The 44,589-nt window shown below is 59.7% G+C and carries 38 protein-coding genes, 3 tRNA genes and 1 other RNA gene; 19 read left to right on the top strand and 23 right to left on the bottom strand.

Translation table 11 applies throughout. The features are described from left to right. Positions 1-280 (top strand): hypothetical protein (locus ACFO24_RS03525; RefSeq protein ID WP_377736851.1); only part of this gene is annotated, 280 nt, incomplete at its 5' end. 162 nt (positions 281-442) lie between these two features. Here the strand turns inward: ACFO24_RS03525 and ACFO24_RS03520 are convergent. The 15 genes from ACFO24_RS03520 to gyrA form a co-directional block, all read right to left on the bottom strand. Next, on the bottom strand, positions 443-838 hold the full coding sequence (locus ACFO24_RS03520) for a hypothetical protein (RefSeq protein ID WP_377736850.1): 396 nt from the start codon (positions 836-838) through the stop codon (positions 443-445). 906 nt (positions 839-1,744) lie between these two features. Continuing rightward, a tRNA-Arg gene (locus tag ACFO24_RS03515) sits at positions 1,745-1,821 on the bottom strand. A 58-nt stretch (positions 1,822-1,879) separates the two neighbouring features. After that, positions 1,880-1,955 (bottom strand) — tRNA-Thr (locus ACFO24_RS03510). Positions 1,956-1,967: 12 nt separating this feature from the next. Next, entirely contained in the window at positions 1,968-2,990 is a 1,023-nt protein-coding gene (locus tag ACFO24_RS03505; RefSeq protein ID WP_377736848.1) for a class 1 fructose-bisphosphatase, read from the bottom strand. Between the two features lie 113 nt (positions 2,991-3,103). Beyond that, positions 3,104-5,809, bottom strand: a complete 2,706-nt coding sequence (pepN, locus tag ACFO24_RS03500; RefSeq protein ID WP_377736847.1) for an aminopeptidase N — start codon at positions 5,807-5,809, stop codon at positions 3,104-3,106. Positions 5,810-5,819: 10 nt separating this feature from the next. Continuing rightward, a protein-coding gene (gene prfB, locus ACFO24_RS03495) for a peptide chain release factor 2 (protein ID WP_377736846.1) occupies positions 5,820-6,924 on the bottom strand; the annotation gives its coding sequence in 2 pieces (ribosomal slippage) (positions 5,820-6,842 and positions 6,844-6,924; 1,104 coding nt in all). A 200-nt stretch (positions 6,925-7,124) separates the two neighbouring features. Continuing rightward, the gene (gene lapB, locus ACFO24_RS03490; protein WP_377736845.1) at positions 7,125-8,303 is read right to left on the bottom strand and encodes a lipopolysaccharide assembly protein LapB; all 1,179 of its coding nucleotides are present in this window, start codon (positions 8,301-8,303) and stop codon (positions 7,125-7,127) included. Further along, positions 8,293-8,586, bottom strand: coding sequence for a LapA family protein (locus ACFO24_RS03485; RefSeq protein ID WP_377736844.1), 294 nt, complete (start codon positions 8,584-8,586; stop codon positions 8,293-8,295). Before ACFO24_RS03485 ends, lapB begins: the two co-directional genes overlap by 11 nt. A 28-nt stretch (positions 8,587-8,614) precedes the next feature. Further along, positions 8,615-8,905: an integration host factor subunit beta gene (locus tag ACFO24_RS03480; RefSeq protein ID WP_207574969.1), complete on the bottom strand. Its 291-nt coding sequence runs from the start codon at positions 8,903-8,905 to the stop codon at positions 8,615-8,617. Positions 8,906-9,048: 143 nt separating this feature from the next. Then, positions 9,049-10,731, bottom strand: coding sequence for a 30S ribosomal protein S1 (rpsA, locus tag ACFO24_RS03475; protein ID WP_377736843.1), 1,683 nt, complete (start codon positions 10,729-10,731; stop codon positions 9,049-9,051). A 185-nt stretch (positions 10,732-10,916) separates the two neighbouring features. Continuing rightward, positions 10,917-12,959: a bifunctional 3-phosphoshikimate 1-carboxyvinyltransferase/cytidylate kinase gene (locus tag ACFO24_RS03470; protein WP_377736841.1), complete on the bottom strand. Its 2,043-nt coding sequence runs from the start codon at positions 12,957-12,959 to the stop codon at positions 10,917-10,919. Positions 12,960-12,963: 4 nt separating this feature from the next. Further along, positions 12,964-13,836 (bottom strand): prephenate dehydrogenase, encoded by an 873-nt coding sequence (locus ACFO24_RS03465; RefSeq protein WP_207574972.1) that lies wholly within the window; start codon positions 13,834-13,836, stop codon positions 12,964-12,966. 28 nt (positions 13,837-13,864) lie between these two features. Further along, entirely contained in the window at positions 13,865-14,965 is a 1,101-nt protein-coding gene (pheA, locus tag ACFO24_RS03460) for a prephenate dehydratase (RefSeq protein WP_207574973.1), read from the bottom strand. 107 nt (positions 14,966-15,072) lie between these two features. After that, on the bottom strand, positions 15,073-16,179 hold the full coding sequence (gene serC / locus ACFO24_RS03455; protein ID WP_207574974.1) for a 3-phosphoserine/phosphohydroxythreonine transaminase: 1,107 nt from the start codon (positions 16,177-16,179) through the stop codon (positions 15,073-15,075). A gap of 57 nt (positions 16,180-16,236) precedes the next feature. After that, positions 16,237-18,990: a DNA gyrase subunit A gene (gyrA, locus tag ACFO24_RS03450; protein ID WP_377736840.1), complete on the bottom strand. Its 2,754-nt coding sequence runs from the start codon at positions 18,988-18,990 to the stop codon at positions 16,237-16,239. A gap of 232 nt (positions 18,991-19,222) precedes the next feature. On the opposite strand from gyrA, the gene ompA reads away from it, so the two are divergent. From ompA to ssrA, 4 genes are all read left to right on the top strand, one after another. Further along, the gene (gene ompA, locus ACFO24_RS03445; RefSeq protein ID WP_377736838.1) at positions 19,223-19,828 is read left to right on the top strand and encodes an outer membrane protein OmpA; all 606 of its coding nucleotides are present in this window, start codon (positions 19,223-19,225) and stop codon (positions 19,826-19,828) included. 78 nt (positions 19,829-19,906) lie between these two features. Next, complete coding sequence (gene ubiG, locus ACFO24_RS03440) at positions 19,907-20,623, top strand: bifunctional 2-polyprenyl-6-hydroxyphenol methylase/3-demethylubiquinol 3-O-methyltransferase UbiG (RefSeq protein ID WP_377736837.1); 717 nt, start codon at positions 19,907-19,909, stop codon at positions 20,621-20,623. Next, the gene (gene gph / locus ACFO24_RS03435; RefSeq protein ID WP_377736835.1) at positions 20,620-21,291 is read left to right on the top strand and encodes a phosphoglycolate phosphatase; all 672 of its coding nucleotides are present in this window, start codon (positions 20,620-20,622) and stop codon (positions 21,289-21,291) included. The genes ubiG and gph overlap by 4 nt, the downstream gene beginning before the upstream one ends. Positions 21,292-21,304: 13 nt before the next feature. Further along, positions 21,305-21,682: a transfer-messenger RNA gene (gene ssrA / locus ACFO24_RS03430) on the top strand. 307 nt (positions 21,683-21,989) lie between these two features. Here the strand turns inward: ssrA and ACFO24_RS03425 are convergent. Further along, entirely contained in the window at positions 21,990-22,463 is a 474-nt protein-coding gene (locus ACFO24_RS03425) for a hypothetical protein (protein ID WP_377736834.1), read from the bottom strand. Between the two features lie 168 nt (positions 22,464-22,631). On the opposite strand from ACFO24_RS03425, the gene ACFO24_RS03420 reads away from it, so the two are divergent. The 6 genes from ACFO24_RS03420 to ACFO24_RS03395 all read left to right on the top strand — a co-directional run bounded on the left by ACFO24_RS03420 (position 22,632) and on the right by ACFO24_RS03395 (position 31,057). Next, positions 22,632-22,892 (top strand): helix-turn-helix transcriptional regulator, encoded by a 261-nt coding sequence (locus tag ACFO24_RS03420; RefSeq protein WP_377736833.1) that lies wholly within the window; start codon positions 22,632-22,634, stop codon positions 22,890-22,892. Next, a complete protein-coding gene (locus ACFO24_RS03415) occupies positions 22,882-24,165 on the top strand; it encodes a type II toxin-antitoxin system HipA family toxin (protein WP_377736831.1) in 1,284 nt (427 codons plus the stop codon). The genes ACFO24_RS03420 and ACFO24_RS03415 overlap by 11 nt, the downstream gene beginning before the upstream one ends. Positions 24,166-24,201: 36 nt before the next feature. After that, positions 24,202-26,811 carry an EcoAI/FtnUII family type I restriction enzme subunit R gene (hsdR, locus tag ACFO24_RS03410; protein ID WP_377736830.1) on the top strand — a complete coding sequence of 870 codons (2,610 nt, stop codon included), beginning with the start codon at positions 24,202-24,204 and terminating at the stop codon, positions 26,809-26,811. Positions 26,812-26,874: 63 nt separating this feature from the next. Then, the gene (locus ACFO24_RS03405; RefSeq protein ID WP_377736829.1) at positions 26,875-27,564 is read left to right on the top strand and encodes a hypothetical protein; all 690 of its coding nucleotides are present in this window, start codon (positions 26,875-26,877) and stop codon (positions 27,562-27,564) included. 71 nt (positions 27,565-27,635) lie between these two features. Beyond that, positions 27,636-29,129, top strand: a complete 1,494-nt coding sequence (locus ACFO24_RS03400) for a type I restriction-modification system subunit M (protein ID WP_377736828.1) — start codon at positions 27,636-27,638, stop codon at positions 29,127-29,129. 11 nt (positions 29,130-29,140) lie between these two features. After that, the gene (locus ACFO24_RS03395; protein WP_377736827.1) at positions 29,141-31,057 is read left to right on the top strand and encodes a restriction endonuclease subunit S; all 1,917 of its coding nucleotides are present in this window, start codon (positions 29,141-29,143) and stop codon (positions 31,055-31,057) included. Here ACFO24_RS03395 and ACFO24_RS03390 read toward each other — a convergent pair. From ACFO24_RS03390 to ACFO24_RS03380, 3 genes are all read right to left on the bottom strand, one after another. Continuing rightward, the gene (locus tag ACFO24_RS03390) at positions 30,943-31,596 is read right to left on the bottom strand and encodes a protein-methionine-sulfoxide reductase heme-binding subunit MsrQ (RefSeq protein ID WP_377736826.1); all 654 of its coding nucleotides are present in this window, start codon (positions 31,594-31,596) and stop codon (positions 30,943-30,945) included. The genes ACFO24_RS03395 and ACFO24_RS03390 overlap by 115 nt on opposite strands. Before the next feature lie 35 nt (positions 31,597-31,631). Then, positions 31,632-32,627, bottom strand: coding sequence for a protein-methionine-sulfoxide reductase catalytic subunit MsrP (msrP, locus tag ACFO24_RS03385; RefSeq protein ID WP_377736825.1), 996 nt, complete (start codon positions 32,625-32,627; stop codon positions 31,632-31,634). An 82-nt stretch (positions 32,628-32,709) separates the two neighbouring features. Continuing rightward, a complete protein-coding gene (locus tag ACFO24_RS03380) occupies positions 32,710-34,524 on the bottom strand; it encodes a glutamine--tRNA ligase/YqeY domain fusion protein (protein ID WP_377736824.1) in 1,815 nt (604 codons plus the stop codon). Positions 34,525-34,620: 96 nt separating this feature from the next. Here ACFO24_RS03380 and aroQ point away from each other — a divergent pair, with 96 nt between their 5' ends. Together aroQ and ACFO24_RS03370 are read left to right on the top strand one after the other, a co-directional pair. Beyond that, positions 34,621-35,067: a type II 3-dehydroquinate dehydratase gene (gene aroQ, locus ACFO24_RS03375; RefSeq protein ID WP_207575005.1), complete on the top strand. Its 447-nt coding sequence runs from the start codon at positions 34,621-34,623 to the stop codon at positions 35,065-35,067. 2 nt (positions 35,068-35,069) lie between these two features. Next, positions 35,070-35,975, top strand: a complete 906-nt coding sequence (locus ACFO24_RS03370) for an alpha/beta fold hydrolase (RefSeq protein WP_377736823.1) — start codon at positions 35,070-35,072, stop codon at positions 35,973-35,975. 92 nt (positions 35,976-36,067) lie between these two features. Here the strand turns inward: ACFO24_RS03370 and ACFO24_RS03365 are convergent, their stop codons facing one another. The 4 genes from ACFO24_RS03365 to ACFO24_RS03350 form a co-directional block, all read right to left on the bottom strand. Continuing rightward, positions 36,068-36,853: a UDP-2,3-diacylglucosamine diphosphatase gene (locus ACFO24_RS03365; RefSeq protein ID WP_377736821.1), complete on the bottom strand. Its 786-nt coding sequence runs from the start codon at positions 36,851-36,853 to the stop codon at positions 36,068-36,070. 17 nt (positions 36,854-36,870) lie between these two features. Continuing rightward, positions 36,871-37,398: a peptidylprolyl isomerase gene (locus ACFO24_RS03360; protein ID WP_207574986.1), complete on the bottom strand. Its 528-nt coding sequence runs from the start codon at positions 37,396-37,398 to the stop codon at positions 36,871-36,873. 84 nt (positions 37,399-37,482) lie between these two features. Continuing rightward, the gene (locus tag ACFO24_RS03355) at positions 37,483-38,058 is read right to left on the bottom strand and encodes a peptidylprolyl isomerase (protein ID WP_377736819.1); all 576 of its coding nucleotides are present in this window, start codon (positions 38,056-38,058) and stop codon (positions 37,483-37,485) included. A 46-nt stretch (positions 38,059-38,104) separates the two neighbouring features. Then, positions 38,105-38,614 carry a tetratricopeptide repeat protein gene (locus ACFO24_RS03350; RefSeq protein WP_207574988.1) on the bottom strand — a complete coding sequence of 170 codons (510 nt, stop codon included), beginning with the start codon at positions 38,612-38,614 and terminating at the stop codon, positions 38,105-38,107. Positions 38,615-38,752: 138 nt separating this feature from the next. Here ACFO24_RS03350 and cysS point away from each other — a divergent pair, with 138 nt between their 5' ends. The 6 genes from cysS (at position 38,753) to ACFO24_RS03320 (ending at position 44,481) form a co-directional block, all read left to right on the top strand. Continuing rightward, on the top strand, positions 38,753-40,135 hold the full coding sequence (gene cysS / locus ACFO24_RS03345; RefSeq protein WP_377736818.1) for a cysteine--tRNA ligase: 1,383 nt from the start codon (positions 38,753-38,755) through the stop codon (positions 40,133-40,135). 16 nt (positions 40,136-40,151) lie between these two features. Beyond that, positions 40,152-40,811, top strand: coding sequence for a DNA-3-methyladenine glycosylase family protein (locus tag ACFO24_RS03340; RefSeq protein WP_207574990.1), 660 nt, complete (start codon positions 40,152-40,154; stop codon positions 40,809-40,811). A 64-nt stretch (positions 40,812-40,875) separates the two neighbouring features. Then, positions 40,876-41,847, top strand: a complete 972-nt coding sequence (locus ACFO24_RS03335; protein ID WP_377736816.1) for an acetyl-CoA carboxylase carboxyltransferase subunit alpha — start codon at positions 40,876-40,878, stop codon at positions 41,845-41,847. A 173-nt stretch (positions 41,848-42,020) separates the two neighbouring features. Continuing rightward, positions 42,021-42,989, top strand: a complete 969-nt coding sequence (tilS, locus tag ACFO24_RS03330) for a tRNA lysidine(34) synthetase TilS (protein ID WP_377736815.1) — start codon at positions 42,021-42,023, stop codon at positions 42,987-42,989. Between the two features lie 80 nt (positions 42,990-43,069). Continuing rightward, entirely contained in the window at positions 43,070-44,335 is a 1,266-nt protein-coding gene (locus ACFO24_RS03325; protein ID WP_377736814.1) for an aspartate kinase, read from the top strand. Positions 44,336-44,388: 53 nt separating this feature from the next. Beyond that, a tRNA-Ser gene (locus tag ACFO24_RS03320) sits at positions 44,389-44,481 on the top strand. Positions 44,482-44,589 lie beyond the last annotated feature (108 nt).

Below are 44,589 nucleotides of genomic sequence, written 5' to 3'. Positions count from 1 at the left end.
GCGCTGCTCCTGGTGGTGGCCTTCGCCCTGGGCCTGCCGTGCTCCTGCGCCCCACCTGGGCCAGTGGCTTGCCCACTGCCTGCCGTGCGGTGCCCAGAGGGGGCGCGGTGGGATTTATTTCGCGCTGCGGTTTCTGGTGAGCGGGGATTGCACCAGAGGGAATAACTGGCCCGGCCTGCTCATTCATGCCCATATCTTTGCCATTGCCATTGCCATTGCCATTGCCATCGCCCTGAAATCTGCGCCAGTGTTTGCCACTGCTGGCCGTAGCTTGCGCTGACCCTAGGGGGATGATGGCTGCCAGCGTCACGTTGCTGGGCTACCGCCTGTGCTGGTGCTTGGGCTGGTGGCCCTAGGCGCTGCTCCTGGTGGTGGCCTTCGCCCTGGGCCTGCCGTGCGGCCGTAGCTTGCGCTGACCCTAGGGGGATGATGGCTGCCAGCGTCACGTTGCTGGGCTACCGCCTGTGCTGGTGCTTGGGCTGGTGGCCCTAGGCGCTGCTCCTGGTGGTGGCCTTCGCCCTGGGCCTGCCGTGCTCTTGTGCCCCACCTGGGCCAGTGGCTGGCCCACTGACTGCCGTGCGGTGCCCATAGGGGGCGCGGTGGGATTTATTTCGCGCTGCAGTTTCTGGTAAGCGGGGACTGCACCAAAGGGAATAACTGGCCCGGCCTGCTCATTCATGCCCATATCTTTGCCATTGCCATTGCCATTGCCATTGCCATCGCCATCGCCATCGCCATCGCCATCGCCATCGCCATCGCCCTGAAATCTGCGCCAGTGTTTGCCGTTGCTGGCCGTGGCTTGCGCTGGCCCTAGGGGGATGATGGCTGCCAGCGTCACGTTGCTGGGCTACCGCCTGTGCTGGTGCTTGGGCTGGCGGCCCTAGGCGCTGCTCCTGGTGGTGGCCTTCGCCCTGGGCCTGCCGTGCTCCTGCGCCCCACCTGGGCCAGTGGCTGGCCCACTGCCTGCCGTGCGGTGCCCAGAGGGGGCGCGGTGGGATTTATTTCGCGCTGCGGTTTCTGGTGAGCGGGGATTGCACCAGAGGGAATAACTGGCCCGGCCTGCTCATTCATGCCCATATCCTATGCACTTTATGCATAACTACGAGGCAACGATGCGCACGCCTGCGGCTCTTGGTTTTGTCGTGGCTTAGTTGTCTTTTGCCTTGATTTGCTTAATAAATAAGCAAAAAATCGCCTTTCGGCATGGTTTTGCCCCCATTTGCCCCCAATGCCCCCAAAAAAAACTAGTTTGCCCCCAAGATTTTTGGGGGCAGTTTTATTGTTTTAAATCATGCACTTAGATGCTGTTTTTCCATTTGCCCCCAATGCCCCCAACTTTTTTGAACGATAGCCCGAGGAAACCTAGAGATGCTTGCCGGGTGGCTTGCTTTTGTTATGCGATTTATGCATAAAGGTACTCCCTGGGGGGTGTCGTGTGCGGGTCATGCTGCCGCGTTGTGGCGCTGTTGCGTGGGGTGCTATAGGGGGTTCCGCTGTTTTTCTGGGGCCAAGACCACGGCCCCGCGCGTTTGTGGGTGCTAAAAGGTACTCCTAGCGGGGGGGTGTAGGCGGGTCGTGCTACCGCGTTGTAGCGCTAATGGGTGGTGAAAATAAACGGTGAATGGTGAACAGCCAACCAACGACAGGCGGGGTAGCAAAAATTTTGTTTACCCCTTTGTTTACCCCTTGGCGGTGGTCATGAAAAACGGGCTGTGCAAGATTCTTGCTAAGTCTTTGTTTTTATTGGCCCGCCTGGCTGGGCTCGAACCAGCTACCTATTGCTTAGAAGGCAATTGCTCTATCCGGATGAGCTACAGGCGGATGATTTAAAAAATAAACCCTGGTACTTGCGCAAAGTAGCAGGGTTTATTGGTTGTTTTGGTGCCGGAGACATGAATCGAACACGCGACCTTCTCATTACGAATGAGCTGCTCTACCAACTGAGCTACACCGGCGAAAGACCGTAATTATAACGAGTTTTTATCTGCTTCCAGGTGGTACTGGGTGACGCGCTCGACTTCGTTTTTGGAGCCGAGAACGACGCTGACACGCTGGTGCAGCTGGGTGGGCTGCACTTCCATGATGCGTTGGCGGCCATCGGTGGCCAGGCCGCCAGCTTGTTCCACCAGCCAGGCCATGGGGTTGGCCTCGTACATCAGGCGCAGCTTGCCCGGTTTGTTCGGTTCGCGCTTGTCCCAGGGGTACATGAAGATGCCGCCCCGGCACAGGATGCGGTGCACGTCGGCCACCATGGCGGCGACCCAGCGCATGTTGAAGTCCTTGCCGCGTGGGCCATCTTTGCCGGCCAGCACTTCATCGATATAGCGCTTCACGGGGGCATCCCAGTGGCGCATGTTGGACATGTTGATGGCAAATTCTTTGGTGTCTTCGGGGATGCGTACGTTCTCTTGCGTGAGGATGAACGAGCCTTGCTCGCGGTCCAGGGTGAACATCGAGACACCGTCGCCTACCGTCAGCACCAGGGTGGTTTGCGGGCCGTAGATGCAATAACCAGCCGCCACTTGCTTGGTGCCCGGCTGGAAGAAGTCGCTGTCGTGTACGCCAGGGTGGCCTTCGGGTTTTTTTAGCACGCTGAAGATGGTGCCAATGGACATGTTGATGTCGATGTTGCTGGAGCCGTCCAGTGGGTCAAACATCAGCAGGTATTCGCCCTGGGGGTAGCGGTTGGGCACGACGTAGATGCCTTCCATCTCTTCGCTGGCCATGGCCGCCAAGTGGCCGCCCCATTCGTTGGCTTCAATCAAGGTTTCGTTGGCGATGATGTCCAGCTTTTTCTGCACTTCGCCTTGTACGTTTTCGCTGCCGGCGGTGCCCATGACTTCGCCCAGCTCGCCTTTGTTCACGGCAAAGCTGATGCGCTTGCAGGCGCGGGCAACCACTTCTAGCAGCAGGCGCAGTTGCGGGGGGATGCGGCCATCGACCCGTTGTTTTTCCACCAGGTAACGGGTAAAGCTATCGCGGCGTGGCATGAAAACTCCTTAAAAAGAAGCGTCTACCGCTTGTTTGGCAAGGGATTGACGCTTTTTATTGATAAATTCGTTACTGAATAAGCGGTAGAAGCTATGTTTTTTAGAATGTTGCTTCACTCACCCAAGGCCCGTGCCACGACTTCGCGCACGTCGTTGGACAGGTCGGCTTTGGCGGCGACGCGGGCAATGGCTTCGCGGGCGGCTTCCCGGTAGGGTGGGGCGAGCTTTTGCCAGCGGTCCAGGGCGCGGGCCAGGCGGGCGGCCATTTGGGGGTTGATGGCGTCCAGCGCCAGCACGTGGTCGGCCCAGAAGATGTAGCCGGCCGCATCCAGGCGGTGAAAGCCCCCAGGGTTGGCATTGCAGTAGGTAAAGACCAGGCTGCGGGCGCGGTTGGGGTTTTTCAGCACAAAGTCTGGGTGCTTGAGCAGGGCTTTGACGGCGGGCAGTACGCTGCCTTGCACATCGGGGGCGGCCGCTTGCAGGGCAAACCATTTGTCCAGCACCAGGGGCTCGTGGCGCAGCTGGCGGTAAAAATAATCCAGCGCGTTGCTCGCCAGGGGGCTGGCGCTTTGGACCAGGGCTTGCAGGGCGTTGGCCTTGTCGGTCATGTTGCCCGCGTCTTTGACGCGCTGGTAGGCTTTGCCGGCCCACACACCGTCGCCCTGGGCGGCCAGGCACAGCATGTTCAGCGCCAATCCGGCCAGGGCGCGGCGGCCTGCGGCGATGGGTTCGGGCTGGTAAGCGCCGGTGTGGGCGTGGGCTTCGTAGGCGGCTTGCCACTGCGGTTGCAGGGCCAGGGCCAGTTGCCGGCGCATGGCTTCGCGCACGCTGTGGATGTGCTGGGGATCGACGCTGTCCAGCTGCTCGGCGATGTAGCTTTCGGAGGGCAGGGTCAGCACCAGCTCTTTGAAGGCGGCATCCAGTTGCGGGTGCTCTAGCACCAGACGCAGAGCATCCACCACGCTCTGCGGCAGGAGATTGGCATGGTTTTGCTCTTTTTCTGTTGCTGTTTCAGCGGTAGCAGCTATGGCATTGGTAGCGATGCGCAAGCTCAGGCGCTGTGCGGCTTCCCAGCGGTTGAAGGCATCGCTGTCGTGGGCCAGCAGGGTGAGCAGTTCGGCCTCGGTGAACGGGTAGTCCAGCAGGACGGGGGCGCTCAGGCTGCGCAGCAGCGAGGGGGTGGGCTGGCTGGTGATGCCGGTGAAGGTCCACGCTTGCTCTTCTTGGTGCAGCACCAAGGTGTGCTCTGTGCCGACGTTGTGGCCCTGCAGCTGCAAGGGCAGTGCCTTGCCTTGGCCATCGAGCAGCCCCAGGGTGACGGGGATGACGAAGGGCTGTTTTGCGCTGGCGCTTTGGCCGGGGGTGGCCGGGCAGCTTTGGCGTAGGGTGAGGGTGTAGGTTTGTGCCTGTGCATCGAACACGCCGCTGGCATGCACGGTGGGGGTGCCAGCTTGGCTGTACCAGCGCTTGAAAGCATCCAGGTGTTGGGCCAGGGGGCTAGCGGGGTTGGCATCGGCCATGGCCTGAACAAAGTCGTCGCATGTCACCGCTTGGCCATCAAAGCGCTCGAAATACAGCTTCATGCCTTGGGCAAAACCGTCTTTGCCGACCAGGTTGTGCTGCATGCGCACCACTTCGGCACCTTTTTCGTAGATGGTGACGGTGTAGAAGTTGTTGATTTCGACGTAGCTGTCCGGGCGCACGGGGTGGGCCATGGGGCCAGCGTCTTCGGCAAACTGCACGGTGCGCAGCACGCGCACGTCTTCGATGCGCTTGACGGCGCGCGCTGAGGCGCTGCCGGCCATGTCCATCGAGAATTCTTGGTCGCGGAACACGGTCAGCCCCTCTTTGAGCGAGAGCTGGAACCAGTCGCGGCAGGTGATGCGGTTGCCCGTCCAGTTGTGGAAGTATTCGTGCCCGACCACGCTTTCGATGTTGGCAAAGTCAGCGTCGGTGGCGGTGGCTTGGTTGGCCAGCACGTACTTGGTGTTGAAGATGTTCAGGCCCTTGTTTTCCATCGCGCCCATGTTGAAGTCGCTGGTGGCGACGATCATGAAGCGCTCCAGGTCCAGCGGCAGGCCAAAGCGGGCTTCGTCCCAGGCGATGGCGTGCATGAGCGAGCGCATGGCGTGCTCGGTCTTTTCCAGGTCGCCGGGGCGCACCCAGACTTGCAGCAGGTGCTCTTTGCCGGTGCGGCTGGTGATTTTTTGCTCGCGCGCGACCAGTTTGCCCGCCACCAGGGCGAACAAATAACTGGGCTTTTTGTGCGGGTCGTGCCAGCGGGCAAAGTGGCGGCCATCGTCCAAATCGCCGCTTTCCACCAGGTTGCCGTTGGACAGCAGCACCGGGTAGTGCGCTTTGTCGGCCCGCAGCAACACGCTGTAGCTGGCCATCACATCGGGGCGATCCAGGAAGTAGGTGATGCGCCGAAAGCCTTGGGCTTCGCACTGGGTGAAAAAGGTCTCTTGGCTGACGTACAGACCCGATAGCTGGGTGTTTTTCAGCGGGGCGCAGGTGGTGAAGATTTCCAGCGCGAATGGTTCCGGCCCTTCAGGCAGGTTTTCCAGCACGAGCTGGCCGCCGTCCAGTTTGAAGCTGGTGCCGCTGCCATTGACCAGCACACGCGCCAGGTTCAAGTCTTCGCCATCCAGGCGCAGGGGCTGGGCGGGCACCTCTGGATTGCGGCGCACCTGCATTTTGTTCAGGACGCGGGTTTTGGCCGGGTCCAGGTCGAAGGCCAGCTCCACCGTCTCGATCCAGAAGGCCGGGGCGGTGTAGTCCAGGCGCTGCACCACGGTGGGGGTTTGCTCTGTTTTCATGGTTGTTCGTTTAAACGCCTTGCTTGAGCGCGGCTTCAATAAATACATCCAGGTCGCCGTCCAGCACTTTTTGCGTGGCCGAGACTTCGACGTTGGTGCGCAAGTCCTTGATGCGGCTGTTGTCCAGCACATAGCTGCGGATTTGGTGGCCCCAGCCTACATCGGTTTTGCTGTCTTCCAGCTTTTGCTGCTCTTCTTGGCGTTTGCGCATTTCAAAGTCGTACAAGCGCGAGCGCAGGCGCTGCCACGCTACATCGCGGTTGCTGTGCTGGCTGCGGCCATCTTGGCACTGCACGACGATGCCGGTGGGGATGTGCGTCAGGCGCACGGCCGAGTCGGTTTTGTTGATGTGCTGGCCGCCCGCGCCCGAGGCGCGGTAGGTGTCGGTGCGCACGTCAGCGGGGTTGATGTGGATTTCGATGGAGTCATCAATCTCCGGGTAAACGAACAGCGAGGCAAACGAGGTGTGCCGCCCGCCCGAGCTGTCAAAGGGCGATTTGCGCACCAAGCGGTGCACGCCGGTTTCGGTGCGCAGCAGGCCGTAGGCGTATTCGCCCTCAATGTGAATGGTCGCGCCCTTGATGCCAGCCACATCGCCGGGGGTTTCGTCATCAACGGTGGCCTTGAAGCCTTTGCGCTCGGCGTACTTCAGGTACTGGCGCAGCAAGATGCTGGCCCAGTCGCAGGCCTCGGTGCCGCCCGCGCCGGCCTGGATGTCGATGTAGCAGTTCAGCGGATCGGCCTCGTGGCTGAACATGCGGCGAAACTCCAGCTCTTCAATCAGGGGCTGGAGTTTGGCGGTTTCCGCTTCGATGGTCAGCAGCCCGGCCTCGTCGCCTTCTTCGCGGCTCATTTCGAACAGTTCGCTGTTGTCCGCCAGCTCGGTGGTGAGCTTTTCCAGGGTGAGGACCACGGCATCGAGCGATTTTTTTTCTTTGCCCAGCTCTTGGGCTTTTTTCGGGTCGTTCCAGATGCTGGGGTCTTCTAGCGAGGCATTGACGGTGCGCAGGCGTTCAAACTTGGCATCGTAGTCAAAGATACCTCCGTAAGTCCTGGGTGCGCTCACTCAGGTCTTCAAGGGTGTTGCCAATTTGGTTGATGCGTTCTGCTTCCATGATCGTGTCCTGTTTTTAATAAAGAAAACAAGGGCTGCCCCATCGCATGTTGGCAGCCCTTGTGAATTGAAAATTGCGGGGCTGATTTTCGCATGTGCCGCCCCTTTCTACCAATTGCTTTAAAAATAATAGCTGTTTACGCTTACCCAGTAAGGGTTTTGACATTTTTCTATACCAAGTTTGAGTGTGCAGCTTTTGGCTTACAGCTCTTCCACCCGCCGCGCTGGGTAGCTGTCCCAGCTTTGGCAGCCGGGGCAATGCCAAAAATGCTGGCGCGCCTCAAAGCCGCAGGCCGCGCAGCGGTAGCGCATCAGGGGGCGGCTGGCATGCTCCAACGCTTGCAGCACTGTGGGCGGTATGGCGTGCTCCCTTTGCGTGGCCAGCCATTGGTGGGCAATCGCCAAAGAGGGTTCTTGCTCCAGGTGGCGCAGCAGCCAGCCTTGACTGCAGGTGCCGTCTTGCTGCTGGCAGCGCTGCCCGGCCTGGCCTTGGGGGTCTGCCTGCAATTGCACCAAGGCCAGCACCAGGTCCAGCGATGGGGTTTGGGCATAACGCTGGCGCAGCAGGGCAATGGCTGGTGCTTCTTGGCCACTGGCTTGGGCAATGTCTTGCAGCAGTGGCAGGGCCAGGGGCAGGGCCTGCGGGGCTTGCTCGGCCAGGGCGAGCAGACTGTTCCACGCGGCATCGGTGGCCCCTTGGTGGTGCTGCAAGCGGGCCAAATCCAGCCAGGGGCGCGGTGCCGTGGGGGCCGTCTGGGTGGCCTGGGTGAGCAAGGCCAGGGCAGGTTCGAGTTCGCCTTGGTTGGCCAAGGCGGCGGCCTGCTCGCATTCATAGTGCGAGAGGCGCTGGCTAAAGTCGCCTTGGCCACTGGCTTGCAGTTTGCGCACGATGGCGGCGGCCTGGGGCCAGTCGCGGGCGCGCTCATAAATGCTCAGCAGCGCTAAACGGGCATCGGTTTCGTAAGCGGTCGCTTCCAGGCGGTGCAGTGCTTCTTCGGCGCGGTCTAAGAGTCCGGCTTTCAAATAGTCTTGCGCCAAGCCGTTTTGGGCACGCTGGCGATCGGCATCGCTTAAATCAGCGCGGTGCAGCAAGTGCTCATGCACGCGCACGGCCCGCAGGTATTCGCCCCGGCGGCGAAACAAATTGCCCAGGGCAAAGTGCAGCTCGGCCGTGTCCGGGTCGTTTTGCATGGCCTCAATAAAGGCATCAATGGCCTGGTCTTGCTGCTCGTTGAGCAGGTAGTTCAGCCCTTTGAAGTAGGCCTTGGGGGCGCGTTGGCTTTCCAGGCGCATTTGGCGCCAATCCATGCGCGAGGCCAGCCAGCCCAGCACAAAGGCCAAGGGCAGGCCCAGCAAAATCCAGCTTAAATCAAAGTTCATGGAGTGTGGTCGGGTGGGCGGCAGCGGCAGAGGATTCTGCCGGGGCAGGGGCGGGCGAGGCTGCGGCATGGGCCTGTTGGCGGGCTTGCCACCAGCGCGGCAGCATGACCAAGATGCCGGTGAGCAGCCCCAGGCAAAACGCCGCCAAGACGATCAGCACCAGTGGCCCGCTCCAATACTGACCAAAGAACCAGTGCACGGTGGTGCTGTGCTGGTTATTCAGTGCAAATGCAAACAAGGTAAAAAAAATGGCTGCCTTGAGCAGCCATACGAGGTATTTCATCGCAAGCCCTTCCGAAGAAGGTTGCATTCTAGGCGGTGGGCGCAAAGTCAACGGCTTCACGCAAGGCCTTGCCCGGTTTGAAGTGGGGAAGACGCTTGGCGGGTACCAGCACCGATTCGCCGCTGCGCGGATTGCGGCCCGTGCGTTCCGGGCGGTGGTGGATGGAGAAGCTGCCAAACCCACGAATTTCGATGCGCTGGCCCTGCACCAAGGCATCGACGATGGCATCTTGCAAGGCTTTGACAGCTTGCTCGGCATCGCGTTGCATTAAAAATGGAAGCAGAGCAGCGAGTTCTTCAACAAGGTCAGAGCGGGTCATGGCGGAAAACAATCAATGTCAAACAGCGGGGAAGGTGCTTTGCGTGCAAGCGCCTTCCCCTTAATAGCCAACGGGCGCTGATGGCAGCGCCCGTTGTGAGAAGGCAAAACTAAAAACTTCAGTTTGCCTTGTGCGTGGTTGGATTACTTGTCAGCGTCCAGCTTGGCACGCAGCAGTGCGCCCAGGCTGGTGGTGCCGGCGTTCTCTTTCGAGGATTGGGCCGACAGGCTGGCCATGGCTTCTTGCTGCTCGACGTGGTCTTTTTGCTTGATCGACAACTGGATGTTGCGGGTCTTGCGGTCCACGTTGGTCACCACGGCGGTCACATCGTCGCCTTCTTTCAGGACGCTGCGGGCATCTTCCACGCGGTCTTGCGAGATTTCAGAAACACGCAGGTAGCCCAGGATGTCTTCGCCCAGTTCGATTTCAGCGCCCTTGGCATCCACGGTCTTGACTTTGCCGGTCACGATCGAGCCTTTGTCATTCACCGTCACAAAGGTGGTGAAGGGGTCTTGGTCGAGCTGCTTGATGCCCAGGCTGATGCGCTCGCGCTCCACATCCACGGCCAGCACGATGGCTTCGACTTCTTGGCCTTTTTTGTAGTTGCGCACAGCGGCTTCGCCGGTTTCGTTCCACGACAGGTCAGACAGGTGCACCAGGCCGTCGATGCCAGCGGCCAAGCCCACGAACACGCCAAAGTCGGTGATCGACTTGATCGGGCCCTTGACGCGGTCGCCGCGCTTGGTGTTCTGGGCAAATTCTTGCCAAGGGTTGGCGCGGCACTGCTTCATGCCCAGGCTGATGCGGCGCTTGTCTTCGTCGATCTCCAGAACCATGACTTCGACTTCGTCGCCCAGGGACACCAGCTTGTTGGGGGCCACGTTTTTGTTGGTCCAGTCCATTTCGGAAACGTGCACCAGGCCTTCGATGCCGGGTTCCAGTTCCACGAAGGCACCGTAGTCAGCGATATTGGTGACTTTGCCGAACAGGCGGGTGCTGGCCGGGTAGCGGCGGCCTACGCCCATCCAGGGGTCGTCGCCCATTTGCTTCAGGCCCAGCGAGACGCGGTTTTTGTCGGTATCGAACTTGAGGATCTTGGCCATGATTTCCTGGCCAGCGGTCACCACTTCAGAGGGGTGACGCACGCGGCGCCAGGCCATGTCGGTGATGTGCAGCAGGCCGTCGATGCCGCCCAGGTCCACAAATGCGCCGTATTCGGTGATGTTTTTCACCACACCTTGCACGATGGCGCCTTCTTTCAGGTTTTCCATCAGCTTGGCGCGCTCTTCGCCCATCGAGGCTTCCACCACAGCGCGGCGGCTCAGCACCACGTTGTTGCGCTTGCGGTCCAGCTTGATGACCTTGAATTCGAGGGTTTTGTTTTCGTAGGGGGTCAGGTCTTTGACCGGACGGGTGTCGATCAGCGAGCCGGGCAGGAAAGCGCGGATGCCATTGACCAACACGGTCAGGCCACCCTTGACGCGGCCGCTGGTGGTGCCGGTGACGAATTCGCCAGATTCCAGCGCTTGCTCCAGCGACAGCCACGAGGCCAGACGCTTGGCGGTATCGCGCGACAGCACGGTGTCGCCGTAGCCGTTTTCGATGACACCAACGGCCACCGAGACGAAGTCACCCACTTGGACTTCGATTTCGCCCTGGTCGTTTTTGAACTCTTCAATTGGCACATAGGCTTCGGATTTGAGGCCAGCGTCCACGATCACAAAGTTTTGATCGACGGCAACCACTTCGGCAGTGATTACTTCGCCAGGACGCATTTCGGTGCGTTGCAGGGATTCTTCAAACAGGGCGGCAAAAGATTCGGACATGTGTTTCCTTGGTCGCAAGGGCAGGTTTCCGGCAGCACTATTGCTGCACGTTTTTAAGGCTGCCCGCGATCGGGGTGCAGAAAAAAATCTGCGGGTTAAAAGTGAAAAACCGCAACGGGTTGGCCGCTGTGTGACAGCGTTGGCCAACCCCGTGCGGGCGTGGTCTTGAGCAGCAGCGCTGGGCGTTATGGGCGCTGGGCGGCTGCAAAAGGCTGGCGTTGCTCCCACCAGGCCAGCACCTGCTGCACGGCTTGTTCAATCGTGCGTTCGGCGTGGTTGTCCCAGTGCAAAGCATCCTCGGCGGGCTTCAAGGGCGCTGCGCTGCGCTGCATATCGCGGGCATCGCGCGCCTGAAGGTCTGCCAAAAGGTCGGCAATATTAGCAGAAAGGCCTTTATCTATCAACTGTTTAAAGCGCCTTTCTGCACGGCACTGGGCGCTGGCGCTCAAGTACACCTTCAGCGCTGCATCGGGGAAGATGACCGTGCCCATGTCGCGCCCGTCGGCCACCAGGCCAGGCAAGCGGCGAAAATCGCGCTGCAATTGTAGTAGCGCTTGGCGCACAGCAGGAAAGGCTGAAACGCGTGAAGCATTCATACCAGCGGCTTCGGTGCGAATGGCCAGGCTGATGTCTTCAGCCCCGAGGAGCACGCGCTGGTCCGGGGTAAAAACGATGTGCAGTGTGGCGACCAGGTCGGCAATTTGCTGGGCGTGCGCCGCTTCCAAAGGAATGCCAGCCCGGGTGGCGGCCAAGCCGGCAATGCGGTAGAGCGCCCCAGAGTCGAGCAAGGCAAACCCCAGACGCTGGGCCACCAAACTGGCCACCGTGCCTTTGCCCGAGGCGGTGGGGCCATCAATGCAAATGACTGGGGCCGGGGCGCTGGGCTGCACCAGGGTGAACAGGGCCTCAAAATAATCGGGGAAGGTTTTGGCCACGCATTGGGGGTCTTCAATGCGCACGGGCAGGCCCGCCGGATTAAAGGCCGCCAGCGAAAAGCACATGGCCACGCGGTGGTCGTCGTAGGTGTGGATGCTGGCGGCTTGCCAGTCTTGCACCGATGCCGGGGGGGTGATGCGGATGAAGTCGGCCCCTTCTTCCACCGTGGCGCCCAATTTGCGCAGTTCGCAGGCCATGGCGGCGATGCGGTCGGTCTCTTTGACACGCCAGCTGGCGATGTTGCGCAAGGTGGTGGTGCCATTGGCGTACAAGGCCATGGCGGCCAGGGTCATGGCCGCGTCGGGGATGTGGTTGCAATCGAGATCAATCGCTTTGAGTGGCCACGCGCCCCGCTGCACTTGCAGCCAATTAGGGCCGCCGGTGACCACCGCACCCATGGCTTGGGCGGCTTCAGCGAAGCGGATATCGCCCTGGATCGAGTCCAGCCCAACGCCTTCGATTTTGATGCTTTTTTGGCCATTATCGCCCGTGGCTATTGCGCCTAATGCTATGAAATAGCTGGCCGAGGAGGCATCCGCCTCAACATGAATGGCACCGGGCGATTGGTAGCGGCTGCCCGCTGGGATGACAAAGCGCTGCCAGCCGTGGTTTTCTACGCGGATGCCAAAACGCGCCAGCAATTCCAGGGTGATGTGGATGTAGGGCTTGGAGATGAGCTCGCCCTCGACATCAATGGTGATGGCCTGTTCTTGTGCCAGCAGGGGCAGGGCCAGCAGAAGCGACGTTAAAAACTGGCTGGAAACATCGCCGCGCACGCGGATGGGCGCAGCCAAATGGGCGGCAAAGTCGGGGTGGCCGATTTTCAGCGGCGGGTAGCCTGGGGTGCCCAGGTAGTCAATTTGGCAGCCCAATTGGCGCAGGGCATCGACCAGATCGCCAATCGGGCGCTCGTACATGCGCGCGATGCCGGTCATTTCAAACTGACCGCCCAGCACCGCCAAGGCAGCCGTCAAGGGGCGCATGGCGGTGCCGGCGTTGCCTAAAAACAGCGTGGCTGCGGCATCGGCCGGCAACGCACCGCCCAGTCCGGTGATGTGCAATGGCTGGCCCGGTGTGACTTGACCGGGGGTGATGGTGCAGCCCAGGGTGTGCAGGGCTTGGAGCATGACCCGCGTGTCGTCCGAGTCGAGCAGGTCGTGCAGCACGGTGGTGCCGTGGCTGAGTGCGGCCAGCAAAAGGACGCGGTTGGAGATGCTTTTGGAGCCGGGCAGCTGCACGCAGCCGTGGGCGCTGGCCAGGTGGGGCAGGTCAAGAAATGCGGTGGTAAACATGCCGTTAGTCTTTTTTCGGGGCCGCAAAGCATTGGCTGCGGGCGGCGCTGGCGTGCTCGATCATGCTTTCGAGGGCGGCGGTGTCGTTGGCTTGCAAGGCGGCTTCAAAAGCCTGCAAGGCGTGGCGGTAGTGCTGCAGCTGGCTGAGCACTTCTTCCTGGTTGGCGTGCAGAATGTCACGCCACACTTTGGCATCGGCAGCGGCAATGCGGGTGAAATCTTTGAACCCGGGGCCGGCCAGCTGCAGGTAATCCTCGCCATGCAGTTGCCCGGTGATGCTGTGCATCATGGCAAAGGCCAACAGGTGGGGCAGGTGGCTGACGGCGGCAAAGGCCGCATCGTGCGCCTGCGGGCTCATGGTGCTGACCTCGCAGCCCAGGGCCAGCCACAGCAGCTGGGCTTTGTGCAGTTGGGCGGTCAAGGTGCGCTCAGTGGGCGTGATGACCACTTTGGCCCCCCGGTACAGATTGGCATCGGCGTGCTCAACCCCGGCCAACTCCTTGCCGGTAATGGGGTGGGCGGGGATAAAGCTGCCCAAGCGGGACCCCAGGGCGCTGCGCGCGGCGCTGACGACATCGGCTTTGGTGGAGCCGACATCCATGACCAGCATTTGCGGGGTGATCAAGTGCTTGATGGATTTGAGGGTGCGCTCGGTGGCAGCAACGGGGACTGCCAGCAAAACGATGTCGGCCCCGGCCACGGCCAGCAGGGCCGAGGGCGCTTCAACATCGATCACGCCCATTTTGCGGGCGCGTTCGGTGGTGGAGGGCGATTTGCTGTAGCCGACCACGCGCTTGACCAAGCCGGCTTGTTTCAAGGCCAGCGCAAACGAGCCGCCCATCAAGCCGCAGCCAATCAACCCCAGTTGTTCAAACATTGGTGTCTTCCTTTGCGCATTGCGCCGTTCAGGCCGCCACCGGGTAGGTGCCCAGTTGTTTGTAGAAGGCGCTCAGGTGCTGCAGCTCTTGCAGTGCCTGGGCGACATGGGGGTGGGCAGGGTGGCCTTCGATGTCGATGTAAAAGTAATACTCCCACTGGCCGGTGCGCGCCGGGCGCGATTCAAAACGCGTCATCGAAACGCCGTGCTTTTTCAGTGGCACCAATAAATCATGGACGGCACCGGGGCGGTTGGGCACCGAGATGATCAGGCTGGTGCAGTCTTTGGCCGACGGCGCAGGCGTGGGCAGGGTGTGCGGCAGGCAAATGATGGCAAAGCGCGTGCGGTTGTACGCCTGGTCTTGGATGGCGTGGCTGACGATGTGCAGGCCAAACTGCTGCGCTGCCCGCTCACCGGCAATGGCGGCCCAGCCAGGGTGCAAGGCGGCCAGGCGGGCCCCTTCGGCATTGCTCTCGACCGGGCGGCGCTCGGCATCGGGCAGGTGCTTGGACAGCCAGGCTTGGCATTGCGCCAGCGCTTGGGGGTGGGCGACGACGACCTCGATGTCTTGCAGGCTGTTGGTCGAGCGCATCAGGTTGTGGCGCACCAGCAGGCTGACCTCGCCCACGATGTGGCAAGGGGTGTGCAGCAGCATATCGAGCGAGCGGGTGACCACGCCCTCGGTGGAGTTTTCAATGCCCACCACGCCGTACTGGGCACTGCCGGCGGCGGTGGCATGAAACACCTCTTCAAAGCTGTTGCAGTACATGAAGTTGGCCGCGCCGCCAAAGTATTCGATGGCCGCCTGCTCGCAAAAAGTGCCCTCCGGCCCGAGCACCGCCACGCGCTGGGGCGACTCCAGGGCCAGGCAGGCGGACATGATCTCGCGCCAGATGGCGGCCACATGCGTGCCTTTGAGCGGCCCGGGGTTGGCGGTTTTGATCTTCTCAATCACCTGGGCCACGCGGTCGGGGCGAAAGAAGGTGGAGCCTTCGCGCTTCTTCACCTCGCCCACCTGCTCGGCCACACGGGCACGCTGGTTGAGCAGGTGCAGCAGCTGGTGATCGAGGCTGTCAATTTGGTCGCGCAACTGGGCCAATTCGGGGCTGGCTTGGGGGGTGATGCTCATGGTGTCTCTTTTGTTATAGCTGTTAGCGCTGATAAATAGGCGTTTTATGGGCTGATTGACTGTGAAAGCAGCTATTTATCAGCGCAAATAGCTTCTGTAATGAAGGCTTAAGCGCTGGTGCGCTCGAACTCTTGCATAAAGGCAATCAGCGCCTGCACGCCTGCCATGGGCATGGCGTTGTAGAGGCTGGCGCGCATGCCGCCCACCGATTTGTGGCCTTTGAGCTGCAGCAGCCCGGCGGCTTTGGCACCGGCCAGAAAGGCTTCGTTGCGGCTGGCATCGCGCAGCTGGAAGGGGATGTTCATGCGCGAGCGCCAGGCCGGGTCGATGGCATTGACGTACAGCTGCGAGCCGTCCACATAGTCATAAAAGCGCTGGGCCTTGGCGATGTTGCGTTGCTCCATGGCGGCGATGCCGGTCAGCTCGCCCTCGCGCTGGCGCTTGAGCCACTGAAAGGTCAGACCCGCCATGTAGATGCCCCAGGTTGGCGGGGTGTTGAACATGGAGTGGTTGTCGGCCACGGTTTTAAAGTCAAACGCGCTGGGCGTAATCGGCAGGGCGTGGCCCAGCAGGTCTTCGCGCACGACCACGATGGTCAGCCCTGCGGGGCCGATGTTTTTCTGCGCCCCGCCAAAGGCCAGGCCAACGCGGCTCCAATCCACCGGGCGCGAGGCGACGTGCGAGGAAAAATCAATCACCAGCGGCGCATCGCAACCCAGGGCTCGCAGGTCGGGCAGTTCGTGAAATTCCACGCCGTCAATGGTTTCATTGCTGCAAATGTGAACGTAGGCCGGGTTGCTGGACAACTGCCAGTCCTTGGGGGCCACGGGGCGGGTAAAGCCGCTGTCCTTGCCGCTGGCGGCCAAGTGTGGCTGCGCGTATTTGGCCGCCTCTTTGAAGGATTTTTGGCTCCAGCTACCGGTCACGACAAAGTCCACCACGCCAGCGCGCGAGAGGTTCATGGGCACGATGGCGTTTTCGGCAATGCCACCGCCTTGCATGAACAGGATTTTGAAGTGGGCCGGAATGGCCAACAGTTCGCGCACATCGGCTTCAGCGGTTTCGTAGATGCTGATGAACTCTTTGCCCCGGTGGCTCATCTCCATCACACCCATGCCGCAGCCATGCCAATCGAGCATTTCTGCAGCCGCTTGCTGCAAGACTTCTTCAGGGATGGCGGCGGGGCCAGCAGAAAAGTTAAAGGGGCGGTTCATTTTTATCAGATCAAAAGTGGTTAAAACCTAGGTGGTGCAAGCGCAAAGTGCTCTTATTTATTCTTCAGCCGTAGTCTCGGGGCTGCCTGCCGCACTGTTGCTTTGGGTGGTGTCAGCATCTGCCTGGGCATCGCTGCCTGCATCGCTTTCAACATCGTTTTCGGCATCGTTCACGGCATCATTTTCCGCAATGCGCTGCAAGCCGGAGAGCTTGGCCCCTGCGTCCAAATTCATCAGCGTCACGCCCTGGGTGGCGCGGCCCATTTCACGGATTTCGGCCACGCGGGTGCGCACCAGCACGCCGGTGTCGGTAATCAGCATGATTTCATCCTCGGGGGCGACCAGGGTGGCGGCGACCACTTTGCCGTTGCGCTCAGACTGCTGGATGGCAATCATCCCCTTGGTGCCCCGGCCGTGGCGTGTGTATTCGCGGATGTGGGTGCGCTTGCCGTAGCCGTTTTCGGTGGCGGTCAGCACGCTTTGGGCGTTGCTGTCGGGCGCGGTAGCGTCGAGGGTGTCTGGCGTGGCCGGCACTTCTTCGCTGGCATCGGCCACCAGCAGGGCGATGACGCTTTGGCCTTCGTCAATATTCATGCCGCGCACGCCCCGGGCATTGCGGCCCATGGGGCGCACATCGTTTTCGTCAAAGCGCACGGCCTTGCCACCGTCGCTGAACAGCATCACATCGTGCTTGCCGTCGGTCAGCGCCGCGCCAATCAGGTAGTCGCCTTCGTCCAGGCCGACGGCGATGATGCCCACCTTGCGCGGGTTGGAAAATTCGGACAGCGCCGTTTTCTTCACCGTGCCCATGCTGGTGGCCATGAAGATGTAGTGGTCTTCCGGGAAGTTGCGCATCTCGCCTGTCAGCGGCAGCACCACGTTGATTTTTTCGCCTTCCTGCAGCGGGAACATGTTCACGATGGGCCGCCCGCGCGAGTTGCGCGAACCGGCGGGCACTTCCCACACCTTGAGCCAGTACAGCCGCCCCCGGTTGGAGAAGCACAAAATCCAGTCGTGCGTGTTGGCGATAAAGAGCTGGTCGATCCAGTCGTCTTCTTTGGTTGCCGTGGCCTGCTTGCCGCGCCCGCCGCGCTTTTGTGCGCGGTATTCGCTCAACGGCTGGCTCTTGATGTAGCCGGTGTGGCTAAGGGTGACCACCATGTCGGTGGGCGTGATCAGGTCTTCGGTCGAGAGGTCTTGCGCACTGTGCTCGATGGTGGAGCGGCGCGCGCCCAGCTTGGTCTGGCCAAACTCGGTTTTCAGCGCAGTCAGCTCATCGCCGATGATGGTGGAGACACGCCCAGGCTTGGCCAAGATGTCCAGCAAGTCTTCAATGACCGCCATGATGTCTTTGTATTCGGCGACGATTTTGTCCTGCTCCAGGCCGGTCAGGCGCTGCAGGCGCATTTGCAAAATCTCTTGCGCTTGGGTGTCAGACAGGCGGTACAAACCATCGCCTTGCATGCCCAACTCTGCTTCCAAGCCTTCCGGGCGGTAATCGTCAGCATTGACCACGCCGCCATCCGTGTTGGTGCGGGTCAGCATCTCGCGCACCAGCTGGCTGTCCCAACGCTGGTTCATCAGCTCGGCTTTGGCCACAGGGGGCGTGGGGGCATTGCGAATGATGGCGATGAAGTCGTCAATATTGGCCAGCGCCACCGCCAAGCCTTCCAGCACATGGCCACGCTCGCGGGCTTTGCGCAGCTCAAACACGGTGCGGCGGGTGACCACTTCGCGGCGATGCTGCAGGAAGACGGAGATCAAGTCCTTCAAATTGCACAGGCGCGGCTGGCCGTCGATCAGGGCCACCATGTTCATGCCGAAGGTGTCTTGCAGCTGCGTTTGTTTGTACAGATTGTTCAGCACCACTTCGGGCACTTCGCCGCGCTTGAGCTCAATCACCAGGCGCATACCGGATTTGTCCGATTCGTCCTGGATGTGGCTGATGCCTTCGAGCTTTTTCTCGTGCACCAGCTCGGCCATGCGCTCTTGCAGCGTTTTTTTATTCACCTGGTAGGGCAGCTCATCGACGATGATGGCCTGGCGCTGGCCCCGGTCAATGTCCTCGAAGTGCACCTTGGCCCGCATCACCACGCGGCCACGGCCGGTGCGGTAGCCGTCCTTGACACCCTGAATACCGTAAATGATCCCGGCGGTAGGGAAGTCTGGGGCGGGAATGATTTCCATCAGCTCGTCAATCGATGCCTCTGGCGTGTGCAGCAGGTGCAGGCAAGCATCGACCACTTCATTCAAGTTGTGCGGCGGAATGTTGGTGGCCATCCCCACCGCAATACCCGAGCTGCCATTGACCAGCAGACTGGGCAAGCGGGCGGGCAACACCAGGGGCTCGTTTTCGCTGCCGTCGTAGTTGGGGCCAAAGTCCACGGTCTGTTTGTCGATGTCGGCCAGCATTTCGTGGGCAATTTTCGACAGGCGAATTTCCGTGTAGCGCATCGCCGCCGCGTTATCACCATCGACCGAGCCGAAGTTGCCCTGGCCATCGACCAGCATGTGGCGCAGCGAAAAATCCTGCGCCATGCGCACGATGGTGTCGTACACCGCTGTGTCGCCGTGAGGGTGGTATTTACCAATCACGTCACCGACGATACGTGCCGACTTTTTGTACGGGCGATTCCAATCGTTGTTCAGCTCGTGCATGGCAAACAGCACCCGCCGATGCACCGGTTTTAAGCCGTCGCGTGCATCGGGCAGGGCCCGCCCCACAATCACACTCATGGCGTAGTCGAGGTAGCTGCGGCGCATCTCCTCTTCAAGGCTGATCGGTAGGGTTTCTTTGGCAAACTGGGTCATGGACGGCTTCTAGTTATGCTGAGGCAGCGAAACAGTTAATTCTAGAGGGAATAGACTGTTGCTGGAGGGCCACACATTTTTAAGAATGTTTAAGCGCTGGGCATTTACCGCCAGCTGGCATCTGTATTTTTAGGCATCGTGTGGCACAATTCCAAACAGCGCTCGCTAGTGGTGGTCATTGGCGACGTTTACGAATTTCGCGAATAGCGGCTTTATCCCAAAGAGGAGAATCATGAAGAAACTCAACAAAGTGGCGATTTTGTTTGCTGGTGCAGCCCTGGCTACGGCCGCTGGCGCTCAGTCTATCGATAACTGGAAAAACGGCACCAACGAACTGGTCTGGAAAAACGGCACCAATGAATTGTGCTGGCGTGATGCCAACTGGACACCTGCTACAGCCGCTCCTGGCTGCGATGGTGCACTGCAAGTTGCCGCTGCCCCAGCAGCAGCTGCACCTGCTGCTGCCGCTGCGCCTGTCGCTGCTGCTTCCAAAGTGACTTTTGCTGCTGATGCGTTCTTTGACTTTGACAAGGCTGTTCTCAAGCCAGCAGGCAAAGCCAAGCTGGACGAAGTGGCCAACAAAATTGGTGGCATCAACCTGGAAGTGATCATTGCTGTGGGTCACACTGACTCGGTCGGCTCGGATGCTTACAACCAAAAACTGTCTGTGCGTCGCGCTGAAGCTGTGAAAGCCTACTTGGTGAACAAGGGCGTTGATAAAGCACGCGTGTACACCGAAGGCAAAGGCGAATCCCAGCCTGTGGCCGACAACAAGACCAAAGAAGGTCGTGCAAAAAATCGCCGCGTAGAAATCGAAGTGGTTGGTACTGCCAAGTAATAACCCCTATGATTCGCTAAAAAAGCCCCGGTAACGGGGCTTTTTTTTATCATCTTTAAGCTGTTTTTTAGTCCTGCCATGACTGCACCTATAAATGTCGATCCCGCTGAATTAGAGAAATTTTCTGCCTTAGCCCATCACTGGTGGGATCCAGAGAGTGAATTTAAACCACTGCACCAAATGAATCCTTTGCGCTTAGGATGGATTGATCAAATTGCTGGGCTGAAGGATAAAAAAATAGTGGATATTGGCTGCGGCGGCGGTATTTTGGCCGATGCCATGGCACGTAGCGGTGCAGCAGAAGTGTTGGGTGTTGATCTGGCCAAAAAATCCTTGCAAGTAGCACAATTGCATGCACTAGAAGCAGGTACCCCGCACATTACGTATCGCGAGATTTCTGCAGAGGCTTTGGCTGCCGAGCAACCTGCCGCTTTTGATGTTGTGACCTGCATGGAAATGTTGGAGCACGTACCTGATCCAGCATCCGTGGTCCATGCTTGCGCCAATTTGGTCAAGCCGGGGGGCTGGGTATTTTTCTCGACATTAAATAGAAATTTGAAATCATTTGGCTTAGCCATTGTGGCCGCAGAATATATTTTAAAAATGCTTCCTACAGGCACCCATGAATATCAGAAATTTTTACGACCTAGTGAACTGACGCGATTTTGTCGAGAGGCTGGTTTGGATGTTAAAGCCAGCTCTGGCTTGCAGTACAACCCTTTGACAGGTCGTTATTGGTTAAGCCAAGACTGCAGCGTTAATTATTTATTGGCAGCACAGCGCCCCGTCGTATGAGTCGTTGGAAAAATATTCAAGCCGTCCTGTTCGATTTGGACGGTACCTTGCTCGATAGTGCCCCAGACTTGGCAGCGGCAGCAAATGCGTTGCGCATTCAACGACAGCTGCCCCCACTTCCCTTGGCTCACTACCGGCCCTTTGTAGGCACCGGGGCACGTGGCATGCTTCGCCTAGCCTTGGGTATCCAGGAAACCGATCCTGAGTTTTGTGATTTAAAGGAAGCATTTTTTCAAGCGTATGAAGCTTGCATGGGCGCACATTCCAGAATTTTTCCTGGGGTGCCAGAGGTGTTGCAAGGCATCGATAAAAACTGCCAATCTTGGGGAATTGTCACCAACAAGATAGAACGGTTTACCAAGCCTATCGTGCAAGCAGATGAATTGCTGTCTAAAAACCAAGTTCTAGTGTGTGGCGATACCACGGCTTTTAGCAAGCCACACCCAGCTCCATTGTTGGCGGCGGCCAGCACTTTGCGAGTTGCTCCTGGCGCTTGCATTTATGTAGGTGATGATGAGCGCGACATCCAAGCGGCAAAAGCGGCTGGAATGAGGGCCATCGCTGCAAGCTATGGTTATTTGGGCGATGCGCATGATGTCCGTTGCTGGCAGCCTGATGCGATCATTGATTCACCTCAAGGGCTACTCAATTTACTGGATTTCCATTAGAATGGCCGTCTAAGGGGCTGCCCTGGTTTCGACGTGGGTTCGGGATCGGTACGGTGCATGTCGAGCTTGAGTGACGCTCGTAAATCTCCATTCACAAAAGTAACTGCAAACGACGAACGTTTCGCACTCGCCGCTTAAATCCGGTGAGCCTTGCAACAGCACGCTGATGGGCTGGGCAAGGGGGTAGCAATACCTCCAGGCTGCAAGGGAATTCACATCAGCTGGCTTGGTACCGGGCACCTTGGTATTGAGCAAGATTTAAGGGTGCTGGCTTTGCCTGCAGCGTGTGTCTGCGCGGCTTGCAAGGTGAGACTCAAATCAGAACACTAAACATGTAGATCTGGCCGACGAAGGCTTGCGGACGCGGGTTCAATTCCCGCCAGCTCCACCACTATTTGAAAAACCAACCGTTCTCGGTTGGTTTTTTTTCGTCTGTTCCCCCCAGTGTTGGCGCGGTTTTCGGGCCTGGCCTCGCGAGCGCCGCCCCTGCGAAGTCGTCTTTTTTGCCCCCACCGACGCCTCTCTGTTCTCCGTTTTCTCTGGTGGGCACGCGAGCGTTCTCGAGGCCATTTCCTTTGCTGGCGCGGGTTTAGGGGCGGCCGGTTGTGGTTGGCAACTCCTGTAGCGATGGCGACCGAGTCCCGAGCAGCCACAAAAAAACCGCCCGCAGGCGGTTACTGGCTCTGGGTACGACGCGCTCACCCGGGTGGCGCGAGCACGCGCATCTGGTCGCCCCAGGCGTTGGGCCAGGGGCGGCGCATCACCTTCTCCAGCACGGCATCGGTCGAGCCCACCAGCCGTTCCACGACCTCCGGGGCCAGGAGCGTCAGCCGCACCACCCGGCGTACTTGCGTTACGTCCATGCCTTCGGCCTCGGCGATCTCGGCTACTGATGCCGCCCGCTTCTCATCCAGCAGGCGTTGCCAGTGGTGCGCCAGTCCTAGCGCCCGCATCAACGCGGTGTCCTGCGCGGCCGACCGGGCTTCCCGCTCCCGGGTGGCCTCGGACAGAAATTCCTGCGGCGCGTCCAAGGGCGTGATGACCTGCTTCTTCAGCCCCCGCTTCACCAGCGTCCAGGGCACGAAGGTTTCCAGTTGCACGCCGCCTGCCGGGTTCGGCAGTTGATAGGTGACCGGATCACCCTTGAACCGGCCCCGGTGCTTCTTGCTCATGCGTCCTCCTCAAAGCTTTTGGAATTGAGAGTAGTTTATTATTTCCCGATCGGGAAGCAAAGGCTCGAATCATGCCCTAAGCACACCAAACATTCCCGATCGGGAAATATCTCTTGTACTTAGTCCGGTTGTGCCCGATAATTTCCCGAACGGGAAACTGAACAAGCCATGACATCCATTCGATCACCTCAACAACTAGGGCGTGCACTGCGTGCCGCTCGCAAGCAGCTCGGGCTGACCCAGCCCCAGTTGGCGCTTGCGGCTGGGGTGGGTGTGCGCTTCATTGTCGAGCTTGAAGCCGGCAAGCCCACCTTGCGGCTGGAAAACGTGCTGCGGGTCATTGATGCCCTGGGCGGTGAAATCCATTTGAGCGGATTGCCATCAGTTGCGTCCGACGATCAACGAGAGGATGACGGCCATGGCACATGAGCTGGACGTCTGGCTTTTCGCATACCGTGTCGGCACGTTGGCGCTGGTTGATGGGCGGCTAAACTTTTGCTACGCACCCGGTTGGCTGTCACACAAAGACGCCGTTGCCTTGTCCGCCTCGCTGCCCCTGCAAGCCGAGCCGTTCGACGATCGCAAAACGCGCCCGTTCTTTGCGGGTCTACTGCCCGAAGGGCAGATGCGCCGCCTGATTGCGCAGCAGTTCCAGGTTTCAGGCCAGAACGACTTTGCGCTGCTGGACCACATCGGTGGCGAATGCGCCGGAGCCGTGACGTTCCTTGAGCCGGGGCAGGCTTTGCCTGTGTCGACCCGCACCGATGACGTTCAATGGCTGAGCGACGACGAAGTCGTTGCCATCCTGGATGAATTGCCGCGTCGCCCCATGCTGGCAGGCAAAGACGGCTTGCGGCTTTCCTTGGCTGGTGCCCAAGACAAGCTGCCAGTGGTTTTCGATGGTACGCGCATCGGACTGCCCCTCAACGGCACGCCGAGCTCTCACATCCTGAAGCCGCCTATTCACGCCGTTGAAAACAGCGTGATCAACGAAGGATTTTGCATGGCACTGGCTGAGGCCATGCAGCTCAAGCCAGCGAAATCGAAAGTCCACCAGGTATTGGATCGCTCATTCCTGCTGGTTGAGCGCTACGATCGACTGATCGATACGCAGGGGCACCGGCAACGCCTTCATCAAGAGGACTTTTGCCAGGCGCTGGGCGTGGTGCCCGAAATGAAGTACCAGAATGAAGGTGGCCCGGATCTGGCCCAGTGTTTTGATCTGCTGCGCAGTGCAACCCGCCCCAGTGCACCGCAAGTCCTGCGACTACTCGACTGCGTGATCTTCAATGCGCTGATTGGCAATCATGATGCGCACGCCAAGAATTTCTCTCTGCTGTACTCAGGCAAGACACCCGTTCTGGCACCGTTTTACGACACGCTCTCGACGGCGGTGTATCCAACCCTGACGCAGAAAATGGCGATGAAAATCGGCAGCAAATACAAATTCAGCGAAGTTCAGGCGCGGCACTGGGAGCAGTTTGCAGAAGGCGTGGGCTTTACCAAGGCGCAGGCCAAACGGCGCATTCTGGAGTTGGCAAAGTTACTACCTGCGACGGCGCGCAAGCTCCAGTCTGCCCCCGGACACCGTTTTGTTGGCAATGCCGTGGTTGAGCAAATCAATACTTTGATTGAGCAACGCTGTGCCCTGACGATTCGCAGGCTGAGCGGATTGCCGATTCAGCAACCATTGTTGCCATAATTGCTTACAAAACAGCCCAAAGCCCGGAGATACCCATTGGATAAAAAGCAGCTCAGCGAAGCAGATATTCGATCGAAGTTTATTGACCCTGCCATCCTCCAAGCGGGCTGGAGTGAAACCCACCAGATTTACCGCGAATACGCCATCACCAATGGCCGTATTGTGGTGCGCGGCCAAAAAGCGCAGCGCAATATGCAGACTGCCTTGCGTGCGGATTATTTGCTGTGCTATCAATTTGGCCAGCCCCTGGCGGTGATTGAAGCCAAAGACAACCGCCACACCGTGGGCGCTGGCATCCAGCAGGCCACGGAATATGCGGAACGCATGGGCGTGCCTTTTGCCTTTGCCAGCAATGGGGATGGCTTTGTGTTTCGCGATGCCACCTTGGCCGATGGGCAGCTGATTCGTGAAATCAGCCTGGATGAATTTCCCAGCCCGCAAGATTTATGGGAGCGTTATTGCGCCTGGAAGCAATGGACACCCGAGCAAAAAAAGGCCAATGCCTTCGCCTACCACCAGGGCGATAGCAACCGCGTCCCCCGCTACTACCAGCTGCACGCCATCAACCGCACGCTCGAAGCCATTGCCGCTGGCCAAAACCGCGTGCTGCTGGTCATGGCCACAGGCACGGGCAAAACTTATACCGCCTTCCAGATCATCTGGCGCCTGCTCAAAAGCGGTGCCAAAAAACGCATCCTCTTTCTGGCCGACCGCAACATCCTGGTGGACCAGACCATGGTGGGCGACTTCAAACCCTTCAAGGGCGCCATGGCCAAGCTCAGCCCCAACGCCAAGGGCATTGAGCGCATTGATGCCGATGGCACCACGTCGGTGGATGCGCTGGAGCTGGCCATCACCCGTGGCACCAAGCACACGGGCGGCAAACAGGTCAATAAAGCGTATGAGGTGTACCTGGGCCTGTACCAAGCCATTACCAGCAAGGGCAGCGGCAAAACCGGTGCCGATGATGTCTTTAGGCAGTTCAGCCCCGATTTTTTTGATCTCATCATCATTGACGAGTGCCACCGGGGCAGTGCCAACGAAGACTCGGCTTGGCGCAACATCCTGGACTACTTCAGCAGTGCCACCCAGGTCGGCCTGACCGCCACACCCAAAGAAACCGAAGAGGCATCCAACATCCACTACTTTGGCGAACCGGTCTATACCTACACCCTCAAGCAAGGCATTGAAGACGGCTTTCTCGCCCCCTACAAAGTCGTGCGCGTCGATCTGGACCGCGACACCTTTGGCTGGCGCCCGCCCAAAGGCATGCTGGACGATGCAGGCCACCCGATTGAAGACCGCATCTACACCGCTGCTGACATGAACCGCAACCTGGTGCTGGGCCTGCGTGACCGCGTGGTGGCCGACAAAATTACCCAATACCTCAAAGGCACTGACCGCAACGCCAAAACCATTGTCTTTTGCGAAGACATTGACCATGCCCAGCGCATGACAGCGGCCCTGGCCGAGGCCAACAAAGACATTTGCGCCACCCGCAGCAAATACGTGATGCAGATCACGGGCGACAACGAAGTGGGCAAGCGCGAGCTGGACAACTTTATCGACCCCGACAGTGCCGATCCGGTGATTGCCGTCACCAGCAAGCTCATGAGCACGGGGGTCGATGCCCAGACCTGCAAGCTGGTGGTGCTGGACCAGAACATCAAGTCCATGACGCTGTTCAAGCAAATCATCGGTCGTGGCACGCGGCTGAATGAAGAGCACGGCAAGCAGTTCTTCACCATCCTCGACTTCAAGCGCGCCACCGAACTGTTTGCCGACAAAGACTTTGACGGCGAGCCCGTACAGATTTACAAGCCCACGGGTGATGATGATGTGGTGCCTCCAACACCTGAAGAGACGCAAGGGGGTGAAGAGGGCGCAAGCATGGATGGCGCTACCTGGTTGCCAGAATCAACACAAGGCACCGGCAGCGAGGATGCCCCCATCTTCGGCGGCGCTACCAAAGACCCGGCAGGTATTTATGGCGCTGGCGCGGGCGGTGACACAACGGGCGGCCCCGACAAGCCCCGCAAATACCAAATCAACAATCGCGTCACCGTGGCCATTGCCCGTGAGCGCATTCAGTACCTGGATGCCCACGGCAAGCTGGTCACAGAAAGCCTGCGCGACTTCACCCGCATCAACCTGGCCAAGCAATACGAATCGCTCGATGCCTTCTTGCAGGCCTGGAGCAGCGCTGACCGCAAACAAGCCTTGATCGACGAGCTGCAACACCACGGCGTGCTGCTGGATGTGCTGGCCGAAGAATTGGCGCAGGAAAAAGGCGATGGCAGCAGCCTGCAAGGGGCCGACCCCTTTGATGTGCTGCTGCATGTGGCCTATGACCAACCCATCCTCACCCGCAGCGAGCGCGCCCGCCGCGCCAAAAAGAAATTGCAGGACGATGGCATCTACGCCAAATATGGTGAAACGGCCCGTAAAGTCCTGGATGTCTTGATCGACAAATACGCCGACGAAGGCATCAGTGCCATTGAAAATACCGATGTGCTCAAGGTCCAGCCCTTGACCCAGATGGGCTCACCGGTCGAGCTGATGCAAAGCTTTGGCGGCAGCAAGCTGCAGTACCAAGATGCCATGGCCCAACTGGGCCGTGCCATTTACCAGCCCGCACGCGCTTGATTAAAAAACATAGCTGTCAGCGCTTGCATGGTAAGCGCTATCATCACTTTTTATTAGTAAAACATGCCTCACCTGATTGCCGAACAAGCTGCGCTGCACTTCATCCACCACTACCAGCGTTTGCTGGTCGAGGTGATCGCACATCCCAGTTTTCCCAAGCCTAAATCTGGCGAAGTGCCATACCTGGCCCTGCTGACGCAGGCGCGGGGCTGGATGCTGGAGCACCCCCACGTGCTGCAAGCTGCCTTGGCCGCCCTGCGCCAAGCCAACGATCCGCTGCCAGACGATGTGCAAAGCGCAGTCACCAGCATGCGTGCCGGGCGCTGGGTGTACCTGCGCGACACCGCGCACTACAGCATCTTTTTGCCCGTCACAGTGCATGACGATGCCCAAGCCTATGCCGTCAAATCACTGACCACGCGGCTGCGCGATATGACAGGGTGCAGCGGTTTGGTGCTGCAAACCGCCTTGATGGAATACGCCGGCGGCATTGTTACGGATGGCCTTCTTGGCGCGGTGGCCTATCTCGGCCCAGGCTACCGAGAAAGCTATGGCGAATATCTGGCGCAAGCCAAGGCGCAAGGCCAGTTCTATCAAACACGGCTTCCTGCGGTAACGCTCGCACCAAGCCCCCGCCAGGCCCGCAAGCCCTCGCGCTCGGCCGCCGCAAAGGCTCCCGCAGTCCAAGCAGTGACAACAGTCAAACCGGCCAAGGCCATCAAGGCCGGTAAAAAGGCTGCTAAAAAATCCTAAAACCATAGCTGTAAGCGCTTGATAGATAAGCGCTAATGGCCTTTTTTATTCAAAATTTTAGAGCCTCTTGCATGTCCAACCTATCTTCCATCATCAAATCCATCCAAGACATCATGCGCCAAGACAGTGGCGTGGATGGCGATGCCCAGCGCCTGTCCCAGCTCACCTGGCTGCTGTTCCTCAAAGTATTTGATGCGCTGGAAGAGGAGCTGGAATTTACCCAGGACGACTACCAAAGCCCCATCCCGCAAGCCCTGCGCTGGCGCAACTGGGCCGCCGATGCCGAAGGCATGACCGGCGATGCCCTGCTGGACTTTGTGGACAACCAGCTCATCCCCACCCTGGGCAACCTGCCCGGCAGCATTGCGCAAAACCCGCGCGCCTATGTGCTGCGCAGCGTGTTTGACGACACCTACAACTACATGAAAAGCGGCCACCTGCTGCGCCAGGTGATCAACAAGCTGGCCGTCATTAACTTCAACCGCCAGGCCCAGCGCCACCAGTTCAACGACCTGTACGAAAAACTGCTCAAAGACCTGCAGGCCGCTGGCAACGCGGGCGAGTTCTACACGCCCCGCGCCGTCACCCAGTTCATGACCGACATGCTCAACCCCCAACTGGGCGAAACCGTGATGGATCCCGCCACCGGCACGGGCGGCTTTCTGGTCTGCGCCATTGAGCATTTGCGCCAGCAAGTGCAAACGCCCGAGCAAGAACGCCTGCTGCAAACCGCCGTGCGCGGGGTCGAGAAAAAACCCCTGCCGCACAGCCTGTGCGTGACCAACCTCATGCTGCACGGCATTGAAGTGCCCAGCCAAATCCAAAACGACAACACCTTAAGCCGCCCGCTGCGCGACTACGGCCGGGCCGATCAGGTGGACATCATCCTCACCAACCCGCCCTTTGGCGGCACCGAAGAGCCCGGCATTGAAGACGGCTTTCCCGCCGACCTGCGCAGCCGCGAAACGGCCGACCTGTTCATGATCCTCATCATGAAGCTGCTCAAAGACGGGGGCCGCGCCGCTGTGGTGCTGCCCGATGGCTTTTTGTTTGGCGAAGGCAGCAAAAGCCGCATCAAAGAAAAGCTGCTGACTGAGTGCAATCTGCACACCATCGTGCGCCTGCCCAATGGCGTGTTCAACCCCTACACCGGCATCAAAACCAACCTGCTGTTCTTTACCAAAGGCCAGCCCACGCAGCATGTTTGGTACTACGAGCACCGCTACCCCGCCGGCGTGAAGAACTACAACAAAACCAAGCCCATTCGCATTGAAGAGTTTGAGGCCGAAAAAGCCTGGTGGGGCAGCGCGGATGATGGCTACGCCAGCCGCGTAGAAAACGAGCAGGCGTGGAAAGTCAGCCTGGACACCTTGCGCGCCGCCAACTGGAACCTGGACCAGAAAAACCCCCATGTGGGCGAGCAAATCAGCCACGACCCCGACGAACTGCTGGCCGATTACGCCCGCCTGCAAACCGAAGCCCAGGCGCTGCGCGATGAGCTCAAGCACATCCTGGCCCAGTCGCTGGGCGCAGAAATGATGGTCAAAACGGCCACTAGCGCTTAAGGGGTAAGCGCATGCTGCTATCTAATTTAAATTTATTGGCCACCGCCCCCGGCGGCGTGGCCCGCCTGCGTGAACTGATCTTGACGCTGGCCGTGCAAGGCAAGCTGGTGCCGCAAGACCCGGCGGATGAACCCGCCAGCGTGCTGCTGCAAAAAATTCGGGCGGAGAAAGACAGGCTAATTGCGGAAGGCAAGATTAAAAAAGACAAGCCGCTGGCGGCAATTGCCGACGAGGAAAAGCCGTTTGAGTTGCCGGTGGGGTGGGAGTGGGTGAGGTGGGCCAATATCTCAATGAAGATTGGTGACATCGATCACAAAATGCCGTCTGAAGCTAAAGATGGTGTGCCTTACGTTTCACCACGCGACTTTTATGGCACGAATGAAATTGATTTTGACGGTGCCAAGAAGATCGCATACAGCGACTACGTGCAACTTGCTAATAAGATTCGGCCTGAGGTTGGTGACCTGATTTATCCCCGATATGGAACTATTGGTGTTGTTCGGAAGGTAACTACTAATCGGGAATTTCTTGCCTCTTACTCATGTGCGGTCATTAAAGTTATTCCCGGCTTTATTGAGCCTGACTACCAGTACCTATTCTCTGTTTCTGGATGGGCAAAAATGCAGGCCGCCAGCGCAACCAATAAGACAACACAACCAAACGTAGGTTTAAAAAGCATTCAAGAATTTCTGGTTCCGCTGCCCCCCCTCGCCGAACAATCCCGCATCGTCGCCCGCGTCGAAGAACTCATGCGCCTGTGCGATGCACTGGAGGCCAAGGGCCAGCTGGAGGCCACGCAGCACGCCCAACTGCTCAGCACCCTGCTGGGCACGCTGACTGCCAGCGCCACGCCCGAAGAACTGGCCAACAACTGGCAGCGCGTGGCCCAGCACTTTGACCTGCTGCTGGACCGCCCCCAGGCCATCGACGCGCTGGAGCAAACCCTGCTGCAACTGGCAGTGCGCGGCCTGCTGGTGCCCCAAGACCCCACCGATGAACCCGCCAGCGTGCTGCTGCAAAAAATCCGCGCCGAAAAAGACCGGCTGATTGCCGCTGGCCAGATCAAAAAAGACAAGCCGCTGCCGCCGGTGACGGACGAGGAAAAGCCGTTTGAGTTGCCGGTGGGGTGGGAGTGGGTGAGGCTGAGCGCTTTGCTGCAGAAGATCGGTGCCGGAAGCACACCTCTTGGAGGTCGCGAAGTTTATGTCTCGTCTGGTGTGAAATTCCTTCGATCCCAGAATGTGTGGGACGAAGGATTGCGCCTTGATGGCGTGGCTTTCATTAAGCCAGAAACGCACTTCAGGATGGCTGGCACAGTGGTTGTCGCAAATGACTTGCTATTCAATATCACTGGTGCGTCCATCGGGCGCTGCGCTGTGGTTCCAAGCGATTTCGATGAGGCAAACGTTAGCCAACACGTCACGATCATTCGTGCCGTTTTGCCAGAAATTAATGCCTATTTGCATAAAGTTCTTGTCTCACGGCATGTCCAACAGACCGTCATGGATGTGCAGGTTGGCGTATCGCGCGAAGGTTTGAGCATTGCCAAGCTCGGTCAGTTCTTAATTCCCCTGCCCCCCTCGCCGAACAATCCCGCATCGTCGCCCGCGTCACGCAATTGCGCCGCCTGTGCTTTGAGCTGCGCCAGCGCCTGGCCGAGCGCGAGGCAGTGCAGGCGCGCCTGGCCGAGGCGCTGGTGCAGCAAGTGGCCTAAGAACGTGTTCACGATCTCCTCATGGGTGTGCGGGCGCGGAAATCATGAACACGTTCTAAGCCACACCGCACCGCACCGGGCTTATGCCAAACCCTGGCTTTACGCCTTGCCCCGCGTGCGCCGCGACCGGATGCGCCACCCCTGCAGCGCAGCCACGATGGCGGCGTACACCGCCACCTCGGCCCATTGGTTTTTGCCCAGACGCATCCAGTAAAAGTGCAGCAGCGCCAGCCATGCTGCGGCGTGGATGCTGTGGTGCAAGCGTTGCCATTGTTGTGCCCCCAGCAGTTGCACAGCCCGTTTGGGGGAGGTTAAGGCCAGCGCCAGCAGCAGCAGCACGGCCAGCGCACCCACCAGGATGAAGGGGCGCTGCAGCACATCATCCAGGGCCAGCGCCCATTGCCAGCCCATGTCCAGCCACAGGTAGCACAGGGCATGGATGGCGGCATAAAAAAACGCAAACAGGCCGATCAGGCGGCGCATGCGTGCCAGGGCGGGCAGGCCCAGCGCCTGGCGCAGCGGTGTGATGGCCAAGGCCAGGCACAGGCCGCGCAAGGCCCAGTCGCCGGTGCTGCGCAGCAAAGCTTCGGCGGGGTTGGCCCCTAGTTGCTGGGTGAACAGGGCCACCACCAGCCAGGCCAGTGGGGCCAGGCACAGGCACCACACCACGGGTTTGGCAGCGCGGTGCAGCAGCAGGGGGTGTACCAGGGGGTGCAGGAAGGTTTGGGGTCGGGTCGGGATGGGGTGGGCCATGCGATACCTGGGTGGCTTAGATCGTGAACACGTTCTTAGTAGTAGCGCTTTAAATCCATGCCGGTATAGAGCGAGCCGACTTGCTCGGCGTAGCCGTTGAACAGCTCCGTGGCGCGTTTGGGGGCCAGCAGGCCACCTTGGCCAATGACGCGTTCGCTGGCCTGGCTCCAGCGGCGGTGGGGTACGCCGGGGTTTACGTTGGCATAAAAGCCGTATTCGTGGGGCGCTGCTTTGACCCACGCGGTGGCCGGCATGTGCTCGACCAGGCGGATGGCGACCAGGCTTTTGGCGTTTTTGAAACCATATTTCCATGGCACCACCAAGCGCACAGGGGCACCGTTTTGGTTGGGCAGGACGCGGCCATACATGCCAAAGGCCAGCAGGGTCAGGGGGTGCAGGGCTTCGTCCAGGCGCAAGCCTTCGGTGTAGGGCCAGTCCAGGCCGCCACGGCGCAGGCCGGGCATGTGCTCGGGGTCGGCTTGGGTGACAAATTCGACAAATTTGGCGCTGCCCAGGGGTTGCACTTGTTTGAGCAATGCGGCCAGCGAGTAGCCCACCCAGGGGATGACCATGCTCCAGCCTTCGACGCAGCGCAGGCGGTAGATGCGCTCTTCCATGGGCTGCAGGCGCAGCAGGTCTTCCAGCGCCCAGGTGCCTGGTTTTTGCACCAGGCCCTCAACGCGTACGCTCCAGGGGCGGGTTGGCATCGCGGGGGCGTAGCGGGCGGGGTCGGCCTTGTCGTAGCCAAATTCATAAAAGTTGTTGTAGCTGGTGGCATCGTCCCAGGGGGTGGGCTTGGCGGCCAGTTGCGTGCCGGGCACGGTGGAGGCTTTGCCGGGCAGGGCGGCGAGTTTGTCCATGGCTGCGGGTGCGGCCATGGCTTCGCGCGCTGCCCAGGGGCTGAGGCTGGCGGTGGCGCTGGTGGCTGCCAGCAGCTGCAGCAGGCGGCGGCGTTCGGCAAAGATGTGTTGCGGGGTGATCGCGCTGGCGGCGGGTTGGGGAAACCAGGGGGTAGCGGAATGTTTGCGCATGAAAACTCCTTCGCCAAGATAGACCAAAGGCTGCCAGTGTGCAGCCTTTGGTGTCGGTGTGGGGTGAAACGTGTGGACGCTCCTACTTGCCCCAGCTGTCTTTCAGTCCGGTAATTTTATTAAATACGGGCCGATCGGCGCGGTGCTCTTGGCGGTCAGCGACGAAGTAGCCAAAGCGCTCGAACTGGAATTTGTCGTCCGGTTGGGCGCTGGCCAGGGAGGGCTCGACGTAGGCGGTCACCACTTTGAGGCTATTCGGGTTGAGCAGCGCCAGGTAGTCCTTGCCGCCCGCGTCGGGCTGGGCATCGGTGAACAGGCGGTCGTACAGGCGCACTTCGGCCGGCACGGCATCGTGCTGGGCCACCCAGGTGATGGCGGCTTTGACTTTGACGCTGTCGGCCCCGGGGGTGCCGCTTTTGGTGTCAGGCACCACGGTGGCCAGCACTTTGGTGACCTTGCCGTCAGCGTCTTTTTCGCAGCCGGTGCATTCGATGACGTAGCCGCCTTTTAAGCGCACCTTGTTGCCGGGGAATAGGCGCTTGTAGCCTTTGGGCGGGGTTTCTTCAAAGTCTTCGCGCTCAATCCAAACGTGGCGGCCCAGGCCAAAGTGGCGCTGGGGCACGTCGGTATCGTCTTTGCCGTGGGGCAGGGCGGGCAGTTGGCAGGCTTCGGTGTGCGCGCTGCTGCCAAACACCTCGGCCCAGTTGGTCAGCTCTAGGGCCAGGGGGTCGAGCACCACCATGGCGCGGTGGGCCTGGTGCTCTAGGTCTTCGCGCAGGCACAGCTCCAGCAGGCTGTAGTCGATCCAGGCGTAGTCTTTGGTCACGCCAATGCGTTCGCAAAAATCGCGGATGGCCGCTGGCGTGTACCCCCGGCGGCGCAGGCCGACGATGGTGGGCATGCGCGGGTCGTCCCAGCCGCTGACGGTGCCGCTATCGACCAGGTGCTTTAGCTTGCGCTTGCTGGTGACGACGTAGGTCAGGTTCAGGCGCGAGAACTCGTACTGGCGCGGCTGGGTCGTGGCAATCAGGCCACCGGCGCGCAGGTGATCGAGCAGCCAGTCGTAGAAGGGGCGCTGGTCTTCGAACTCCAGCGTGCAGATGCTGTGGGTGATGTGCTCCAGCGCGTCCTCAATGGGGTGGGCGAAGGTGTACATGGGGTAGATGCACCAGGCATCGCCCGTGTTGTGGTGCGTGGCGCGGCGGATGCGGTAGATGGCCGGGTCGCGCAGGTTGATGTTGGGCGCGGCCATGTCGATCTTGGCGCGCAGCACGGCGGCACCGTCGGCCAGCAGGCCGTTTTTCATGTCGGCAAAGCGCTGCAGGTTCTCGGCCACGCTGCGGTTGCGGTAGGGGCTGTCTTTGCCGGGGGTGGTGAAGTCGCCCCGGTTGGCGCGCATGTCTTCGGCCGATTGCTCATCGACATAGGCCAGGCCCTGCTCAATCAGGTACACGGCTGCGCGGTGCATAAAGTCAAAATAGTTGCTGGCGTAGTACAGGTGGCTGTGGCCCTGCGCGTCTTGCCAGTCAAAGCCGAGCCAGCGCACGGCATCTTTGATGCTTTCGACGTATTCCTGTTCTTCTTTTTCGGGGTTGGTGTCGTCAAAGCGCAGGTGGCAAATGCCGTTGTAATCGCGGGCCAGACCAAAGTTCAGGCAAATGCTTTTGGCGTGGCCCACGTGCAGGTAGCCGTTGGGCTCGGGCGGAAAGCGCGTGCGGATTTTGGCCGCATCCACGGGGCCAGCGGCATGGTGGGCGGCATCGCCCGGGCTGCCGCCCCAGTGGCGACCCGCGTGGGTGCCTTCGGTCAAGTGGTTTTCGATGATTTGGCGCAGGAAGTTGGTCGGCTTGGCCGCCACGTCCGAAGCAGAAGAGGGGGTGGAGGTATTGGTGCTCATATGGCGGCCGATTATAGGCGGGGCCAAGAATGCGTTCTGGATAGAGGTTGGATAATCAGCAGCTTTTGCCACCAGAAAGAAGCAACGATGACGACGATGCGCAAGACGGTTTTTGTGCTCAATGGCCCCAATCTCAACCTGCTGGGCACGCGTGAGCCGCAGGTCTATGGGGCGCACACCTTGGCCGATGTGGAGCAGCTGTGCCAAGTGGCCTGCACGCGCCACGGCTTGGCGTTGCGCTTTCACCAAAGCAACCATGAGGGGCAGTTGCTGGACTGGATTCACGAAGCCGGTCGCCTGCACGCCCAGGGCGCACTGGCCGGGGTGATTTTGAACGCCGGTGCCTATACGCACACCAGCATTGCGCTGATGGATGCCATCAAGGGCACAGGCGTGGCGCTGCTGGAGCTGCACATTAGCAATGTGTTTGCCCGCGAGGCGTTTCGCCACCACTCCTACCTCTCTCCCGTGGCGCGGGCGGTGGTGTGTGGTTTGGGCGTGCAGGGTTATGCCCTGGCGGTGGAGGCCGTGGCGCAGTGGTAGAGGTGCAGGATTGGACAGTTCTGCCCTGGGATGGCTCGGCGCAGGATTACGCTGCGGTGGCGGCGGGCCAAGTGACCCCGCCAGAAGTGGCGCAGTGGCAGACCCGGGCGCAGCGCGTGCGCTTTGCCCATGCCGGGGGCGTGCTCACAGCCCACCACTGGTCGGCCGCCCCGGCACCCGGTCATCTGCACAAGGCCCCGGTGGTTGTGCTGCACGGCGGCAGCGGCAGTTGGACGCATTGGCTGCGCATGCTGGGGCCGCTGACGCAAGCCGGGCATGCCGTGTGGGCGCTGGATTTGCCGGGCTTTGGTGCCTCTGACCCGCTGCCCCATCAGCAAGATGCCGACGATATGTTGCCCCTGCTGGCTGCCAGTTTGCAGCATTGGCTGCCGGGGCAGGTGCTGCAGATCATGGGCTTTTCGCTGGGTGGGATGACGGCGGCGCTGCTGGCCGCAGCCTATCCGGCCCTGGTGCGCCAGCTGGTGCTGGTGGGGCCGCCGGGGCTGGGGCTGCGGGACAAGCCTTTGTACCGCCTCAAAGGTTGGCGCCATCTGAGCGACCCGGTGGAGCAATTGCGCTGCCACCAGTACAACCTGGCCGCGCTGATGCTGGCCGATGCTCGCCAGATTGACCGCGCCACCTTGGCCCTGCACACGGCCAATGTGCAGCGCGACCGCTTGCCGCGCCGCCGCCTGGCCAGCACCGACATCCTGCGCCAAACCCTGCCGCGCATTACCTGCCCGGTGCAGGCGGTGTATGGGCAGGAGGACGTGCTCTACCGAGGTCTGTGGCCGCAAGTGGCGGCGTGCTTTGGCGGGCGGCTGCAGTTGATCGCTGGGGCCGGGCATTGGGTGCAGTACGAGCAGCCGGGGGTGTTTGCAGAGGCTGTGCTGCCAATGCTTTTATAAAAATACCTGGTTCCGCTGGATATGAAACGATTTCAAGGTGTTTTTATATAAAAATCGTTTAAATATAAGCGCAAGCAGCTATTAAAAATAGACTAAAAAGCATCCGCCAAAGACAGGCGCTGCCATTGCCCATTGGGCGTAATGCGCAGCACCTCGGCGCGTGGGGCTGGGCCATCGCAATGCCAGTCAGAGAGCACGACGCGGGTGCGCCCCGCTGGCAGGGCGTGGTCGGCTGGGCGGTGGGTGTGGCCGTGAATCAGGGTGTGCGCCTGGGTGTGCGCAAGCCATTGATCGGTAAGCGCCGGATCGGCATCGGCGTACTCCATGCCCGATTGCTTGCGCTGTTCGCTTTCGCTGCGCAGATGCTGGGCCAGGGCGCGGCGCTCGGCCAGGGGGCGGGCCAGCAGCTGCTGTTGCCAGGCAGGCTGGCGGCTGATGGCGCGAAATTGTTGGTATTCAGTATCGTCCAGGCACAGCGCATCGCCGTGCGAAAGCAAGATGCGCTGCGGCCCCCAGACCAGCAGGGTGGGGTCGGCCAAGCCGTGCATGCCGCTGGCCCGCAAAAACGCGGCACCGGCCAGAAAGTCGCGGTTGCCCACCATGAAATAGATGGGCCGCCGCTGGCTGGCCGCGTGCAGCGTGGCGGCGCATTGGGCTTCAAAGCTGCCCGCCTCTTGCAGGGCATCGTCGCCCACCCAGGATTCAAACAAATCGCCCAGGATCACGATGGCGCTGGCCGGGCTGCTCTTTAAATAGCGTTGCCAGGCGGCCAAGGTGGCCGGCTCGCTGGCTTGCAGGTGCAAGTCGGCAATGCACTCCACCGCGCTCCAGTGCGTTGGCGCGTGCAGCGTTTGGGCGGGCAGGGCGGTGGTGGGCATGCTGCAAGGGGTTGGATTTACAGGGCCACAGCCTTGTCGATCACCACGGCATCAAACGGCACGTCATCGTGGTAGCCCTTGCGCGTGGTGCGCACTTTTTTCATGGCATCGACCACTTCTTGGCCTTTGACCACTTTGCCAAACACGGCATAGCCCCAGCCTTGTGCGGTGGGCGAGGTGTGGTTCAAAAAGTCGTTGTTCACGGTGTTGATAAAGAACTGGGCCGTGGCGCTGTGCGGGTCGCCGGTGCGGGCCATGGCGATGGTGTAAGCATCGTTTTTCAGGCCGTTCTTGGCCTCGTTTTCGATGGGGGCCTGGGTGTCTTTTTGCTGCATGTCGGGGGTAAAGCCACCGCCTTGGACCATGAAGTTTTTAATCACGCGGTGAAAGATGGTGCCGTTGTAGAAGCCGTCGTTCACATAGGCGAGGAAGTTTTCCGTGGTTTTTGGGGCTTTTTCGGCATCCAGCTCCAGGGTGATCACGCCCTGGGTGGCTTCGTCGGCCACGTTGATGGTGATGTGCAGTTCAACTTGAGGATTGCTCATAAAAATCTTTCGTAAATAAAGAGAAGGGGGCGCTGGTGGCGCGGTGGGGAAAAAACGCGTTCAAAAGCGCGTTCAAAAGGTGCGTTAAAGCTGGGTGGCGGCAATGATGGTCACGGGGCGCAGGGGCACATCGCTGTACATGCCTTGCCGTCCCGTGGGCACCTGGCGGATTTTGTCCACCACCTCTTGGCCGGCAATCACCTGGCCAAAAACGGCGTAGCCATGGCCATCGGGCTTGGGCGCATCGAGCATGGTGTTGTCTTTGACGTTGATAAAAAACTGCGCGGTGGCCGAATTGGGGTCGGGCCTGCGGGCCATGGCAATGCTGTAGCGCACGTTTTTCAGGCCGTTGTTGGCCTCGAGTGGAATCGGGGCGCGGGTGGCTTTTTCTTGCAAGTTGGCCGTCATGCCGCCGCCTTGGATCATGAAGCCATCAATCACGCGGTGAAAGATGGTGCCGTCGTAGTGCTTGTCTTGCACATATTGCAGAAAGTTTGCCACGGTGGCAGGGGCTTTTTCTGGCTCCAGTTGCACCACGATGTCGCCCAGGCTGGTGTGCAGTTTCACCTGGGGCTGGGTGGGGGGCGTTTGTGCCAGAGCGCTGCCAGTGGTGCAGCAAGCGGCCAAGGCCAGCATCAGGGTGCGGCGGTGCAGGGGCATGAAAAAACTCCTCATTAGCTCATCAGGTCGGTTGAAGTGGGTTGGATTAAGGCTGCAGCAAGGGGCGCAGGCCGCTGAGCTTGCGCTGCACGTCCGGCTGGGCACCTTGCAGTTTGGTGGCTTGGCTAAAGGCTTCGTGTGCCAAGCGCAGATAAATATCGCCCAGATTTTCATAAGCCACGGGGTAGCTGGGGTTGTTGCGCACCGCTTGCAGCAAGGCCCCCCGGGCTTGTTCCAGCTGGCCTTGGCCAGCGTAGAGCACGGCCAGGTTGTTGTAGGGCTCGGGCAGCTCTGGGTATTCCTGGGTCAGCAGGGTGAATGTGGTGATGGCCGCCTGGGTGTCACCGGCGGCCGATTGGGCCGAGCCCTGCAAGAAGCGCATCTGCGGATCGCGGGCGTTTTGGGCCAAATAGTTTTGCGCTTGGGCGATGGCTTCGGTGGTTTTGCCCTGCTGGATGAGTGCGGCCACATCGCTATGCGCATCGGCCTGGGCGCTGGCGGTAAAGGTGAGCAAAGCGGCCGGAAGAAGCAGGCGCAAAAGGGCAAGGCGGGACATAAAAACTCTCAAAAAAGGAATGCCGAGGGCGTCGGTTTATACTTCGCGGCGATTGTAGCGGCTGCACTTTGGGCGGCCGTTGTTGATTTTTGGGGGCGGAATTTGCTTTTGCCCCTTTTGTTTTAAAGCTGCCCCCCCATGAGTTTGCGCATCTACAACACGCTTCGCCGTGCATTGGAGGTTTTTCAGCCTCTACAACCCGGCCATGTCCGCATGTATGTATGCGGCATGACCGTGTACGACCTGTGCCACCTGGGCCATGCGCGTTCGATGGTGGCGTTTGATGTGGTGCAGCGCTGGCTGCGCGTGAGCGGTTATGAAGTGACTTATGTGCGCAATATCACGGATATTGACGACAAAATCATTCAACGAGCCGTTAAAAACAATGAGACCGTGCGCAGCCTGACCGATCGCATGATCGCCGCACTGCACCAGGATGCCGATGCCCTGGGCATTGAGCGCCCCACGCATGAGCCGCGTGCCACCGATTACGTGCCACAAATGCTCTCGATGATCGGCACCCTGCGCAACAAAGGCCTGGCCTACCAAGCGCCCGGTGGCGACGTGCTGTTTGCCGTGCGCCAGTTTGCCGACTACGGCAAGCTGTCTGGCAAAACGCTCGATGAGCTCAACGCTGGCGAGCGCGTGGCGGTGCAAGACGGCAAACGCGACCCGCTGGATTTTGTGCTGTGGAAATCGGCTAAGCCCCAAGAACCGGACGAGGTGAAATGGCCCAGCCCCTTCGGCACAGGCCGCCCCGGTTGGCACATTGAGTGTTCTGCCATGGGCTGCACCCTGCTGGGCGAGAGTTTTGACATCCACGGCGGTGGCGCGGATTTGGCGTTTCCGCACCATGAAAACGAAATCGCGCAAAGCGAAGGCGCAACCGGTCAGCCGTTTGCCCATACCTGGATGCACAACGGCTTTATCAACGTCGATAACGAGAAGATGTCCAAATCCCTGGGCAACTTCTTCACCATTCGCGATGTGCTGCAAGCCTACGAGCCCGAAGTCGTGCGCTTTTTCGTTGTGCGCAGCCATTACCGCAGCCCGCTGAATTACTCCAACGTGCATTTGGACGATGCCCGCAGCGCACTCAAGCGCTTGTACACCGCCCTGAGCGTGGTGGTGCCGCACAGCCCAGCGGCCATCGACTGGACGAATCCCTATGCCGCCCGCTTCAAAGCGGCCATGGACGAAGACTTTGGCACCCCAGAGGCCGTTGCCGTGTTGTTTGAGCTGGCCTCGGAAGTCAATCGTAGCCAATCGGCGCATCTGGCCGGCTTGCTACAGGCCTTGGGGGGCTGCTTGGGTTTATTGCAGGCCGATCCACAAACTTTTTTGCAAGCGGGCGCTGCCCATGCCGATGCCACGGCGATTGAGGCACAAATTGCTGCCCGCGCAGCCGCCAAAGCAGCCAAAGACTGGGCGGAGGCCGACCGCATCCGCAATGCCTTGCTGGCCCAAGGCATTGTGCTGAAAGACTCGGCCAGCGGCACCACCTGGGAGGCGGCCCAGTAAGCCTGGGCCACGTGGTATGGCACCTTCTCCCAAAGTACAGCTGCCGGCTGTGCCCGCTGATGCGCCCGCATATTGGGCGCAAGCGTGTCAGCACCTGGTGAAAAAAGACCGGGTGATGCGCCGTTTAATCCCCCAAATGGGCAGCGCCGCCTTAACTTCGCGCGGCGATCCGTTTATCACTCTCGCGCGTTCCATCGTCGGGCAGCAGGTGTCGGTGAAGGCCGCCGCCAGCATCTGGAAGCGCTTGGAAGCCCTGCCACCGGCGATGGAGCCGCAGCATTTGCAGCGCCTGAGCGTCGAAGAGATGCGCGGCGCGGGCTTATCAGCCCGCAAAGTGGACTATTTGCTGGATTTATCCACCCACTTTATTGAAGGGCGCTTGCGCCCCGATCGCTGGCCCGAGATGGACGATGAGGCCATCATCACCGAATTGACCGCCATTCGCGGCGTTGGCCGCTGGACAGCGCAGATGTGCTTGATGTTCTATCTGCAGCGGCCTAACGTGCTGCCGCTGGATGATGTGGGGCTGATCAAGGGCATCAGCGAATGCTATTTCTCGGGCGACCCGGTCAGCCGCAGCGATGCCCGTGAAGTGGCCGAGGCGTGGAAACCCTGGGCCACAGTAGCAACTTGGTATATTTGGCGCTCGCTGGATCCCCAGCCCGTGGCCTATTGAGTCCTGAAGGACGCAGACAAAGCAAATGTTCCAAGGCCACGGCACTGGGACAAGGAGAAAAATCTTGGCTAAAAAAACTTTCCTCGACTTTGAACAACCCATTGCAGAGTTGGAAACCAAAATTGACGAGCTGCGCTACGTACAAAGTGAAAGCGCCGTTGATATTTCGGATGAAATCGATCAGTTGAGCAAAAAAAGCAACCAACTGACCAAAGATATCTACAGCAACCTGACACCTTGGCAAATTACCAAAATTGCCCGGCATGCCGATCGTCCTTACACCTTGGACTATGTGCGCGAAATTTTTACCGATTTCGTGGAAATGCACGGTGATCGCCACTTTGCCGACGATAAATCCATCATCGGCGGCCTGGCCCGCTTCAATGGCCAAGCCTGCATGGTGATTGGCCACCAAAAAGGGCGCGACACCAAAGAGCGCACCCTGCGCAACTTCGGCATGACCCGCCCAGAGGGCTACCGCAAAGCCTTGCGCCTGATGAAAACCGCAGAAAAATTCAAACTGCCCGTGTTCACCTTTGTTGATACGCCCGGTGCTTTCCCCGGTATCGATGCCGAGGAGCGTGGCCAGTCTGAGGCCATTGGCCGCAACATCTTTGAGATGGCGCAGCTCAAAACCCCCATCATCACCACCATCATTGGCGAAGGCGGCTCGGGTGGTGCCTTGGCCATTTCGGTGGCGGACCAGGTGCTGATGCTGCAATACGCGGTGTATTCGGTCATCAGCCCCGAAGGCTGTGCCTCGATTTTGTGGAAAACCGGCGAAAAAGCCTCTGAGGCTGCCGAGGCCATGGGCATCACAGCCCACCGCCTCAAAGCCCTGGGTTTGGTGGACAAAATTGTCAATGAGCCCGTCGGTGGAGCCCATCGCGACCCCAAGCACATGGCCAGCCTGCTCAAACGCGCTTTGGGCGATGCTTGGCGGCAATTGGTCGATTTAAGCACCGAAGACCTGCAGCAACGCCGTTACGACCGCCTGCAAAGCTACGGCCGCTTCACCGATACCAAAGCACGCTAATTACGCTAACCACGGCGCAGTGGTTGCGGCTTGCTTGTTTCTTGATGGCCCTGCGGGGCCATTGTTTTTGCTAGCTGTTTGCGCTTTATAAACAGCATTTTTATGTATTTTTCATGATGAAATCTTTATAAATAAAGCGCAAACAGCTATTAAATTTAATCATCTTCATTCGCATGACCCCTGCATTCGCCCAAGCGCTGGCCGCCTTCTCACCGCAACTGCCGCTGGCAGTGGCCTACAGCGGCGGGGCCGATTCCAGCGCTTTGCTACGCGCGTGCGCCCAGCGCTGGCCCGGGCAGGTGCTGGCGGTGCATGTGCACCATGGTCTGCAAGCAGCAGGGGATGATTTTTTGCAGCACTGCCAATCGGTGTGTGCGCAGTTGGCCATTCCCTTGGCGGTGGCCCGGGTCGATGCCCGCCACTGCCCCGGCCAAAGCCCAGAAGAGGCCGCCCGCCAGCACCGCTACGCAGCCTTGTGCGATTTGGCCCGCAGCCACTTCGCCCAGCCAGCGGCCAGCATTGCCTTGGCCCAGCATGCCGATGACCAGGTTGAGACCTTGCTGCTGGCCCTGTCGCGGGGGGCTGGGGTGGCAGGTCTGGCCGCCATGCCCGCACACTGGCAAGCGGAGGGACTGCACTGGCATCGCCCTTTGCTCGCCGTCCCCGGACAGGATTTGCGCCGCTGGCTAGAGCAGATGCAAGCGCCTTGGGTGGAGGACCCCAGCAATGCCGACGAGCGGTTCACCCGCAACCGCATCCGACACAAGTTGCTGCCCGTGCTGGAAGCCGTTTTTCCGCAATTTCGCACCACCTTTGCCCGCAGCTGTGCCCACGCCGCTCAGGCCAAAGACTTGCTGGAAACCTTGGCCCAGCAAGATGCCGCAACCACCGGACTGCCCCCGCTGATTGCCGCTTTGCAAAAGCTACCGACCGAGCGCCAAACCAATCTGCTGCGCTACTGGCTGCTGCATCACCATGGCACCACCCCCAGTACGGCCCAAATCCAGGCGCTATTGGTGCAAATCGCTGCATGCAGGACGCGAGGCCACCATATCCAGATCAAGATGGGCTCAGGGTTTGTTTGTAGAAAAGGTGCAAATTTGTATTGGTACAATCCCCAGGTTTTGGTCCAAAAACCCTGAGTGCGAAAACCGGCGGCGCTCCAAAACACAGCCCCTTCACAACAGCGCCGTGACCAGTAGTTTCGTCACACCTTTAACCAATGGCACTGTTCGTTCATAAATACGGCGGCACATCGATGGGCTCTACCGAGCGCATCCGCAACGTCGCCAAGCGTGTGGCCAAGTGGGCCCGCGCCGGACACCAAGTCGTGGTCGTGCCCAGCGCCATGAGTGGTGAAACCAACCGCCTGCTGGCCCTGGCCAGTGAACTAGCTCCTGATCACCCCGATACGGCTTACTACCGCGAACAAGACATGCTCGCCGCCACGGGCGAGCAGGCATCTTCGGCCCTGTTGGCGATCGCTTTGCAAGCCGAGGGCATGCCCGCCGTCAGCTACGCCGGCTGGCAAGTGCCAGTGCGCACTGACAGCAGCTACACCAAAGCCCGCATTGAATCGATTGATGATGCCCGCGTGCGTGCCGACCTGGATGCCGGGCGTGTGGTCATCATTACCGGCTTTCAGGGGATTGACCCCGGCGGCAATATCACCACCCTGGGGCGAGGCGGCTCGGACACTTCTGCAGTGGCCATCGCTGCCGCCATCAAGGCCGATGAGTGCTTGATTTACACCGATGTCGATGGTGTCTATACGACCGACCCCCGCGTCGTGCCTGCCGCCAAACGCCTGGGCACGGTAAGCTTTGAAGAAATGCTGGAAATGGCCAGCCTGGGCTCCAAAGTGTTGCAAATTCGTTCGGTGGAATTCGCCGGCAAGTACAAGGTTCCCATGCGTGTGCTCTCTAGCTTCACGCCCTGGGACATTGATCTGGCAGAAGAAGCCAGTTCTGGCACTCTGATTACTTTTGAGGAAGACGAAAAAATGGAAAAAGCCGTTGTTTCTGGCATCGCATTCAATCGTGGCGAAGCCAAGGTCTCGGTGCTCGGAGTGCCTGACACCCCCGGCATCGCTGCGGCCATCCTGGGGCCTGTGGCCGATGCCAACATCGATATCGATGTGATCATCCAAAACATCTCTAAAGATGGCAAAACCGATTTCAGCTTCACCGTCAATCAGACAGACTTCCAGAGAACGCTGGATCTGTTGCGTGAAAAAGTCAGCCCCAGCCTGGGTGCTGCCGAAGTGGTTGGTAACCCCAATATTGCCAAGGTCAGCATCGTCGGTATCGGCATGCGCAGCCATGTTGGTGTCGCTTCCACCATGTTCCGAGCCCTGGCGCAAGAGGGGGTGAACATTCAAATGATCTCTACTTCCGAGATCAAGACTTCGGTCGTGATTGACGAAAAGTACCTAGAGCTGGCGGTTCGTGCCTTGCACACCGCCTTTGGTCTGGATAAAACGGAATAATTTTTCAAATTTGTCAAAACCGCTAAAAATTGTGCTTACAATAGCGGTTCTGCGGAAACGTGACCGAGTGGCCGAAGGTGCTCCCCTGCTAAGGGAGTATGGGGTTTATAGCTCCATCAAGGGTTCGAATCCCTTCGTTTCCGCCAATTGTGAAAATTTTCACAAAACGTGTGATACAATGAAGTTTCGCTGATTGCAGTGGTGCTTAGAAGTTGCAAAACTTCTGTTTGAGATCTTTAACAAGATACAGCCGA

It is taken from the genome of Comamonas denitrificans, from assembly GCF_042654745.1.
Taxonomy (GTDB): domain Bacteria; phylum Pseudomonadota; class Gammaproteobacteria; order Burkholderiales; family Burkholderiaceae_C; genus Comamonas; species Comamonas denitrificans.
Note: the sequence above shows the minus strand (reverse complement) of the source record. Positions and strands in the feature narration are given on the sequence as shown.

What these genes read in the sequence shown, in the direction of transcription:
- tilS (WP_377736815.1), top strand. Translation starts at nt 42,021, where the DNA reads ATGACCCCTGCATTCGCCCAAGCGCTGGCCGCCTTCTCACCGCAACTG.
- pepN (WP_377736847.1), bottom strand. Translation starts at nt 5,809, where the DNA reads ATGAAAACAGAGCAAACCCCCACCGTGGTGCAGCGCCTGGACTACACC.
- ACFO24_RS03425 (WP_377736834.1), bottom strand. Translation starts at nt 22,463, where the DNA reads ATGAGCAAGAAGCACCGGGGCCGGTTCAAGGGTGATCCGGTCACCTAT.
- ACFO24_RS03465 (WP_207574972.1), bottom strand. Translation starts at nt 13,836, where the DNA reads ATGTTTGAACAACTGGGGTTGATTGGCTGCGGCTTGATGGGCGGCTCG.
- ACFO24_RS03340 (WP_207574990.1), top strand. Translation starts at nt 40,152, where the DNA reads ATGGCACCTTCTCCCAAAGTACAGCTGCCGGCTGTGCCCGCTGATGCG.
- ACFO24_RS03505 (WP_377736848.1), bottom strand. Translation starts at nt 2,990, where the DNA reads ATGCCACGCCGCGATAGCTTTACCCGTTACCTGGTGGAAAAACAACGG.
- ACFO24_RS03350 (WP_207574988.1), bottom strand. Translation starts at nt 38,614, where the DNA reads ATGTCCCGCCTTGCCCTTTTGCGCCTGCTTCTTCCGGCCGCTTTGCTC.
- serC (WP_207574974.1), bottom strand. Translation starts at nt 16,179, where the DNA reads ATGAACCGCCCCTTTAACTTTTCTGCTGGCCCCGCCGCCATCCCTGAA.
- ACFO24_RS03360 (WP_207574986.1), bottom strand. Translation starts at nt 37,398, where the DNA reads ATGAGCAATCCTCAAGTTGAACTGCACATCACCATCAACGTGGCCGAC.
- gph (WP_377736835.1), top strand. Translation starts at nt 20,620, where the DNA reads ATGAGTCGTTGGAAAAATATTCAAGCCGTCCTGTTCGATTTGGACGGT.
- ACFO24_RS03390 (WP_377736826.1), bottom strand. Translation starts at nt 31,596, where the DNA reads ATGGCCCACCCCATCCCGACCCGACCCCAAACCTTCCTGCACCCCCTG.
- ACFO24_RS03480 (WP_207574969.1), bottom strand. Translation starts at nt 8,905, where the DNA reads ATGACCCGCTCTGACCTTGTTGAAGAACTCGCTGCTCTGCTTCCATTT.
- ACFO24_RS03380 (WP_377736824.1), bottom strand. Translation starts at nt 34,524, where the DNA reads ATGAGCACCAATACCTCCACCCCCTCTTCTGCTTCGGACGTGGCGGCC.
- ompA (WP_377736838.1), top strand. Translation starts at nt 19,223, where the DNA reads ATGAAGAAACTCAACAAAGTGGCGATTTTGTTTGCTGGTGCAGCCCTG.
- ACFO24_RS03485 (WP_377736844.1), bottom strand. Translation starts at nt 8,586, where the DNA reads ATGAAATACCTCGTATGGCTGCTCAAGGCAGCCATTTTTTTTACCTTG.
- gyrA (WP_377736840.1), bottom strand. Translation starts at nt 18,990, where the DNA reads ATGACCCAGTTTGCCAAAGAAACCCTACCGATCAGCCTTGAAGAGGAG.
- cysS (WP_377736818.1), top strand. Translation starts at nt 38,753, where the DNA reads ATGAGTTTGCGCATCTACAACACGCTTCGCCGTGCATTGGAGGTTTTT.
- lapB (WP_377736845.1), bottom strand. Translation starts at nt 8,303, where the DNA reads ATGAACTTTGATTTAAGCTGGATTTTGCTGGGCCTGCCCTTGGCCTTT.
- ACFO24_RS03420 (WP_377736833.1), top strand. Translation starts at nt 22,632, where the DNA reads ATGACATCCATTCGATCACCTCAACAACTAGGGCGTGCACTGCGTGCC.
- ACFO24_RS03470 (WP_377736841.1), bottom strand. Translation starts at nt 12,959, where the DNA reads ATGTTTACCACCGCATTTCTTGACCTGCCCCACCTGGCCAGCGCCCAC.
- ubiG (WP_377736837.1), top strand. Translation starts at nt 19,907, where the DNA reads ATGACTGCACCTATAAATGTCGATCCCGCTGAATTAGAGAAATTTTCT.
- ACFO24_RS03325 (WP_377736814.1), top strand. Translation starts at nt 43,070, where the DNA reads ATGGCACTGTTCGTTCATAAATACGGCGGCACATCGATGGGCTCTACC.
- ACFO24_RS03400 (WP_377736828.1), top strand. Translation starts at nt 27,636, where the DNA reads ATGTCCAACCTATCTTCCATCATCAAATCCATCCAAGACATCATGCGC.
- rpsA (WP_377736843.1), bottom strand. Translation starts at nt 10,731, where the DNA reads ATGTCCGAATCTTTTGCCGCCCTGTTTGAAGAATCCCTGCAACGCACC.
- ACFO24_RS03415 (WP_377736831.1), top strand. Translation starts at nt 22,882, where the DNA reads ATGGCACATGAGCTGGACGTCTGGCTTTTCGCATACCGTGTCGGCACG.
- msrP (WP_377736825.1), bottom strand. Translation starts at nt 32,627, where the DNA reads ATGCGCAAACATTCCGCTACCCCCTGGTTTCCCCAACCCGCCGCCAGC.
- ACFO24_RS03355 (WP_377736819.1), bottom strand. Translation starts at nt 38,058, where the DNA reads ATGCCCCTGCACCGCCGCACCCTGATGCTGGCCTTGGCCGCTTGCTGC.
- aroQ (WP_207575005.1), top strand. Translation starts at nt 34,621, where the DNA reads ATGCGCAAGACGGTTTTTGTGCTCAATGGCCCCAATCTCAACCTGCTG.
- ACFO24_RS03395 (WP_377736827.1), top strand. Translation starts at nt 29,141, where the DNA reads ATGCTGCTATCTAATTTAAATTTATTGGCCACCGCCCCCGGCGGCGTG.
- pheA (WP_207574973.1), bottom strand. Translation starts at nt 14,965, where the DNA reads ATGAGCATCACCCCCCAAGCCAGCCCCGAATTGGCCCAGTTGCGCGAC.
- ACFO24_RS03365 (WP_377736821.1), bottom strand. Translation starts at nt 36,853, where the DNA reads ATGCCCACCACCGCCCTGCCCGCCCAAACGCTGCACGCGCCAACGCAC.
- ACFO24_RS03405 (WP_377736829.1), top strand. Translation starts at nt 26,875, where the DNA reads ATGCCTCACCTGATTGCCGAACAAGCTGCGCTGCACTTCATCCACCAC.